The organism is Pedobacter chitinilyticus, from assembly GCF_003313385.1.
Lineage (GTDB): Bacteria > Bacteroidota > Bacteroidia > Sphingobacteriales > Sphingobacteriaceae > Pedobacter > Pedobacter chitinilyticus.
This window is the reverse complement of the sequence record NZ_QMHN01000005.1, coordinates 1-57,671: the sequence shown is the minus strand read 5'-3', so window position 1 is coordinate 57,671 and position 57,671 is coordinate 1. Positions and strand designations below refer to the sequence as shown.

Sequence of the window (57,671 nt, the reverse complement as noted above, 5' to 3'; positions counted from 1 at the left end):
TTACTCCAAAGATATTGCCACCATTCCCTAATTTTCAGAATGAGTTCTTTCAAAGAAATCTCATCTTCTTGTACTAATTTACTTTTTTCAACTTCGTTTGCCATTTGCTAAATAAATACTAAACTAGATGTTTTTCTTTTTCTAGTATAATTTTTTCGACATTCCTATGCTTATAGATCTGGGAGATGCTTTCAACTACTTGGATACCTCCCCCTAGTGACACATAAGGCTTTTCCAAATCATTGAGTACATCGACCACATTGTTAATTACCTGTTGATGATTAAAAGCAGAACCTTTGTAGGTACCATAGTCGTTTCCAATAGCGCTTTCTTCTAAGATAGGTCTATCAACACCACCGATTTGACAATACTCCAAGCTATTCATATACTGTCCCCCAATTTTCACCGTTCCGTTTTCGGCGACAACTGTAATGCTGCTTTCAAAATTACTTTGAAAAACTGAAGTGGAATACGAAATTGTTCCTGCAGCACCATTAATTTCAAAAGTGATTAGGCCACTGTCTTCAAACTCGGTATTATTTTGATGGTTGAAGTTATAAAATTTGGAGTTGATGTTAGTCATTGGACCAAAGATCCAATTTAGAACATCTATAAAATGGGAAAACTGAGTATATAAGGGGCCTCCATCTAAAGCTAGTGTACCGTGCCAACTTCCTTTGTGGTAATAATGTTCATCTCTATTCCAAAAGCAATTTAATTGAAGCATATAAATAGTTCCTAAAGAACTATTCTCAACCAATTCTTTCAGCCATTTAACTGTTGAAGAGTATCTGTTCTGCACCACTGGGAAAACATGTTTACGATTTCTATCTGCAGCTGCTAAAATCGCATTGGCATCGTCTATTTTTAAGGCTATTGGCTTTTCGATAACTACGTGATGACCTTGGTTTAAACATTGAATAGCTTGCTCAGCATGCAATCCATTAGGCGTGCAAATGTTGATAACATCAACTTCTATTTTTTGTTTGAAGAAATCATCTAAACTTTGAAAGTGGTTAACATTGCTACCAAGTATCTCTAACTGTTCGTAAGCAGGATCAATCATTGCCACTAGCTCTGCATCGGGGTGCTGAGCTACGAGCTCAGCGTGCTTTTTACCGATATGTCCGCAGCCCAATATGGCAAATTTAACCTTCATTTAAGCTATTATCTCCTAAGTTAAAGACTTGATTATTCAATAATCTATAAAGTTGTCCACTTTCTGAGCATTTGGCTGTGTCGCTGATATTAAAATTTAGACTACACCCAAACTCACTTACCCAGCCTATATGCTTCATCGGATTACCGACGACCAAAGAGTATGCTTTCACATCTTTGGTAACAACGGTTCCTGCTCCAATTAAGGCATATTTCCCTATGATATTTCCGCAAAGAATAGTTGCATTAGCGCCTATTGATGCGCCCTTTTTTATTATCGTTGCTTTAAATTCGGCTTTACGATTGATAAAACTTCTAGGATTTTTAATATTCGTGAATACCACTGACGGTCCAATAAAAACATCGTCTTCTATCGTTACACCCTCATATACGGATACGTTGTTTTGGATCTTCACGCTATCTCCAATTTCAACGTTGCTTGCCACCATTACATTTTGCCCTAAGATACAGCCCTGACCAATCTTTGCGCTGTTCATCACATGGCAAAAATGCCAAATCTTAGTTCCAAAGCCTATGATTGCCCCCTCATCAATGACTGCTGTTTCATGTGCAAAATAATTATTTAGTTTCATTGGTGAAACTTGTAATGAGACTAACAATAAGTGACTGATTTTCAGTACTAAGCCCTGGATAAATTGGTAGCGCCAATATTTGATCACAAAGTCTTTCGGATACGGGCAAATCTCCCAATTTATATCCGCTTTTAGCAAAAGCTAACTGCAAATGAGTTGGTAGGGGATAGTAAACCATTGTATCTACACCATTTTCAGCCAAAAATTTTTTGAGACCATCTCTCATTTCCTTATCCTTAAACAGAATACAAAATTGATTATAAGTATGATTATCATCAACTTGTGGCAGTGAAATACTAGCTATTCCTTTTAGATTTTGCAAATAATATACTGCAATTTTCCTGCGATTTTCGATCAATTCGTCTAACCATGGCAATTGAACATTTAAAACTGCTGCCTGAATGGTATCCAATCTAGAGTTTAGCCCAATGTAAACATGATCGTACTTTTTTTGCTGTCCATGATTGGCAAGCATTTTGATTTTCTTCGCCAAGCCCAAATCATTGGTGAATACAGCGCCACCATCACCAAAGCAAGCCAAGTTTTTAGTAGGGAAAAACGAAGTACATCCAATGTGCCCTAATGTGCCTAATTTTTGACCGTTATAACTTCCCCCTAAAGATTGGGCGACATCTTCGATCACAAATAAGTTATTTCTCCTTGCAATTGCCAATACCTGCTCCATTTGTGAAGACAGACCAAACAAATGCACTACGATAATAGCCTTTGTTCTTTTGGTCATATTCTTCTCTAGACTAGCACAGTCAACATTAAAGCTATCCTCCTTCACCTCAACAAAAACAGGTTTAAAGCCTAATAGCGCTACGGCTTCAGCCGCTGCTATAAAATTGAAAGAGGGTATCATGACTTCGTCACCTGGATTTAAATCTAATGCCATCAGGGCTAAGCACAAAGCATCTGTGCCGTTACCGCAAGGAATTACCTGCTCAACATTTAGATATGTAGCCAGGTTTGAGGCAAATTCAGAAACTTCAGGGCCATTGATATAATTACCATTTGATAGCACTTTTTGAATAGCTTCATCAATGAATTCTCGCCGATGATGATAGGCTGCCTTTGCCTCAAAGAAAGGAATTTTCAATTTAAAGTCTAGCATCGATGATATTTCTATCTAGAAACGCTTTGGTATCAAAAATTACTGATTGTTCATCTTTCCTTAATTTGGAAAAGTTGAGATTTAAAAATTCTTGGTGACTTACCGCTAGCACTATGGCATCATATCGTTTATCAATCTTGGGAATCAGATCAATTTGATATTCACTTTTTACTTCTGAAGCATCTGCATGTGGGTCATAAACATCAACTTCCAAACCAAATTGTTTTAATTCTGTGAAAATATCTATGACTCTCGAATTTCTGATATCGGTACAGTTCTCTTTGAAAGTGACCCCCAAGATTAGCGCTCGTGCGCCTTGGACTTTATGACCTTTATGAATCATCAACTTGATCATCTTATTAGCCACAAACATCCCCATATTATCATTCACTCTTCTTCCAGAAAGAATTACTTCGGGGTGATAACCAAGCGACTCGGCTTTATGTGCCAAATAATATGGATCGACACCAATACAGTGCCCTCCAACTAACCCAGGCTTATATTTTAAAAAATTCCATTTGGTCCCTGCAGCTTCAATAACGTCTGTGGTATCGATGCCAATTCTATCGAAAATTAGGGCCAATTCATTTACAAAGGAAATGTTAACATCTCTTTGGGCATTTTCAATTGCTTTTGATGCCTCCGCAACTTTTAAACTTGGCGCCTTGTGTGTTCCAGCAGTAATAATACTCCCGTACAATTGATCTACTATTTCTGCAATTTCGGGAGTTGAACCCGAAGTTACTTTTTTAATTTTAGTCAGCGTATTTACTTTATCCCCTGGATTTATCCTTTCGGGAGAGTAGCCACAAAAGAAATCTTTGTTATAAGTTAACCCTGAAAACTGCTCTAATATAGGCACACAATCTTCTTCCGTACAGCCAGGGTAAACGGTAGATTCATAGATAACGATGTCTCCCCTACTTATTACCTCCGCTAACATTTTAGAAGCACTTAGCAAGGGTCCAAGATCAGGAGCCTTAAATTGATTAATTGGCGTAGGTACAGTTACAATGTAAATATTACATTTCTTTAAATCGTTAACATTAGAAGAAAAAGAAAGTCCTCCTTTTAACAAAACTTCCTCCAAATCCACCAAATTAGCTTCTTTGGTCCTATCGTCGCTTTTGTTTAGTTCTTTAACTCTCTCTTCATTGATATCAAAGCCTACAACCTTGTATTTCTTTGCAAATTCAATAGCCAAGGGTAATCCCACATATCCAAGTCCTATAATGGCAATGTTATAATTGTTCATTGTGATTTTGTGGCCAAAGAATGCTTAAAAGGGTTCTTATCTAAACAAGCTGACAATAATGGCTGCTAATGAAGCTACCCCTGTACCAATTCCTACCCAAGCTTGTGCACTCATTTTTTCACGTTCAGCTTTTACAGGCACAAAAATTTCTGCTCCCGGTCTAACTTTAGGATAGTTATTAAAAAACAAGAATTTTTTTGCCGCCTCTGCTGAGCCATTCGCGTATTTGATATAGGCTCTATTTTTCAAAGCTGAATTCGTAAACCCACCTGCCCCATTAATATATTGCTTAAAGCTTTTACCAGGCACATAAACGATGCTATTCGGATTTAATACTTCACCGGTAACCTTTACGGTTTGAAGCTGTTTAGGCACACGTACAACATCCCCTTCTTCCAAAATTAAATCCTGCCTTGACAAAGGCTTCTTTAATATTTTTTCTAAGTTAATTCCCACCAGGTCAGACTGAACTAATTCTTCTTTTACTTTTTTAACTGCACCAGTATCTTTTGCATCTTTTTCTTGAAGTCTTTCTAAATTGGCGAATTTCTTATCTTCTTCGTCTTTATTATTGATAGCATTCTTATCTGCAGGATTTATCTTTTCAGCACCAGGTCTTTTTAAAGACGCACCTTCTGCATAGGCAAAAGAAGTTAAACCTCCTGCTCTTTTGATGAGGTCTGATATCCGATAGTCTTTGCTTGTAATGGTGTACATACCAGGATAAAGTACCTCGCCTTCAATTTTCACCTGCTTTTGAACGGAGTAACCTTCGGAATTTCTTACCGAAATAATATCGAAAGGCTTGATCTCGAACTTATCGCCTACAACCCTCAGATTTTCATCAATGTTTACTACAAATAAATCTGCTGTCTTAGAAGAAGTTGAAGTAGGATCTGAATTTTTTATTCTCCTCGAAACTTCTATTCGGTTTGGCGTAGCCCCTTCTTTTAAGCCCCCGGCCATTTGAATAATATCTTCTAATTTGAGGTTCTGCGAATATTCAAAAGTTCCTGGAGCTCTCACTTCACCCTGTATGGTTACGGTATATTCTTCTCTTAAATCAAAAATAGAACTGATCGTCACTTTATCTTCTCGAGTTAAAGGAATATCCTTTTCTTCTCCAGATAAAATTTTGGCGACATCAAATGAAACAATATATTGTGTTTTATCTGGATTTAAACGATTAATGTAACCTCGATTTAGGAAAGCATCCTCAGTAATCCCATCTGCTTTTTGAATTAGACCTTTAAGTGTTAGCCCATTGTCTAAAGAATAAACTCCTGGTCTAAACACAGCCCCTATAATTTCAACCCTATTCTCAAAACGCTCCAAAATAGCCTCTACGATAAATTTATCGCCATTTTTGGGTTGATAAGTATTGTATTGCGATTCTGAAATATCACTAATTCGTCTTTCTCTATCTGTATTTTGAAATGATTTTATCTTTGCGGTGTAAGCATCTGCCGTAAAACCTTTTGCAAAATTGATCACATCTTGCAAAGTCTCATTATTTTTTACCTCAAAGATCGCTGCATCTTTTACTTCTCCAGAAATCTCTACGCGTTTATCGTAAGCTGGAATATTAATCACATCCTGATCTTGTAAGCGAATATTGCCTTGCTGAATACCTCTTAAAAGGAAATCATAAACATCAACATTAGCAACAATTTTATTATTTCTGATGACTTGTATATTTCTAAAAGTACCATTTTGAGAAGGACCTCCAGACATATACAAAGCACGATAGACATTTGCTAAAGATGGCAAAGTGTAGGTTCCAGCTTTTACCACCTGTCCCGTGATCGTCACTTGAATACTTCTAATATTACCTAAATTTACCGCGACTGAAGTTCTACCACTCCGTAAAGCTGGATAGGTTTTGGCCATTGTCGACTTAATTTTAGAAGCTGCTTGATCAATACTTAGCCCACCTACGGAAATTCTTCCAACATATTCTAAATTAATTACTCCTTCTGGGCTAACCTGAAGATTGTAGGTACGCTCATTATCGCCTGTTAAGTCAATAATCAACTTGTCATCAGGTCCAATAATATAACTTTTGGGTGTTGCTATTCTTAAATTTGGTTCAAAAGTGATATTTCCATTTCTGAACAAATCAGATCCAAATATCTTAGACTGAATTTCTCCGTCATCTTCTTTTTTTTCATTATTGATCGCACCGCCATCAGTAGTCTCACTGTATTCCCTGCCTGTGCCACTAGAGGGTTTGTCTGTAGTTTGTGAGCCCGCTCCTTGCTTTTTTAATTTTTCTACCCTGGCCTTAAATTTGACCATCTCTTCCTTTTTAATGCCTTTGGCAGCTGCAGCTTGCTCAAGCTGGGCTTCTGTGGTATAGCCCATTGCTTCTGCTTGTTTTACGATTTGCAAAATCTGGGCATCAGAAAGCTCGTCAACTTTAATGTTAGCGCCTGATTGCGCAAAGCTTAAGACGGCAATAAAAATTAGGAGAAATGATAGAAAAATTCTTTTCATGAAAATGATATTCTTATTTTTTGTGAAGACACCAATTATTCAAAATAATTAAGCGTCTTGTAGTCGCCTTGTTTCAGATACTCGTCTTTCTTCATTAAGTTTAAATCAGCTTGCATCATATCTTCAACTAAAGCCTGTAAATCATATTTAGGTTGCCATCCTAATTGGGTTTTTGCTTTAGTAGGGTCACCTAGCAACAAATCCACTTCGGTTGGTCTAAAATATTTAGGGTCAACTTTTACTACTGTATTACCAAGTTTTAAGGTTTCTAAATTTAAACCCAGCGCCATTGCTTTTTCACTGTCAACATCAATAATGACACCTTTCTCTTGCTCATCTTTACCTGAAAATTCTACAGTTATGCCTAATTCAGCAAAAGCCATGCGCACAAAATCACGAACGGTCGTAGTCACACCAGTTGCAATAACGTAATCTTCCGCTTTTTCTTGTTGCAAGATCAACCACATTGCTTCGATATAATCTTTGGCATGCCCCCAATCACGTTGAGCGGATAGATTTCCAAGGTATAAACAATTTTGTAATCCTAAAGCTATTTTTGAAGCCGCTCTGGTAATTTTACGCGTTACAAAGGTTTCCCCACGCAAAGGACTTTCATGGTTGAACAAGATCCCATTACAAGCGAACATTCCGTAAGCTTCGCGATAATTTACTGTAATCCAATAACCGTAGATTTTGGCTACAGCGTAAGGTGAACGTGGATAGAACGGAGTGCTTTCACTCTGTGGAACGGCTTGGACTAAACCATACAATTCTGAAGTAGAAGCCTGATAGATTTTAGTTTTTTTAGTCAGCCCAAGTATCCTAATCGCTTCCAACAATCTTAAGGTCCCAATGCCATCAGCATTAGCAGTATATTCAGGCATTTCGAAACTTACCTGTACGTGGCTCATTGCCGCTAAATTGTAAATTTCGTCGGGCTGAGTCTCTTGAATGATTCTAATTAGATTTGTCGAATCCGTTAAGTCTCCGTAATGAAGTTTAAACCTTACATTACTTTCATGTTGATCTTGATAAAGATGGTCAACTCTATCCGTGTTAAATAAAGAAGATCGCCTCTTAATACCGTGCACTAAATAGCCCTTTTTTAATAAAAACTCTGCTAAATAGGCACCATCCTGGCCGGTCACCCCCGTAATAAGCGCAACTTTCATTTCTATATTTTAGTAAAATTATGGTGTGCAAACATGTACAAACTGTTATTTGTAATCAAAAAGTTGTAGATGAGCAACGCCTCAAAAATAGTATTTTTATTGAACTTCTGTCATTCAAATTTTACCTAAGCCTTGCAAACTCCTGCACAACACCAAATAAGTGTTTCGGCTTTTTGTTACCCTTTAACTACATTAATTTGTTCAATACCTGCTGCCAATTATCAACCCGCTCGTATTCTGTGATTAGAAGGTTATGCGGAGAAGTAAAAAGAAGCGAACGCCCGCTAAAACCCGAAAAGTTTTTTATTCTATCATCAATCATAATATCTACATTGACAATCTTTTCACCACAAAAGATGATATGCTTCCAATCTATAAAAGGGAAATGTTCTGCAAGCCAGTCCAATTTATCCTCCAATGAATTTCTAAATTCCATGGCGGCGGATACGATATAAACCTCATATCGCTGCTGTAGCTTTTTTACTGCTTCTACTGCTCCATCAATAACGGGTAAATCACGGAAGAAGCCCTTCTCATTAATGTAATCGAACCATTTATCGTTCACTTCATCTGGAACGTTTTGGAAGATTTCCGTGCCAGGTTTTATCACCAAATCTAAGGGGACTTGATGATCTCTATTATAAAGCTGAATGAATTTATGTATCGGATCTGCTAGGACTTCGTCCATATCAATTGCTATTCTCATATCTTCAAATATCCGTAAAGCAAGGCCGATATTGACAAACAAAATCTAATTTTAGCATAGTTTGCTAGTTATTAACATTTTATTTACCTTTGCAGCCCCGCAACATGAAGTTCCGGGAACTATGTTGAATACATAAATCATTAAAAAGAATGGCAACTAAAATCAGATTGCAAAGATTCGGTAAAAAAGGAAAACCTTTTTACCACGTGGTAGTAGCGGATTCGCGTGCTCCAAGAGATGGAAAATTCATTGAGCGTTTAGGTTCTTATAACCCAAACACCAATCCTGCAACCATCGAACTTAACTTCGACAAAGCTGTAAAATGGGTACTTAATGGTGCTGAACCTACTGATACAGCTCGTGCTATCCTTTCTTACAAAGGTGTTCTTTACAAAAAACACTTAGAAGGTGGTATTAAAAAAGGTGCTTTAACTCAAGAACAAGCAGATGCTAAATTTGCTACTTGGTTAGAGGGTAAAGCAGGTAAAATTGCTGGCAAAACTGAAGGTTTAGCTAGTGGTAAAGCTGAAGCTCGTAAAGCAGCCTTAGCAGCAGAAGCTAAGAAAAATGAAGAAAGAGCGGCAGCCATTGCAGCTAAAAACGCTCCTGTAGCGGAAGAAGTTGCAGAAGAGGCTACTGAAGAAGCTCCAGTTGTAGAAGCTGAAGCAGCAACAGAAGCTCCTGCTGAAGAAACTCAAGCAGAAGATAAAGCTGAATAATTAACTTTACTTCAAAAAATAGCGTTCCGCCAAAATCGGAACGCTATTTTTATATCCACCCAATCAGCTATCATTCCGAGGTAGGGGGATTCTGTTCCGTTCAACATTTAACGCACAGATTCTTCGCTAACATTCAGAATGACAAAATGCAAGACATATGACAAAAGAAGAATCATTTTATATTGGATACATTACCAAAACCAAAGGTTTAAAAGGTGAGCTTCAGCTTTATTTTGAGTTTGAGGACTACCAAGATTTAGATCTTGACGTCATATTCTTAGAACTGAACGGAAAAATGGTACCTTTTTTTGTTGCCAGTCACAAACTATACGAAAACAGCACTGGCCTTTTTTATTTTGATGATGTTGACCACGTGGATAAGGCGCAGCCTTTGGTAAAGAAAAAAGCGTATTTGCCTTTGAGTAAAAAGCCAGAACGTGAAGACGACGAATTTTACTACACCGATTTAAAAGGTTTTATTGCTGTAGACGAAACTTTGGGCGAACTTGGTGAAATCATAGAAGTAAATGAATACCCTCAACAATTTGTAGCTACGGTAAATTATCAGAATAAGGAAATTCTTTTTCCTTTAAATGAAGACTTTATTGTAGAAATAGATGATGAGGAAAATATTCTTACCTTAGATTTACCAGAGGGGCTATTGGATATTTACTTAAATCCATAATTGGCAAAACAAAACCCGCTGGCCTTAAGTTTTATACTTATGAAGCAATTAGGTTTCTTATGGCTTGGCGTACTAGCACTAATTATGGTTAGTTGTAATCGTACAGATAAATCTGCCGATTCATCTCTTTCATCGGATAGCGGCAAAACAGTTAACGCAGTGGACAGCGTAGCTGATGAAGGCACATTGACTACCATCGCTACCGAAATCCTCACCACGCTAAAGACAAAAGATTATACTGCGTTCGCTTCGTATTTTCATCCAACCGAAGGAGTAGTCTTTTCTCCGTATGGTTTTATCGATACCAAAACGGCAAAAAAAGTGTCAAAAGCCTCGTTTTTAAAACTGGTTGAAGAAAAAGTTTCTGTGATATGGGGAAATTACGACGGGAGTGGCGACGTAATTAGATTAACTGCCCAACAATACCTAGAAAATTTTGTCTATAATGCCGATTATCTTCACGCAGAAAAGATTGGCTACGATCAAATCATTGGCAAAGGCAACTCTTTAAACAACCTCAACGAGATTTTCCCCAAACATCCTTTTATCGAATATCACTTTAGTGGCTTCGACAAAAAATATAGCGGCATGGATTGGACTAGCCTGCGCTTAGTTTTTAAACAGTACCAAAGCAATTATTACCTTGTAGCGGTTATACACGACCAGTGGACGACCTAAAATCAAGGATTAATAACGATTGGCAATGAAACGGGTTGCTTACCTTCTTCTATAATTTGCACAAAATATATTCCCTTGACCAAGTTACTAATTGGCACTTGATATGAAGACGCTGGGGCCATGACCATTTCCAAAACATTTTTACCTATTGAATTTACCAACTTAAGCTTGACAGATTTTGAAGGCGTGTAACCAAAGTCTAGTTTAAATTCCTTCGTAGCAGGGTTGGGATAAATTTTCACCGATGAGTTGGCAAAAACATTCACCACTTTTTCTTCGAAAAATGCAGTTGCTCCATCTTCATCTACCGTTTTAAGACGATAATAATTGTGTCCAACTTCAGGAGTCAAATGATTAGCTGTGTAGTTCAGCTTTCCATCTACGGCTTTCGTTTCGGCAATCTTTTTAAAGTCTGAGAAATCTGTGCGCCATTCTATTTCATATCGTTGCACTTTCTCTTGCATGGCTACTGACCATCTAACATCCACTTGTTGTTTGTTATAGAAAGCATTAAAAGAAACCAGCTTTATAGGCAGTACCGTAAAATAACTATAATCAAAAGAGGTGGCATTAGGCCCTACATTACTTCCATCGAGAGCACTAATCGCAATCGCATTATTTCTATCATACTCATCAGCGCCAATATCCGCTGCACCAATACGATTTTGCTTTTCATAATCCGAAAGCACATAACTAAAAGTTCCTACGGAGGCATTAATCGCTGGGCTAGCTGTACTTAATCTGAGCACTTCATAAGCTTTTTTCAGCTCGCAACCAGCTCCGTTACAAACAGGTTGCTCTAACAAAGGATCTATATTTTTGATTTGTGATGCAGGTACAGAAATCCCGATACTTGCGGCATTAGTGGCGTACATAATATTATTATTAAAGCTAACCCCAGCCAAAGCCTCCGGACTATAAGCTTTCACAATCTGCGTAGCATTTTCTTTCACAATGTTATTCGCAATAAGGCAATTTATAGGAGCTTTATCGTACTTATAGCCTATTTCGATGTTGGATTTATTATTTACGAAGGTATTAAACACCACTTCTACATTTTCAGGAACATAGTGCTTCGCCAAATCTGTTGGATTTTCTACATTGTACGCATCGCCATTGGTAATGGTTACCGCTGCATCAAAAATACTTCCTGTTAAGCCTGAGAAATAATTGTTAAAGATTTTGTGGTTTTTCCCGTAAACCCTTACCCCTCCGCAACCAATAATACTCGAGTTGCCATTTTCGTTGGTATAAACAGCTGTTTTACCTTCTCCAAAAAAGTAATTCCCTTCTACAACACTATTGTTCCCTTGGCGCAAACAAACCGTACCCAAACATCTTCGAAAAGTATTGAATCTAACCGTGTTTGCGAAAGACTTTACCGAAACTATTTCTGGATCCCCATCACAATCTTCAAAGAGGTTATACTCCACCAAAGTGTAACCATTGCTTTGAGAAAGTGTACTTACTCCAATTCTAATGGTTTCCTTTTCATTTTCCTCACGAGGCCCATTGTTCCTAAAGATGTTATAACTAATGGTGTCATATTGTGTCTGCTGGTTAATATTTCCATCCAATAAAATAAATTTCCCAGATTTGGTTTTGCCTTCAAACAAATTATAATCGATGCGGTTGTGTCCAGATTTTAATGGTGCCGTGCTCGCAAAAGTATCACCAATATACAACCAATTGCAAGAGGAAATATTAGTTTCGTCCAAAGTAAAGCTATTTCTCGTAATCCTTACCCTGCTACAATTTAACATCTTAATACCCGTACCCACATTAGCACTTTTAAATGAGAAACCTTGAAGCGTTACATATTGCAAACCATCTAAAACCAATGCCGTTGCCCCATTCAAAATGGCTTGTCCCTGATTTCTTGCTTTAATCACAATAGGTCGGTTTGGACAAGCCGATCGATTGATGGTTAAGCTGCTTAAATCATAACTCCCATCTTCCACTACAATAACATCCCCAGGATTCATTTGCAATAATGCCGTTTTAAATTCAGCCACAGAGGCCACATTTCTAACCACACCAGGGGTGGTGTTGATGGCGACATTTGCACCAATGGACAGATCTGAATTTACAGTAAATGTTTTTGAAAATTGTGTACCGCTTAAGCCCCCCGTCCAACCATTAAATTGATAGCAAGACTCTACCGCAATAGTTGCTGTCACAGCAGTTTCACTGGAATATTTGCCATTAGTAGGTGCTGGCGATAGGGTAATCAAGCCGTTTGAAGGTTGTGTTACCGTGACTACATATTCCGCTGGCGGTGCCGTATTGTCTATCACCACATTGGCCCCAATAACCATGTTATTAGTAATATTAAAAGTCTTACTCAATTCTGTTCCTGCCAAGTCTCCTGTCCAACCATCGTTTTTGTAGCCTTGTGGCAAGGTTAAAGTTGCGGTAACTTGATCATTAATCTGATAACTAGCTTGTGATGGGTTTAGAGAAATACTTCCGTAGCTAGGCTGTTCAATATTGATTATTCTAGCGGTAGAAGATGGTAAAAAAGAAACATCTGGAATTGGGCTTTTACCGATATAAAGATCATCGATTGTAAAATCGGAACTTGCTAGCTGTGTATCCGTAGTATGATTAATCCGAAGAGAATGGAACTCTTTATAAGTTGCAGCCCTTCCTGAACTTGCCGTTGGCACGTAGGCCTCTCTCATTGCAAAATCAGCAGCATTCAACACCCCATTTATCGCTATTTTAAATTTTTCAGCAGTGAGATCTGTCCTAATTGAAATTCTTGTCCATTGGTTAGTAGTCCAAGTCCCTACTTCCACTTGTGTCCCACCATTAGAAACTTTTATCTTATTGTCTAAAGTGAATTCTACGATATAAATCCGCTTCAAACTTCCGCCATACTGATCATACGCCGTTAAATAAATGCCCTTCGTAGCAAAAGCCACAGGATTGATCCACATATCTGTATAAAAAATATCTCTAATGCCAGTTACCGTACCACTATATGGTATAAAGTTAACAGCCAAGGCACTGTTACTATTGTTAAAGCTCAAAGCACTACTTCCTGTTTTTGATTTTGCATTGCTAATTGAAGCGTTGCCACTTGCGACAGCCCAAAGGTTTTGGGAATTAACATTGCCAGTAATATATGTAGGTGCTTCAAACGAAGTTTTCACAGCAGTTTGCGCCATCAAAGAAAATTGTAACAGCACTAGTGCCACTACATAATAAATAGCTAGTTTCATCAGTTTATATTTGGTCTACCAATTTTTGGTTAACCAAATATAATTACTTTAAGGTAAAAACAAATTTTTCTTTAAAAGAAGTAGTTACAATATTTCTAAGTAAGGGCAAAGCGCAAACAAAGCCTTATATTTGCGCTATGCGTTTTGATATCATTTCTGTACTTCCCGATTTGTTAACCAGCCCTTTTGCTCATTCCATTTTACAGAGAGCACAAAAGAAGGGAATTGCCGAAATTGTAGTGCACAACCTAAGGGACTATGCCACCAATAAACAAAAAAGTGTTGACGATTATCCTTATGGTGGTGGGAGCGGTATGGTCATGAGTATTGAGCCTTTTGCTAATTGTATAGAAAAATTGCAGGGAGAAAGGTCGTACGACGAGATTATTTTCATGAGCCCTGATGGCGAAACATTGAACCAAACTATTGCCAACGAACTTTCCATTAAAGGAAATATCATCATCTTATGTGGCCACTACAAAGGAATAGACCAACGTATCCGTGATATTTATGTCACCAGAGAAATTTCCATTGGCGATTATGTGCTCTCTGGTGGAGAGTTACCTGCAGCTGTACTGGTAGATGCAGTCACCCGTTTAATTCCAGGAGTGCTCAATGATGAAACTTCTGCTTTGTCAGACAGCTTTCAGGGTGAATTACTAGACTCCCCAATTTATACAAGACCAGCCGAATGGCGAGGGCACAAAGTACCAGATGTACTATTGAGTGGCCATGAGGCTAAAATTGCTGAGTGGCGACACGAGGAAGCTTTAAAGCGTACACAACAACGCAGGCCAGACTTATTGAAATAAGATGCTAATTGGGGAATTTGATCCTTAGCGAATTATCCAATTTACAAATCATCAAAAATTTTTAAAATTCACTTTTATTTTTAAAAAATAATTCCTAATATTGCAGTCCGATTTTAAACAACATAAATATCGGCTTAATAGCTTAAAATCATGGATTTAGTAAAATTTGTAGAAGAACAGGCAATCACTAAAAAAGAAGTTCCTACTTTCAAATCAGGAGATACTGTAAGTGTTCATTATAAAATTCGCGAAGGTAACAAAGAACGTGTTCAAATTTACCAAGGCGTTGTTATTCAGCGTAACAGCAATGGCGCTAATGAAACTTTCACTGTTCGTAAAATCAGCAACGGTGTTGGTGTAGAGCGTATTTTCCCTTTTAATTCTCCAAACATCGAGAAAGTAGAAGTGAACAGCTATGGTAAAGTACGTAGAGCTAAATTGTTCTATTTACGTAGCCTAACTGGTAAAGCAGCTCGTATCAAATCTTTAAGAAAATAATAGATTTATTATAAAAGTATTAAAACCTTCACGGAATATTCGTGGAGGTTTTTTTGTTTATATCTTTGCGCAACCAAATAAAAATCTGATAATGGCTTAGCCACATTTAAGCCTATGGGTTGATGAAAACCTAGCCATTGTCTCAACACACATGAATAAATGAAAGATCTTTTAAAAAAGTACGAAGAGAAACAGCCAGAGATTGTTTTTGAATGGAAAGACAAAGAATCGGAAGCTGAAGGTTGGGTGGTCATTAATTCATTACGCGGCGGCGCAGCAGGTGGCGGCACAAGAATGCGTAAAGGATTAGACAAACACGAAGTAGAATCTCTTGCAAAAACGATGGAAGTGAAATTTACTGTTTCTGGTCCTCCTATTGGTGGCGCAAAATCGGGAATTAACTTTGATCCTGCTGATCCTCGCAAAAAAGAAGTTTTGGAACGCTGGTATAAGGCAGTGATGCCTTTGCTTAAGAGCTATTATGGTACTGGTGGCGACTTAAATATTGACGAGATACACGAAGTAATCCCAATTACCGAAGGGTATGGACTCTGGCATCCGCAGGAAGGTGTTATCAACGGCCACTACCAAGCCAGAGAAAACGAACGTATTCACCAAATTGGACAATTACGTTATGGCGTTTCCAAAGTATTAGAGGACTTAACCTATACCCCAGATATTAAGAGAAAGTATAAAGTAGCAGATATGATTACCGGTTACGGTGTATCAGAGTCTATCCGTCATTTTTATGAAATTTGGGGCGGTAATATCAAAGGTAAAAGAGCCATTATCCAAGGATGGGGCAACGTAGCTGCTGCTGCAGGATACTACCTGTCGCAACAAGGCGTTAAAGTTGTAGGCATTATTGACCGTGTAGGCGGATTAATTAACCCAGAAGGCTTTAGTGAGCAAGAAGTATCCGACCTGTTTAATAACCGGGTAAATAATACCTTGGTTTCAGATCAGCTGATTTCTTTTGAAGAAGCCAATGAAAAAATTTGGAGTATGGGTGCTGAGATTTTCGTTCCAGCCGCAGCTTCGAGACTGGTAAAACAAAATGAGGTAGACCAAATGATTGCCGTTGGCATGGAAGTAATTGCCTGCGGTGCTAACGTGCCTTTTGCCGACCAGGAAATTTTCTTTGGTAGCATTATGGAGCATGCGGACAACCACTTAGCGATCATCCCTGATTTTATTGCCAACTGCGGCATGGCTAGGGTATTTGCCTATTTAATGCAACGCAATGTTGAAATGAGTGACGATGCGATCTTTACCGATGCATCTAACATCATTAAAAATGCACTTGTTGCTGTACATCAAACCTCTGATAAAAAAACAAATTTATCGAGCACCGCTTTTGAAATCGCGTTAAAACAATTAGTATAAAGAATGGAAGTCAGTTTTTTTGAACAAATTTTTTGGGGCAACACCATCAAGCAATATATTATTGTTGCCGCCATTATTCTTATCGGATTACTTTTTAAAAGGATCGTATCACGCATCCTTAGTCAGTTAATCTTTAAATTGTTCAAAAAATTTGCTGACCAAGTAAATTCTGAAACTTTTATTGCTTTATTGCTAAAGCCAATTGAGTTTTTCATCAGTGTATCTACCCTTTACGTTGCCATTAACCAGCTAAAGCATCCTTTGGATGTTACCTTTTTCAATTACAAAAAGACCATAGACAAGGTAAAGGTTAATCAAGCTTTTACTATTGGTGAGTTTGTAGATAAAATTTTCCTTTTCCTCATTATTCTTTCCGTTTTTTGGATTGTTTTAAGGATCATCGATTTTATCGCCCATGTACTTTTAGTAAGAGCGGCCAATACAAAAAACAAAGCCGATGACCAGCTGGTACCCTTTATTAAGGAACTACTAAAGTTTATTGTAGCTTTTATTGGCTTTTTTGTGTTATTGGGATACGTATTTGAGGTAAATGCCGTAAGCTTAATTACAGGTTTGGGAATTGGTGGTATTGCTATTGCCATGGCCGCCAAAGAAAGTTTGGAAAACCTATTGGGCTCGTTCCTTATTTTTATGGACAAACCTTTTACTGTGGGCGACGTGGTAAGGGTTGATGGCATTGAAGGCACTATTGAGCGAGTGGGCTTTAGAAGTACCGTATTACGCAGTACCGACAAAACGACCTACGTGATTCCCAACCGTTCTATGATAGATGGTGTGTTGGAAAATCTCACCATGAGAAATGCCCGTAGGGTGAAGTTTGACATCGGACTTACCTACGAAACCAGTTCTGAGAACATCAAAAAGATTATCTCTGAAATTGAAAAATACTTAAAGGAACATCCAGGAATCACAGACAGCACCGTAGCTTTGGATTCCTTTGGCGATTCATCTTTGAACGTGCAAGTGATTTATCTAGTGCCCATGAAAAAGGACCTAGACCTGATCAAAATCAAAGAGCAAGTGAATTTCAGCATCATTGAAATTGTTGCAAAAAATGGTTCTGAGTTTGCTTATCCAACTCAACGTACTGTAGGCGAGGCCACTCACAAAGAAGAAAAATAGGTTTTAATCCTTAAAATAATTTGTAAAGCAATTAAAAAAGCCTCGCACGTGCGGGGCTTTTTGCTAACCTGTCATTCAGTTTATTTAACTAAAGACATTGTATAAGATAAGGTAAACCTCTCTATACCTTAACTCGCCATTGCGAGGCACGAATCCTACAACTATCGCTAGATTAAAAACAAACTATCGCTTTAAGATTGCTTCGTGCCTCGCAATGACGAAATAGCCATGTTACATGCGCTATAAAACTCAGGCCTTCCTTCTCAAAAAATGCCATAAAAAAAGTCCCGCGTGTGCGAGACTTTCATATTTCTGAATTTTAAGGTCTACTTAATATTAGCTCAGTTCTCCAAGCACGGTAATCCCGCCTTTAACCACTTGGTTGAGCTCTAAATTCACTTTTGTACCCAAAGGCAAAAAGATGTCAACCCTTGAACCAAATTTGATAAATCCAAATTGTTCATTTTGAACTACTTGATCACCTTCTTTTACATACCAAACAATACGACGAGCCAAAGCTCCTGCAATTTGACGATACAATACTGGAGAGCCATTTTTATGCTCTACCACAACTGTGGTACGCTCGTTTTCGGTACTCGATTTTGGATTCCATGCCGCTAGGTATTTCCCTGGGTGATATTTGAAAAACTTTACCACTCCTGAAATTGGGTTACGATTAATGTGCACATTCACGGGCGACATGAAGATAGAAACTTGTAAACGTTTATCCTTAAAATACTCGCCTTCTTCAGTCTCTTCAATTACTACCACTTTACCGTCAGCAGGGCAAATAATTAAATTTTCGCCATTGGTAAAAGTACGTTTTGGATTTCTGAAAAACTGAAGTACCGTGATGAACAAAGCAAATGAAAAGATATAGATAAACCATCTCAATATAAAAACGTCGGCAAAACGGTATTCAACAACGGCATTAATGATAAAAATAAAAAGCACCGTAAGGGCAATGGAAGTATATCCTTCTTTATGTATGGTCATTTAACTTAGCTTTTGTTATGCTGCAAAACTCGTAAAAATTTATCAATTTTTTGCCCAATTGTACGTTTTATCTTTTATTCTGACGCCCAGGATTTTGCAATCTAAATCTTATTGAAATAGAAATACTTTTTGTTGTACTCGCAAAAAAACCTCGCAGTTTTTTTGAAACCTGCAAGGTTTATATTATCAGTGCCTTCTAAAACTTAAATCGCTCTATAAATATGGTTCAAGTTTCTACCTAAGCCATCGTAATCCAAGCCGTAGCCCACTACAAATTCGTTGGGTATTTCAAAGCCAATATAATTCAAAGCCTCCAAAGGTTCTTTCAAGGCATCTGGTTTAAAAAGTAAAGTACAAATGGCCACAGAAGCAGGCTCCTGCTCCTTAATTTTAGAGAGAATATATTTCATGGTAAGGCCGCTATCAATAATATCCTCCACAATAATCAAATGTCGGCCTTTCAAATTAGCGGGCATGCCCAAGGCATCTTTAACACTGCCAGTGCTGCCCGTTCCATGATAAGAGGCCACCTTGATAAATTCTGTTTCGCAAAGCAAATCAACCTCTTTCATCAGATCGGCGATGAAAAGAAAGCTGCCATTTAGCACGCCTATAAAAACAGGATTTTTGTCTTCGTAGTCTACATTAAGCTGTATCGCCATTAAGCGAATGCGCTTGGCAATGGTATCCTCTTCTAACAAGAGTTCAAATTCCTTTTGGTGAACAGTTACCCTAGTTTCCATTTTTTTCTTGTTCTCTTTTTCTTCTACGCTCTTCACGGCGTTCTTGCCTTAATTGTTTACGTGTTTTTACGGTATCAACGGCAGGTTTTACTTTAACCGTATCCTTTTCCTTTTTAGAAGAGCCACCAAATAAACGGTCAAACAAGCTCTTCGATTTATCCTGCATGCCTTCTGGTGTCATCATATCATCTTCTCCAATATCCACCGAGTTAGTATCCAAAGTAGTAGAATCTGGTGCCAGATATTGTCTCAAACCTTCACGTAATCGCACGTCGTAAAAACCGTAACCTGTAGTGTCTGCTGGAGCTAAACCTCTTCTGGCCATGATATTACCGATATATCTAAAATAAGGCAGCAAATAGCCTTTCAATGTGCCGTTACTCATGAATTTGTACAAAGCCGCTTTTGGCTTAGGCACAATATTGGCCAAGAAAATTCCTTCGCCTAATGTTAATTCAGACGGACTTTTGGCAAAATAATGCCTCGATGCTTCTCCAATGCCGTACACGTTATTGCCCATTTCAATGATGTTAAAGTAAACCTCCAACATGCGAGACTTACTCACCAAGTGGTTGTTTTCGATCAACCAAACAATTAAAATTTCCTCGGCTTTACGTACCAACGTTTTCTTTCTGCTTAAGAACACATTTTTTACCAATTGCATAGAAATGGTACTGCCACCTCGCTTAAATTTCTTTTCCTTAAAGTTTACAGCAATTGATTTACGGATTGATTCTTCTACAAATCCTTTATGGCGATAAAAAGAAGGATCTTCGGCTGTTAACAGCGCATTTTTAAAGTTGGGAGAAATATCGTCGAGCCTTGTAAAATTAGGGTTTGATGGGCCAATGGTGATGTTACGCATGGGCTTGCCGTATTCATAAGGCGTGTAAATAAAATCCGAATTGATTTTCTGCAAATCGGTTTTACCAAAATGTAGCACCTTAAAATTGCTGGGAGTTAGGGTCGAATTAAACCTCACACTATCGGGAACAGCCGTATCTAAATAAAAGTCTAAACTATATTTCAGCTTGCCTTGTACTTTGATGCCATCTAAAGATTCGAACAATCCCAAAGGAAACGAATCGAAAATAGCTTGGGCATCCTGCTCCTGTGCCGTCAGCTTCATTTCGTAGATTTTATTGGGAGACAGGGTGTATTTTAGGTAAGGATGCACGTAAGCATCTCTCAAATAAACCGTCGATGTACTATCCAAACAAACAAAGTTCTCTCCAATCAGCATGTCTGCTTCTATGCGGGCATCAGGCACAATAATATCATCCGCAGAAATTCGAGGCTGATTAATCAATAAGTTTTTAATGGCCCATGAACCTGAAATTTTATAATCGCCGCCACTAAAACTAGCATCCTTCATCTGCGTTTTAACCGTATCAAAATTGATTTTGGTGTGCAGTTTATTTTCTAAATAGGGCAATTCTACTTTCTTCCCATCAGCAAAAAGCATCACATCCAATTGCTTGTCACTAGGATCAAGGTTTCCGTTGATATGCCAAACGGCAGCCGTATCGTTCACCTTAATCGTAGATTTTAGTTCACCTCCATCAATGGTTGCGGTAGTGGTTAAAAATTTTACAGATGCGGTATCGTTGTCATTCAACTGCATCATAAAGTTCTTGATCTCCATGTCATCAGGTATTTTATAGAAAACCTGATTCAGTAGATTACTAGCCAATTCACTCAAATCAACCTTACTTTTGGCGGTGGTACTATCTTTTTTCTTCCTTTTCAAGATGAAATCGATATTAGTCAGCGTGTCACGCATTACTACATTCAGATTACCATCATTAAGGTTAACTTCCGAAAGCTTTACATCACCAAACAACAAGGGAAAAATCTTCACGCCAATGGTCATATCTTTGATAGTGGTTAGCGTATCGCGATCTTTGGGCACTACGGAAATATTGCTCATATGCACTTTGCTTAGTCCACTAAAGCCGTATTCCCCAATCTTTACCGAAAGGTTATAGTCTTTTTCGGCTTTGGCAATAGCTTTCGCTACCATTTTATTTAATAGTGCTTCTCTTTTGCCATATGCCACAGCTCCACCAGCCACTAACAACAACGCAAATATGCCTAGTACCCAGGCGCCAATTTTCAGGTATTTTTTCGGTATCTTAATTTGGGGCAATTGCATAAACCTCCTCGAAATTACTGCTTTAACAAACGCTTAACACAAATGTTTATTTTCATGTGCGAATATGGATTGTTTTCTTATCTGACACAGGATTTTCGTCACAAAACTTGGCCCCTTGCGGAGTAATGTCTGTTACGTCTCATTTCGTGTTAAAAATACAACAAAAAGCTAGATACAAAATTATTTATAGCTAATGTTTTAGTAATTTTGAAGGATGATAATTACCGAGGAAAAAGTTTTAGCGGCACTTAGCCATGTTGAAGACCCAGATTTGAAAAAAGACCTGGTGACTTTAAAGATGATTAAGGATGTTAAAATTGAAGACAAAAAAGTCGCTTTCACGCTTGAATTAACCACTCCAGCTTGTCCATTAAAAGACATGCTGAGGAATGCCTGCATCAACGCCGTTAAGCATTTTGTAGACGCAGCTGCTGAAATAGAGATCAACATTACTTCAAGAGTAACTAAACCAGTTGATACTAGCCAACTGAAAGCCATTAAAAATATTGTTTTGATTTCTTCGGGAAAAGGAGGTGTTGGAAAATCTACCGTTTCTAGCAACTTGGCCGTTACCTTGGCTGCCGATGGGGCAAAAGTAGGTTTAATTGATGCCGATATTTATGGCCCTTCGGTGCCTATCATGTTTGATTTAGTGGGGGCAAAACCAAGCGCTAAAGAAACCGCCGATGGCAAAACTTTAATTCTTCCCATTGAGAAATATGGCATCAAGTTGCTTTCATTGGGCTTTTTTTCTGATCCTGACCAACCAGTGCCATGGCGTGGGCCAATGGCTTCCAATGCCATCAAGCAGCTTTTCAATGATGCTGATTGGGGCGAATTAGATTATCTGTTGGTCGATCTTCCTCCAGGCACAGGCGATATCCATATAACCATCAGCCAAAGCTTTCCAATTGCGGGTGCTGTAATTGTAACTACTCCACAGCAAGTGGCACTTGCCGATACCAGAAAAGGGTTGGCCATGTTTGGAATGCCAGGCATTAATATTCCTGTATTGGGAGTAATTGAGAATATGGCTTATTTTACCCCAGAGGAACTGCCTGAAAACAAATATTATATCTTTGGAAAAGATGGCGGTAAAGAACTAGCAAAACACTTTAAAGTTCCGTTTTTGGGTGAAATTCCATTGGTGCAGAGCATTACTGAGGCAGGTGATAAAGGCAGACCAATTGCTTTGGAAACCAGTCATCCTCAAGCCTTAGCCTTTAAGGAAATTGCAGGCAAAATTGCCCAGCAAATTTCTATCAACAATGTACAGCTAATGGCTAATTGCTAAATTTTTACTATTTTTATACTTTAAAATAATTAAACATGGATTTAACAGCACGAGTAGAGCAAGCTTTGGAAACTATCAGACCTTATTTGATAGCTGATGGGGGAAATGTGGCTATTGAAGAAATTACTCCTGAAAACATTGTAAAAGTGAAATTATTGGGCAGTTGCGGTTCATGCAAAATGAGCTTCATGACCATGAAAGCTGGAATTGAGCAGGCCATTATGAAAGATGTGCCTGAAATTAAAGGTGTAGTAGCCGTTGATTTGGCAGAGCAAGCGTAACACTTTTAACACATTTTAACCAAATAGAAACCCATTAGCGCCTACATTTGTATTATTATTGTATTACAGATGAGATTTAGTTTAACGATCATATTGTTGTTTTTTGTAAGTCTGGCTTTTGCTCAAGATAAAATCCAAACCAACAAACTTGTGCAGTTTTCGGGTATTGTAACCGATGCTGACAGTAATATGGTAGTACCTTATGTAACCATTACCAACCTTAGCAATAAGAGCCAAAAATATGCTGCCAATTATCAGGGTTTCTTCTCTTTTGTGGTCAATCCTGGTGATACAGTAATGTTTTCTGCCGTAGGTTTCACGAGTAAAACTTTGGTATTGCCGAGAAACATTGTAGACAATAAATATACGGCAATGGTTCAAATCAAATCTGAAATTGTATACCTAAAAACGGTTAGGGTGAACCCTTGGGCCACGGTTGAAGAGTTCAATAAGGATTTTCTTTCGTTGAAAATAGCCGACGACGACTTGGCCATCGCTAAGAAAAATCTATCCCGTCAAAGCATTAACGGCTTAAAATTAACCTTACCCCGTGATGCTGGCGAAATTAGCAATGCCAACTATCGATATAATTTCGATAGGATGATGAACGTAAACATGCGCCAAACGAACCCACTGCTTAACCCTTTTGCTTGGGGTAAACTCGTGCAGGAAATCTTTAATGGCGACAAAGCTAGAAGCGCAGAGCAATAACATTTGCTTCGACCAAAGCTTCCTTCAAAAAATATTTTTCTTTTTTTCTTATTTGTGTGCAACAAAAGATTAACGTTGGCGACTATCATATAGTTATTCGTTAATTTTATGAAAACATACAACGCGTCAACATTTATAAAACAAGCTACCATTTGCTTAGCAGTCCTTATTTTTACTCAAGCAAAGGCACATGCACAGGTAACTAGTTTTATCATTGATAGCAGTAAATTTAAGATGGAATTACTTCCTATGCTGGACACCATTTACAAAGATGATCAGTCATATAGATTTGAGCTTGCAAGTTTGACAAGAAGCAATGCTAGTCCGTCAAAACTTGATAGCGTTAGGAACATCATTAAAGAAAAAGATGAGATTAACTTAAAAAAAATTAACGCTATCCTTACAAAATATGGCTGGTTGGGACCTCAAGAAGTAGGGATGAATGGAAGCCAAAGTATATTTTTAGTCATTCAGCATGCAGATTTAGACACACAAAAAAAATACCTATCTCTGGTTCAACAAGCAGAAAAAGAGGGAAAAACCCTTTCAAGTAATTTAGCAATCCTAGAAGACCGCATTGCGATGAGAGAGGGAAGAAAGCAGTATTACGGAAGTCAGGGCTTTAAAGACAAGGTAACGGGCATAAGCTACATTTATCCAATAGTAGATATAGACCAATTAGACCAAAGGCGTAAACAAATGGGAATGCCTCCAATGGCCACTTATGTTAAAAATTGGAATTTAGAAGATTATAAAAAGAAATTACCCGAGATTGAAAAAATTGTGAAAGCGCAAAACATTAGATAAACACCAGGTTGAGTCTTTAGAAGAAGTAGGCTACACCAAAACAAATTAACTATTAACGTACAAATTAAGTTTAAAACCCTTGCACCTGAGCATTTCTATAAACGAAGAAGAATTGGTAAAGCAATGTGTGGCCGGAGAAGAAAAAGGCTATACCATGCTGTACAACAAATACGCTAAGCGCATTTACCATACTGTTTATAGAGTAATGGGCAACAGCGCTGAAACGGAAGACATTGTACAAGAAGCATTTTGCACTGCTTTTGAGCAGATTGGAAAATTGAAAAACCAAAACAATTTTGAGGGCTGGTTAAAAAGAATAGCACTTAATCAGGCGATATCAACCCTAAGAAAGAAAAAAATGGTTTTTACAGAAGATGGTCAACTAGAAGCAGTAGCAGAAGAGGAACTAGACATGAATGAAGAACTTTTGTTTCAATGCAAGGTGGATGAAGTAAAAGCAGCCATACAACAGTTACCCGATGGTTATCGGACCATTATGTCTCTACATTTATTTGAAGATATGGGACAAGAAGAAATTGGCAATATGCTGGGCATTAGCCACAGCACGGTTCGGACACAATACCACCGAGCCAAAAAGAAAGTTTATTTAGCATTAAAAGATAAGGCATACTATGGAACATGATTTTTTTAAGCGATACGTCCAAGAGCACAAAGAGGCTTTTGAGAATGAAGCTTTGCCTCCAAACATGCTAGGCAATATTTTGGGGAATATGAGGGAGCGCCAATTATTACAGGAAAGGAAAAAACGCAAGCTGACCTATACCTGGATGGCTGTAGCGGCTTCGCTAATGATGGTAGTAGGCACCTATTTGTTCCTTTCAAAAGAAAACACGGTGACTAAACCTGGGAGCCAAATAGTATCCAACAAAGATGAGGTGGAAATGCCTGCTAATTTACCTGCAGAAGTGGTTTCACCCAAAACGCAAGTTGCAGTCCAAAAACCAACACGTTTAGTAACCCACCAACCGAAAGTACAACAACATAAAGAAATTTATGCAGGCTTAGCAGATAGTTTGTCTGTAGCTAGCAGATTAAATGCGGTACTTAAAGCGGGTTCTTTAAATAAGCTTGATCAGAAACTAAAAACCGTATTGTGCCAAGTTTTCAACGAGGATGAAAATGACAACGTACGCTTAGCCACATTGGAAGTATTATCTAAGTTTTCTGGCGATAAGTACGTGCAACAACAATTAACGGCAGGTTTAAGTAAACAGAAAGACCCAGTGATACAATTAGAATTGGTAAAAGTACTTGGGCACAGTAATAATCCAGAAACTACCGACAAGCTAATTGCCATGGCCGACAATCCATCAACCATGGATGTAGTTAAAGACCAAGTATATTTTGCATTACTAACCAAACAACAATTTCAATAAGACACATATATAACAAACAAATGAAAAAAATAATCATAGTAGCTTTAGTACTGCTTGTTGCAGCAGGACAAGCATTTGCCCAAAAAGAGTACAAACTTGCAAAAAGCAGCGGAAAATTAGTGATTAACAATATCATTAACCTTAGTGTTGAGGGTTACGATGGTAAAGAAATCATCATTACTTCTAAAGGTAAACAAGAAGCGGTTGACCCACGTGCAGAAGGCCTGACCGTATTAGGTAATAGCGGATTTGATAATACGGGTATTGGATTAAGCATTTCACAGAAAGACCAAGTGGCGGAAATTATGGCGGTAGACAGATCTAATTCTTTAAAAGTAGCTATCAAATTACCTTACGGCGTTGACCTGTCAATCAAAACCGCAGGGTTCGGTGATGGCACCAATGAGCCGATAACACTAAGCAACTTAAAAAGCGAGATTGATGCCTCTACGCAATATGAAAACATCAAGTTATCTAATATAACAGGCCCTGTAAGCGTGAAAACATTGCATGGGAACATAGAAAGCAGTTTAAGCCCATCTTTTAAAGGGCCTATCTCATTGGTGTCTGTTTATGGCTTTGTTGACGTCAAAGTTCCTGAAAATGCGAAGGCGGATATGAGTATCAGCACTGTTTACGAAACGCTTTATGCTGCAAAAGATCTCAAGTTTGAGATTACAGAGACTACACAAAACAAAGAAAATAACACGCTAAGGACCATTACTTACAATACTAAGGGTGATGGACAGGATGTACAAGTATATGCCTTAACTGGTGCGCAAGCTACGGCTGCTCCAAAGGCTAAAACAACTACCACCGAATCATCAAGCAATATTGCAGTGGGTCAAGGAGTTACCACTAGCGATAGAACTGAAGCGGGAAAAAAGAGAGCCACAACGATAGTTAATGGTGATTTTACCTACACTTATTCAGGCAATGCCCTTTTTTCCAACAGTTCAAGAGGTACCGCAATTAGTGGCAAACTAAATGGCGGGGGAGAAAAAATAGTTTTAAAATCTACTCACGGAAAAATTTACTTACGCAAATAATAACCAGACAAACTATATGATCGAAAAGCCAGCTCAATGAGTTGGCTTTTTTATTATGCTTTTTATTGCGAAAGATTGCGGCTTTATTCTTATTTTGGTTAAGATCAATCATATAAACCGCAAATGAAAAAACTTTTACTTTATCTAGGCATCCTTTTACTGCAAATTAACGCAATAGCTCAAAATCCTAAACGAGAGGTAAGAGCCGCTTGGCTTACTACAGTTTCTAACACAGATTGGCCAAAAAGCACGGTACAAACTACACAGAAGAGCAATATGATTGCCATATTGGATAGCTATAAAGAACTTGGCATCAACACCGTTTATTTTCAGGCCAGAAGTCTATCAGATGCGATGTACAAAAGCAACATTGTACCTTGGGCAACCATTCTTACTGGAACATACAATCAAGCGCCTGCTAATAATTTTGATCCACTACAATTTGTGATCGATGAAGGACATAAAAGAGGAATGGAAGTACATGCCTGGTTAAATCCTTATCGGGTGGCCACTACACTTTCTTCTTATAATGCCCTCCCTAGTTCACATCCAGCAAAACAGGCTAATATGCGTGTGGTAACTAATTCAGGCATTCATTATTTAGACCCTGGCCTAACTGCTGTTAGAAATCACATTAACCAAGTGATTATGGAGATCGTAACTAATTATGATATTGATGGTATTCATTTTGACGACTATTTTTATCAAGCAAATATTGGAGCCCAAGATGATTTAACTTTAACCCAAGAACCTAGAGGATATACTTTGGCTCAAAAGAGCGATTGGAGAAGAAACAACATCACTTTGCTTGTTACTGAAACCAACGCCTCAATAAAGGCGCAAAAACCTTGGGTAAAATTTGGCATATCACCATCTGGAATTTATAGGAACAGTACTAATCCTACAATCGGCTCAAATACAGGAGGCTCCGAGCATTATAGCGTTCAATATATCGATAGCAAATACATCATGGAGCAAAATCTGATGGACTATCTCACGCCCCAAGTGTATTGGTATATCGGCCAACCAAATGCTAATTTCAGCGTAGTTACTAATTGGTGGAATAGCATTAATACTGCTAGACACATTACCATTGGCATTGCAGCCTATAAAGTTGGTGATGCGACGCAAGGTGCCTTTAATACGAACACCAGCGAAATATCACAGCAAATAAATTTGGTAAGAGGAACCACAAACTTAAAAGGTGTTGCTTATTACAACACCACTACATTAAATGCCAACACTTTTAATTTCCGAACCAATTTAATCGCTAATCAGTACAGTACTTTGGCGTTAGTGCCAAGCATGAGCTGGATAGATAATACTGCACCTGCAGAGCCTACTGATTTAGCAACAAGTCTTCAATCGGGCAAAACAAAACTTACATGGACTGCTCCAACAGCCACCACAGACGAACTGCAAAAAGTGGTGAGATATGCCGTTTATCGTTCAACTTCGGCCACCATCGACTATAACAATTCCGCCAATTTAATTGCCGTTGTTCCGAGCACCGACCTTAGTTATACCGACAATGCGGTAACTCCTGGAGCGGGCACTTCTTATTACTATGCCGTAACTTCTCTAGACCGAATTAGCAATGAAAGCGTTGCCAGCAATGTAGTTGCCGATCCAACGGTATTGCCTGTTAAACTCATCAACTTTGCTGCTAAAAAAGATAACAATAGAATCAAAATTGAATGGTCAACAGCAAGTGAAGTGAACAGCGATTATTTTTTAATTGAGAAAGCTGGGGTCGACGGTGTTTTTAATTACCTGGATAAACAAAAATCTTCCACCACAAATACCCAATCGATTAAAAACTATATTGCTTGGGACAGTACTCCTGCAAATGGAATTAACTACTATCGGCTTATCCAGTTTGACAAAGATGGAACTCGTTCTGAACCGACATTTGCTAGTGTAAACTTTAATGAACTAATGATAGTTAGCGCGAAAGCATTTCCAAATCCAACACAAAAGCACATCAATTTCAGTATAGAAAACTTTGCAGGAAAGTCAATTAAAACCAAACTAGTGAATCTTTATGGTCAAGTGATTCACGAGGAAGAATTCAACACGCAAGTAGGAAATAGTTCTTATCAACTCTCGTTGAGACAAGACCTCCCAAAAGGGCATTATGTCTTAAGCCTTTCAGACAATAGCTTCAAGAAAAACATTAAACTAATTGTGCTATAAACAAAAAAGGCCAGCTATAATTGCTGGCCTTTTTTATCTTTTTTTATTCTGTCTAGGGAACTTCATTTTATAATCTGCTCTAATTTCGCCTTTCGAAATTTTATCAAGCTTACCCTTGATTAGTTGTTTACGCAACAGATTAATTTTTTCGGTAAAAAGCTTTCCTTCAATGTGGTCATATTCGTGCTGAATGACACGAGCAGCAAATCCCGAAACATTTTCTTCATGTTTTTCCCAATTCTCATCATAATAGCTAATGACAATATTAGGCTTACGAAACACTTCCTCACGTATTTCTGGAATGCTCAAACAGCCTTCGGTAAAACCCCAAGGCTCGCCACTTTCTTCTAAGATTTGTGCATTAATAAACACTTTTTTATAGCGAGGCTCATCATCGTTGTCGCCTGTATCTACCACAAATAAACGAATAGGCAAACCAACTTGTGGTGCTGCCAAGCCTACACCACTAGCGTTGTACATGGTTTCCCACATATTCTCTATCAGTTCGCTCAGATTAGGGTAGTCTTTCTCTATCGGTTCACATACCTTTTTTAAAACTGGGTCTCCGTAGGCAACAATTGATAATTTCATGGTGCAAAGTTAAGAAAAATAAGGTAGAAGGTAAAAATGAAGGGTTTAAGCGATTGGAATCCTTAAAATCATTCCGTTGGATTAAAAACTAGACTGGTCCATTGGCGCTGGTCAAAAACCTCATTCACAATTTCCGTCATATCCTTCACGGTAACTTTTCTTATTTTTTGGAATACGGTCTCTAAACTATCGATATGCTGGTAATCCAGTAAGCTTTTAGCCATGGCGATGATCAAACCAATTCTATTTTCTTCGCCAAGCGCTATCTGGCCAATGAATTTACTTTGTGCTTTATGAAGTTGTATTTCTGTTAAAGGCTTTTGCTTCAATTTATCCATTTCCTTACGGATAAGTTTCATGGCCTTTTCAGCTTTTTCTACGTCCGTTCCAAAATAAATGGCAAAAATGCCTGTATCAGAAAGCGGGCTATAAGCAGATTCGATGGTGTAGGCGATGCCATATTTCTCTCTGAGCTGCAAGTTAAGGATAGAACTCATACCTGTACCGCCAAATAAATTATTCAGCAATAGTAACCCAGTTTTGTAAGGATGGTGCAATGAGTAGGTTTGCATGCCCATCATGCAGTGACTTTGTGCTATTTGCTTATCCACCATTTGGTGCAAGGCTGGATTTCCTGAAGGTGCTACCCTTTGGCTGGCCGCTGTATTTTCCTCAATCTCTGCAAAATACTTCTCCCCTATTTTAACCAGCTTATTAAAGTTATAATTCCCAAGTACCGCCACCACAATTTGATCTGTTCGGTAGTGGTTTTTTACAAATGCTTGGATATCTTTTTTAGATAGTTTTTCAACTGTTTCTGGAGTACCTAAGATATTTTTACCCAACTGATGCCCTTTAAAGAGCAAATCTTCGAAATCATCATTAATCGCCTCTTCGGGCTGGTCCAAATAAGAAGCGATCTCATCTAAAATCACCCCTTTTTCTTTTTCCATCTCCTCTTCTGGAAAGGTAGAATGGAAAACAATATCGTTGAAAAGTTCGAGGGTCCTATCTAAAAATGGATGAAGAAAGGAAGCGTGGATACAGGTGTACTCTTTGGTCGTGTAAGCGTTCAAATCGGCGCCAACACTTTCCAATCTATTCAATATTTGGGTGGTATTGCGTTTCTCGGTGCGCTTAAAAATCAAGTGTTCAATAAAATGGGCCAATCCCATTTGCTGCTCATCCTCATCACGTGAGCCTGCATTGACTAAAATGCAAGCATGTGAAATCGCTGATGCGGCGGGAACATGCAATAAGCGGATGCCATTTTTGAGGGTATGAACGTTGTACTCCATTTGAAGTGGCAAAGATACGTATTGTTTTGTTGTTAAAAGGTTGAAATATTGTAAGGTTGCAGGCTCGTTCATCATATTGTAGAAGCTTTACCATAAAACGTACAAAGTTGCAGCACTGGATTTGCAAATTAAACCCGATTGAAGTGGAAATACTTTTTGTGGCATGGTCCCAGAAACCTCGTAGGTTTTAAAAACCTACGAGGTTGAGCATTGGCAATGACAAAAAGATTGCAACAGAAAGCGGGACTATCGTAGCCAAAGAATTGCTGCAATTACTTTTCAATATTTTATCAGTAATAACCGAACAAACAATCTGTCATTTTGACCTAAATTTTATTTTGGAACAAGGCTTGATAAACAAGGATATAAGCAAAAAATTAGTTTTAAGATATGACAACAGAAAAAGGAAGTATTTCCATACACACAGAAAACATTTTCCCAATCATCAAGAAATTCCTGTATTCGGACAATGAGATCTTTTTAAGGGAATTAGTTTCTAATGCGGTTGATGCGGTGCAAAAAATTAAACGCTTAGGCGCTCTTGGTCAATTCACTGGCGAAGTTGGCGAACCTTTAGTGGAAGTTAAATTAGATGAAAAAGCAAAAACCATCACCATTAGCGACAACGGCTTGGGGATGACTGCCGATGAAATCAAAAAATACATCAACCAAGTCGCTTTTTCAGGTGCTAGTGAATTTGTAGAGAAGTTTAAGGATGCTAAAGATGCCAATGAAATCATCGGTAAGTTTGGCTTAGGTTTTTATTCGGCTTTCATGGTGGCCGATTTGGTTGAAATCAACACTTTATCTTATCAAGAAGGTGCAGAACCCGCAAAATGGACTTGTGATGGCAGCACTGAATTTGAAATTTCGGAAGGTACAAGAACTACTCGTGGAACCGATATTATTTTGCATATTAATGCTGAAAGCGAAGAGTTTTTAAATGAACATAAGCTACAGGAAATTTTAGATAAGTATGCTAAGTTTTTACCTGTACCAATTAAGTTTGGAACTAAAACAGATAGCGTAGAAGATGGTGTTGATGAGGAAGGCAAACCAAAATACACTTCGGTTGAGGTTGACAATATTGTAAATACAACCAACCCGATTTGGACTAAAGCACCTGCAGATTTGTCAGATGCAGACTACTTGGATTTTTACAAGCAATTATATCCTTTTTCGGAGGAGCCTTTGTTTTGGATCCACCTTAATGTAGATTATCCATTTAATCTTACTGGCGTTCTTTATTTCCCTAAGGTGAAAGAGGATTTTGATATGCAACGCAACAAGATCAAACTTTTCAGTCGCCAAGTTTTTATTACCGATGAAGTAAAAGATATTGTACCTGAGTTTTTAATGCTGTTGCACGGGGTAATTGATAGTCCTGATATTCCTTTGAACGTTTCGAGAAGCTTTTTACAAGCGGATAGCAACGTAAAGAAAATCAATAACTATATCACTAAAAAAGTAGCTGATAAATTAAGCGAACTATTTAAAGCGGACCGTAAAGCGTACGAAGAAAAATGGAGTGACATTGGCCTTTTTGTAAAATATGGTATGATTAGCGAAGAGAAGTTTTACGACAAAGCGAAAGATTTCGCATTGCTAACCAATACTAAAAAAGAGCACTTTACTTTTGAGGAATACAAAGAAAAAGTAAGCGCTTTACAAACAGATAAGAATGGGAATGTAGTTTATTTATATACTACCGATCCAGATAAGCAAGACGGATTTATACAAGCTGCTAATAAAAAAGAGTATGATGTTTTGGTCATGAACTCGCCAATAGATAGCCATTTTGTGAGCAGTTTAGAGCATAAACTGGAAAAAACCTTGATGAAGCGTGTAGATGCATCGGTTGCAAACCAATTAATTGAAAAAGATGAAAAGCTTGAGTCTGTTTTAAGTGAAGAGCAATCGAATACGGTAAAAGGAATTTTCGAAAATGCTATTAACAAACCTGGTTACACTGTTGAGGTAGTTGGACTTAATCCTGATGATGCACCTGTTACGATTACGATGGATGAATTTATGCGTAGAATGAAAGATATGGCTAAAATGGGAGGTGGCATGAGCTTTTATGGCAATATGCCAGACAGCTACAAAGTAGCCATTAACGGCAACCATAAATTGGTGAGCAAAATTTTAAATGCTGGCGAAGAGGAGCAAGGAAAATTTGCAAAGCAAGCCGTTGACCTGGCACTTTTATCACAAGGCATGCTTACTGGTGCAGAATTAACTGCTTTTGTAAGCCGTAGTGTAGAGCTGATCTAAAACATCCTTAAAAAGGAGAAAATAAATGAACCGCCATTACAAACTTAATCACGTAATGGCGGTTTTTAGTTTAATGATATGAGAAGAAGTCCCTATATCCCGTTATTGATTTTTGCACTACTCTTTTTCCTTCTCAATGGATATGCTTTTAGCGCATTGAGTTTAGTGCTACCTACTATGGTTTTATCGTGGTTGTGGACGCTGCCCGTTGCCCTTTTTCTGGCGTTTGGCTATAGCATGATCAGGCTCAGCGTAAATGGACCTACCAATCTTTTTAAGATAAGTGCCCATGCCCTGCTCATCTACTTTGTTTCTACGTTGGTATTTGTGCTCGCTACCGTTTTGACCGATATCTACAGGCTAATTGTTGCCATAGTCAAATATTTTGCCGAGGGAAATTTCAGCTATCCTGAAAGACCGTTAACAGGCATTTACTTAGGAGTACTATTAAGCATCTTTATTATCATTGCTTTTATCTATGGTATCCTTAAAGGTAAATATGCTTACCGTGTGATTAAGCACACCCTTTATTTTGAAGATTTGCCCGCCGCATTTGATGGTTTTAAGTTGGTGCAAATTTCTGATGTTCATGCAGGCAGTTTAAAAAACCCAAAGGCTGTGCAAAAAGGGATCGATCTAATCAATAAACAGCATGCAGATCTATTTGTATTTACGGGTGATTTGGTCAACAACAAAGCAGAGGAGATTAAACCTTACATTCAACATTTTTCAAAGATTAAAGCACCTTTCGGGCAGTTTTCGGTATTAGGTAATCATGATTATGGAGATTACATTAAATGGGAAAGCGATTTCATTAAGCAGCAAAATCTGCAACAACTCAAAAACTACCATGCTGAAATTGGTTTTAGGCTATTGCTAGATGAACATGTGACCCTTGAAAAAGATGGGCAAAAATTGGCATTGGTTGGCATTGAAAACTGGGGCTTAGGCTTCGGAGAAAGGGGCGACTTAAATAAAGCACTACAAGGAACCACGCCCAAAGAGTTCAAAATTTTACTGTCTCACGACCCTAGTCATTGGGAAGCTCAGGTAAAAAACCATTCTTCTAAAATACAACTTACTTTAGCAGGCCACACCCACGGTATGCAATTTGGTTTTGAGGCTTTTGGCCTAAAATGGAGCCCTGTTCAATTCCGTTACAAGCATTGGGCGGGAATCAAACAAGAAAATCGTCGAATTTTAAATGTAAACAGGGGTTTCGGTTTTATAGGTTTCTCTGGACGGGTGGGCATATGGCCAGAAATCACCCTCATTGAACTCAAGAAAAGATAAATTTGAGCTGTTAAATAAAAAACTTTTATCATGTTGTAGCGTTTTGATGAAACGCTGCGTATGGGAGTTGTGAGTTAATGGCAATGTGCCAATTTGTTTAATATTTTTTATTGTATCATGAAACTTTCTTTTACGTATAAAGCCATCGCTGCTGCGTTAGTGCTTTCCCTAGGTTTTTTATCTTGTTCTAAATTAGACGGAAATTATGAACCAATCCAAACATCTGGGCTGAACATCATACAAGCCTCTCCAACACTTGATTTGTTAGATGTCTATGTTGACAATACTAGAGCAACAGCTTCTGATTTTGAGTTTGGCAATAAGATTGGCTATTTAAGTGCGTATTCTGGAAATAGAGCTTTTAACGTTACTAAAAAAGGAAATGCGACTTCATTAAAAAGTTTAACCTATACTTTAAAACCTCAACTTGGTTATTCACTTTTTGTAGTTAATACCCTTGCTAATATTGAGTTATTGATGTTAGACGATGATTTAACTAAACCAGCGGCAGGAAAAGCTAGAATTCGTTTTGTGAATTTAAGCCCTGATGGTGGCAACCTAAGCCTAAATGTAGGCGGAGCCGCAACAGACTTGTCAACCAATAAAGCTTTTAAAGAGTTTAGTGCTTTCGAAACTGTGGATGCATCGGCAAGCGTAACATTAAACATTAAGAATGCTACTACTAGTACCATTGAAGCCACTATTCCGGGTGTTAAACTTGAAGAAGGTAAAATTTATACCGTATATGCTAAAGGACTTAAATCTGGTACTGGAGACCTAGGTTTCTCAGCAAAAATGTTTTTGCATAGCAGTAATTAAGCATCTTCCGCCCTTTTTTAAGATACTCCGTCGCCATTGCGATTTTTGGAGAAACCCAAAGCAATTGTCTAAGCAATAAGTTTCTTCTAATCGCAATGGCGATTTTGTATTCTATTGAAATCTACTATCTTTTATACTTTTTGATGAGCGACGGCTATCTGTTTAGCTCAAAAGACCTTATCTTTAGCCTTCATCCGTATCGCTAATGATCGCCAAAACATTCCTTAGTTTATTCTCGACACTCTACTTCTTTAATTGCTTGGCGCAAACGGATACCGTAAGCATCAATAGTCATTTAAAAAACATTACTAAAACACCAGCTTACCGCAATCATCAAAATATAGTGCAATTAAATATCATTGCCGACTATATCAAAAGCAATTTCTTAAAATATAGCGACAGTGTTTCTTTTCAGGAATATGAAGTTGATGGGAAAATATATAAAAACGTGATCTGCTCGTTTGGCGCAGAGAATAAATCTCGGATTATTGTAGGGGCACATTATGATGTTTGTGGTGATCAAGAGGGCGCCGACGACAATGCGAGTGGCGTGGTGGCGCTGTTAGAATTGGCTCAACAGTTATCCAAGCAAAAACTGAACAAGCGAATTGATTTAGTTGCCTACACTTTAGAAGAGCCTCCATATTTTAGAACGGAATACATGGGCAGTTATATTCATGCTAAATACCTTTCGGATCATAAAATTGAGGTGTTTGGAATGTTATCAATAGAAATGATCGGCTTTTTTAGTGATGAAAAGAAAAGCCAAAATTATCCCTTGGGTATTTTATCATGGTTTTATGGCAACAAAGGGGATTACATTACCTTAGTGAATAAGTTTGGGAAAGGAAAGTTTGCCCGACAGTTCAGCAAACGATTTAAACAGAGTAAAACTATAAAGACTAAAAAATTTACTGCTCCTAAAGCCTTGCCTGGCATAGACTTTTCTGACCATTTAAATTATTGGAATTTTGGTTACAGCGCAATGATGATTACCGACACTTCGTTTTATAGGAATAAGAACTACCATCAAAAAACAGACACCATAGCAACATTGGATATTCATAGGATGGCAAAAGTAATCGATGGTATTTTTTTAGCTTTGCTTAAATTAAATCAATAGTCATGGACAAAAAGCGTTTAAAAAAATATATTTCCAATGGTATTTTCATTGCCATCTTAGCTTTGGTGCTTTTTGTCCCGTCGGCCAAGGCGCTTTTAATACAAGGCTTAATGCAGGTGGGAATCTTTAATCCTGATGTACCTTCAGCAAAAAACACGGCTCAACTTACACTCGATTTAAAATTTAAAGACCAAAATGGCAAGGTCGTCTCTTTGAATGATTTAAAAGGCAAAGTGGTATTCCTTAATTTTTGGGCAACTTGGTGTCCCCCTTGCTTAGCAGAGATGCCATCCATTAATAAACTTTACGAACAAAATAAAGCGAACGAGGATGTGGTTTTCATTATGCTTGATGCAGATAGCAATTTTGAAAAAGCAAACGGCTACATGAAAAGAAAGAGTTATCAGATGCCTGTTTACCAAATGGCTAGCAGTGTGCCAGAGCAAATATTTGCAGGCTCGCTACCTACTACGGTCGTTTTTGATAAACAGGGACAATTATCTTTTCAGCATATAGGCCCAGCCAATTATAACAGTCAGAAGTTTACAGATTTTATAGAGAAATTGCGAAAAAGCGATCAGTAGTTTACTTAAGTTTTCAAGGAAATACCTTATTTATTCTGCAGCAATTCCATATAATCAACCCTATCCATCATTTCTGCACCCATACTTAACAAATGATCATTAGGCAGCTGGCAATCTATTAGCTTGAATTCAAATTGTTGACACAGATAAATCAGCGCCACTTTAGAGGCATTACTTACAAGACTGAACATGCTCTCGCCGCAAAATACTTCCCCTATCCCAACACCATATAAACCACCAACCAATTGATTATTTTGCCAAACCTCGATACTGTGTGCCCAACCTAACCGATGTAAATTGAGGTAGGCTTCCTGCATTTCATTAGTAATCCACGTACCAGGCTGATCTTTACGAGGTGTTTTAGCACAATTGGCAATCACCAAATCAAAAGCTTTATTGGCAGTCACTTCAAAAGAATTGCTCCTAAGGAGTTGCCTCATACTTTTACTGACTTTCGCCTTTTCGGGATAAATTACACAGCGTTGATGCGGCGAATACCAGAGAATCGGATCTCCTTCACTAAACCATGGAAAAATACCGTTTTGATAGGCTAAAATTAACCTTTCAGGACTTAAGTCGCCTCCAACTGCCAATAATCCATCCTCATCGGCCAATTCAGGATTAGGAAAAACAATTTCATCGGGAGGCAAGCTGAAAACCATATTCAAAAATAAACAATAGTTGCACAACTTGCCTCAAAAGGGCTATTCTACCTTGGAAAAAACAAGCAACAAAGTCTCATTTTGATACAAGAATAATTTACTTCCCGAAACTTTTCCTGCCGTAACCTTTTCCAAATCAGCGTAGTACTTTTTCTCAGCATCACCTACGGGCTCACAATACATTTGAGTTCCAAATATTTTACTGAACTGTATCGCATTACCATTAATTACGGCATTGCCGCCATAAGTGTTACAGAAAGACTTTCCACCTATCTTATTTCCCCCAGTAATATTTAAAGTGGCTTTGGCAGTAGTTGGCAGCGTTTTGCCTGGCCATTTTGCAAGCTCCCATTTGGTATCTTCTTGTTTGATCAAGCTGAGGTCTTTTGTACATGCCTGTAGTGTAAAAACTACAAAAAATGCCATCATTAATTTTTTCATTATACGTTTATTTAGTTAATCAAACCTATTTTTTTAGAATGCACAATGGCTTCTTCGCTATGTTCAAAAAGACAGGTTTTTATATTATTTTCCTCTAATTTATTCAATATTTCTTGCGTTTGGAATAGCTTAGATTTTCTCACATTTCTAATATAAACGGCAACCATATTTTCGCCGTATTTTTCGGCAATTTTAGCATAAATTTCTGGATCTTGTTGTGAGTTATCACCTAAAAAAATAAACTTCTGCTTGGGAAAGGCATCAATGATCCGCATGATCCTAAAGAGTTTTCCCTCATGCCCAGTCTTGCCTGTTTTTAATAAATCCTTCCATCGCTTGAGCTGATTTAAAAGAAAAGTTCCTTCGGGGAAACCGTTAAAGCGGAAAGTCTCCACCAAATAGTCGTATAAATTCCACTCACTACTAGATACATAGAAAAAAGGATTAGGCTGTTCTACCTTGGTGTGTGCCTCGGCCAATAGTTCATAATGATATCTGGTAGATTGAAAAGTTTTTCGAGTTCGCGGATTTCTAAGCAGCAGTTCTCTCAACCGCTTGGCAATCGTTTTGGAATGCGAGACCATTACCGTGTCGTCAATATCCGAAATAAAAGCATATTGTGTGATATGAGGCACATAAATTGACCCGCTTGAGTGAGCAATTTCATTTCCTCCTTCATCATAGGCCGCCACTTCGACCGTGTGCCAGCCTGCCTCTACCTCGTCCTTCGCCTCCCATTCTATTTTAAAGAAGCCGTCGTAGGCTGTTTTAGCACTAATCTGTTGCCCTCTAAAGCTAAGTTTTACAGTCGCAAAAGGATAAGGTTTTAAAACGAAAAGCTTAAACACATGCATTAAGTTTACAAAGAAGCCATTTCTAAACTTTTGTTCGGCCTTTGCTCTAAACTTGAAAACATGACCATAAACCACCAAATTATGGGTATGGCCATAACCATGATAGATTTTAACTTGAGCGGATTTTTTTGCCATATTATTTAAAACAGAGTAGACCTATTGTTGTTTTTATAACATTATTATTGAGATGACCTATAAAAACAAAAAACAACGATTACTCTTTGTGGTGAACCAAGGTTCTGGAAACAGAGATGAAAGTCTTAGCGAAAAGATTATCAATCACTTCGCGGACAGTGAAACAAGTATAGAAATATTTGAGCTCCCCCGCAAATGCGATATCGAACAAATTAAAAAAGCAATTGCAAAAGCGAAAGCTGATCGAGTAGTTGCCGTGGGAGGTGATGGCACCTTGAAATTGGTAGCGGAATGCCTACTGAATACCGAAACTCCAATTGGTATTATCCCTGCAGGTTCTGCCAACGGCATGGCAAAAGATCTAGACATTCCTCTAGATATTGAGGAAGCCCTAGAAGTTGCTGCTTATGGAACTCCCAAAAAAATTCATGCCACCCTTGTTAATGACGAACTATGCATCCATTTATCAGACATTGGGTTCAACGCTTATTTGGTAAAGAAATTTGACGAGCTTCCTACCAGAGGAATGCTGACCTACGCAAAATCTGCTTGGCATGCATTCTGGAACCACAAAAAAATGCAGGTGCAATTTAAAGTTGGTAAACGCGAGATTAAAACCAGCGCAGCAATGGTGGTTATTGCCAATGCCACTAAGTATGGTACTGGCTTCGAAATCAACCCAGATGGCAAATTAGATGATGATGTATTTGAGGTGATCCTCATTAAGGAATATGCGGTAATGGAAATTTTGAAGATATGGATCAGTAAGTTGCCTTGGAATCCTAAAAAAATAGAAAGTTTTCAGGCCTCAGAAGTAAAAATAAGCACCAAATATCAGGCTCATTTTCAAGTTGACGGCGAATATATGGGCAAAACCAATAAAGTTGAAGCCAAAATACTCCCAAATGCCATCAATATCATTATGCCTTAACGGTATCGTAATGCGCTTTAATGGTCAGGTATAGCCGAATAAATTCTCCTACATAACAAACCTTCAATAAAATAGGAAACCACTTGTCATCGTAGTTGCTGAAAGCTTCGGGCAGCAACGTGATAAAACCAAGGCTCAACACCCAAAGATAAAGCCTAAAAGGAAATTGAATATAATAGCTAATGAAACCAATCTTTTTTTGGAAGAATAAACCGTAGGCGCCCACAGCAACCAAGAGATACATAGGAAACATCAAAATGCTCTGCACCTTGTCTGAAAGCAATGTTAGTTTAGCGAAATTGTTAACGATGGAAACCAATTGCATGGTCATAAACGCTAATGAAAACAGGTCTAGAAAGGCAAAGGCACGAAAAAGTATACGCATGTTTATTTACAATATTTGGCAAGCAATTTATCTGCTTTTTTAGAGCCCATATATTTTACAAACTTAAAATCTTCGCAGGCGCTTTGCAAATCACTTTGATTTATTTTTTTCTCCGCAATCGCTATTTTTCTGTTGATAAAATGATCGTCTATTCCAACTTCTTCTTTAAGTGCTATAATTTTCTCTTCTTCTATAAAATTTTCAATACCCTGCTCTATATTGCGATAAAAGTTGGCGATTTTATTGATCGACTGCAATTCATCCTTATAACGATTAATGGCCAGTCCAACACTGCCTGGATTAATATTTTCACAGCCGTAATCCTGTAAAGAAAATTTCATGGGTGAACGGATTAAAAAGGTGGTATCGTAACCCACAGGGATTTGCCATTTACCACTGCTAAGTTTGATTAAACGAAGTGCTTCAGCATCCAAATCGGCACCAATACCTTTGGTTATCGTAGCGTAAGTAACTTTCCCTGCTTTGTCAAGTTTAAAGCCAACCTCAATCGTGCCTTGGATACAGTTATCAAGCGCAAACATCGGATAAATAGTGTTGGATTTCACAAAGGATTCCAAACCATTCTTGATCGTAGGTTGCTGGGCTTTTGCACTAAACACAACGCTTAACATAAAAATGAAAATCAATCGGCGCATTCTTAAATTTACGAAATTAAAACCTTAAAACACAGCGTTCAACTTTAATGTTACCGCATGTTAAGCTTTGAAAACATAAACGTAGTTATAAAGAAAATGTGATAGCGCTCCAAAATTTACGAACAAATGCCAAAGCTCATGGCTATGCAAATATTTATATAGCGGCTTATCTTTGGTATAGTAATAAGTGCCACCGATATAAAAAACACCGCCCAAGAAAAGCCAAAAAAGTCCCATGGCAGGTACATTTTCTACCATCTTAGCAATAAAAGGAATGATCAAACATCCCATGGCAATGTACAAGCCCGTAGAAACCGCTTTGTTTTTTAATCGATTGAAAATTTTAAGTAGGCAGCCCAATATCGCAATTAGCCATACCAGTCCAAAAAGTAGCCATCGCATCCAGCCATCAAAAATAATTAAGGCTGTAGGCGTAAACGAGCCTGCAATCATCAAATAGATACAGCAATGATCAAACTTTTGCCAAAAGCGAATACCGTATGGTGTTTTAGGCACACTGTGATAAGTAGCGCTTACGCTGAACAACAAAAATATACCGCCACCATATACCAGTGCTGCAATGTTTTCGTAGGTAGTTGAGGATTTCTCCAGCAACAGATACATCCCTGGTAAAGCCAGTAAGGCAGGTAAAAAATGGGTGATGAAATTTCCAGGTTCACGGATATATTTGTTCATTTTTAACAGAACTTAATCTTCGCCTTCTTGGTTATCGTTGTCTTTACGTTCCTTTGCAATTTTATCAAAAATCTGATCCATCCTCTCTACATATTCGTTGGTATCATCCACAAAGAAAGACAAGGTAGGGATCACCCTCGCCTGGTGGCGAATGCGAGAACCCAATTTATATCTGATTTCGCCAGCATGAGAATTCACAGTAGCTACAGATAAATTTGTATTATTTGTATTAAAAAAACTAAGGTAAACCTTCGCTACCGCCAAATCAGGCGACACACGAACCTTAGTGATGGTTACCAATGTGTTGGGTAAATAAGCAGCTCCTTCTCGTTGAAAAATTGCTGCCAATTCTTCTTGTAATAATCCTGCAAACTTCTTTTGTCTGTTACTTTCCATAATTTTAAAATTACCAATTCTCAATATTCAATGCTCAAACACTATCAAAAATCCTTAAGCATTTGCTATAGGTTTAAGATTGCTTCCCCGAAGAATCGGGATAGATTGTACCCAGCCATGACGGCGTACGATCTAATACAACAACTTATCGTAAGGATAGCGTGTGGTGTGAATATCTTTTACTTTTCCATATAACAATGCTTTCAATTCCTCAACGTTTTCTTTTTGCGTAGCAGAAATAAAAATTGCTGGAGCATTATGGTGTGCCATCCACGTATTTTTAAGATCGGCAAGGGTTACTGGTTCCTTTTGTTCATCAACGTCCACCAATTGATCTTGTTCTGGAGGGACATAAGCATCAATTTTATTGAAAACCATGATCGTATCCTTATCTCTAGCACCCAGGTCTTTCAAGGTTTCGTTTACTGTATCAATTTGATCTTCAAAATTTGGATGTGAAATATCCACCACGTGTACCAAAATATCTGCTTCACGCACTTCATCTAAAGTAGATTTGAAACATTCTACCAAGTGATGTGGAAGTTTTCTGATAAACCCTACGGTATCCGATAATAAAAATGGTAGGTTGTCAATTACTACTTTTCTTACAGTGGTATCCAGCGTAGCAAATAGCTTATTTTCTGCAAACACTTCCGATTTAGAAAGCATGTTCATCATGGTTGACTTACCCACGTTGGTGTAACCCACCAAGGCTACACGAATCAATTGCCCACGGTTTTTGCGTTGGGTTTCGTTTTGTCGGTCAATCAGCTTCAAACGCTCTTTCAACAAGGTAATTTTTTCCAAAATCATCCTTCTATCGCTCTCAATCTGGCTCTCCCCTGGACCACGCATCCCAATACCACCTTTTTGGCGCTCCAAGTGGGTCCACATGCGGGTTAAGCGAGGCAACAAATATTGTAATTGCGCCAGCTCCACTTGGGTTTTAGCTTGAGCAGTTTGTGCTCTTCCTGCAAAAATATCTAGGATAAGGTTACTTCTGTCCAATATCTTCACCTTCAACTCACGCTCAATGTTACGCAGTTGCGATGGTGAAAGTTCATCGTCAAACACCACCAAGTCTATTTCTTCAGCCTTTACATAAGTTTGTATTTCTTCCAGCTTTCCTGTGCCTACAAAGGTTGCCCTATCAGGCTTTTGCATGCGTTGCGTAAATACGTTTTCTACCACTCCACCTGCCGTATTTACCAAAAAAGCCAATTCATCCAAGTATTCCTTTGTCTGTTCTGCTTTTTCTCCTGGTAAGGCTACCCCTACCAAAACCGCCCGTTCTTGCTTGGGCGCTGTGTCATAAAATTTCTGTTTTCCCATTGAATAATTGCAAAGATACGAAATCTATTCCCGTTTAATTTAAAGATAACAACGTGTAGGCGATAGTGTTTAAACAAGAAGCGCCACCCTAAATGGATAGCGCTTCTTATATTCTTTTTAATGTTTGGCTATTTAGTAACCATATATACGGTTGTCGCACTTAAATATTGACCAGAAGACGTATTTTCTTTTACTACTACACCATCTATTAAAATCTGTACTTTTAAAGTTCCAGTAGCATCTGTAGCAGTTGCGTTAGCACCTAAAGATATTGCCTGTACATCTGCATTAACGGTTAATTTAGTGCTCCAAGTATTACCGCTCAAACTAGTTAATGTAGTTGCTTCACCTTGTACATTTGAATGTACAACTGTGCTGATACTTGCATTAGAAGAAGCAGTTACTTTAAATTCTACATTACGCGGACCGTTATTCTTGTCATCATCTTTTGAACAAGAGAAAAGAGCAGTTAAAACAACTAAACAAAATGAAAGAGCTAATAATTTTCTAAATTTTTCCATGATTAATATAAATTAGGTTACACATATAAGAGCAACCGTAAAATCAAACTTTGTGCCAGTAGTGTCATATTTCCTTTACAAAAGAGAATATAAAGTTTTCCACTTATCGTCTGTTTTGACTTTTTATCTGACTTAATTATGATAATTTTAGCGCTATAATTTATGACGATGAACCAGCACTTATCACACATCTCTAACGCACTAAGCATCAACAGCAAGCAAGTTAACGCAACACTAAATCTCTTAGAAGAAGGGGCTACTGTTCCATTCATCTCGCGCTATCGAAAGGAGCTTACAGGCAGCTTAGACGAAGTTCAAATTGCAGAAATTAGAGATTTGGCCCAACAGTTAAAAGAGCTTGATAAGCGAAGGGATGCTATTTTAAAATCGCTAACAGAATTAGGAAAGTTAACACCAGAATTGGAAAAACAGCTAAATGCTGCACAAACACTGACTATTTTAGAGGACATTTACTTGCCCTACAAACCTAAACGCAAAACACGTGCGTCTATCGCTAGAGAAAAAGGGCTAGAACCTTTAGCCTTACGCCTATTAGCACAAAGTAGAATTGATGTAGATGAAGAAGCTGCAACTTACATAGATGCTGAAAAAGGTGTTGGCAATGCCGAAGAGGCTTTAGCTGGTGCTAGGGATATTATTGCAGAAATCATTAATGAGGATACTGATGCTCGCACGAAAATGCGCAAGTATTTCGAACAAAAATCAACTTACAAAAGTACAGTCGCTAAAGGCAAAGAAACCGAAGCCATTAAATATAAAGACTACTTTGAGTGGGAGGAAAGCGCTAAAAATGCACCATCACACCGCGTTCTAGCCATGCTAAGAGGCGAAGACGAGGGGCTGTTAAAATTAGATGTACTTCCTCCCGATGAAGAAGCGATTGAAATATTAGAACGTCAGTTCATCACTGGAAACAATAGTGCGAGCAAGCAAGTGGAATTAGCCCTATACGACGGCTATAAACGATTACTTCGCCCTGCGATGGAAACCGAATTGAGAGCAGCAATTAAACAAAAAGCTGATGAAGAAGCCATCCGTGTTTTCGCAGCCAATGCCAGACAATTGTTAATGGCCGCTCCTTTAGGACAAAAAAATGTGATGGCTATCGACCCTGGTTTTAGAACAGGCTGCAAAGTGGTTTGCTTAGACAGACAAGGGAATTTATTAGAAAATACCACCATCTATCCGCATACTGGACAAGGAAATATTAAGGATGCGGAGTGGAAAGTTAATCAGCTTTGCGAAAAACATGATATTGAAGCCATTGCCATTGGAAATGGAACAGCAGGTAGAGAAACCGAAACCTTTATTCGTGGATTAAAACTCGACAAGGTAACCTTGGTGATGGTGAACGAAAGTGGTGCATCTATTTATTCAGCTTCGCCATTGGCCAGAGAAGAATTTCCAGATCATGATGTAACCGTTCGCGGTGCGGTGTCCATTGGCCGACGTTTGATGGACCCTTTGGCTGAGCTGGTAAAAATAGATCCCAAATCAATTGGTGTGGGGCAATACCAACATGATGTTGACCAAAGCAAATTGCAACAAAGTTTGGACGATACGGTAATGAGCTGTGTGAATGCTGTAGGTGTTGAATTGAATACCGCTTCAAAACAGTTGTTAGCTTATGTTTCTGGTTTAGGCGAAAGCTTGGCGCAGAATATTGTTAATTATCGCAGTAAAAATGGTGCCTTTAAAAATCGTGAAAGCTTGAAAAAAGTTCCTCGATTGGGAGATAAAGCCTTTGAACAAGCTGCTGGTTTCTTACGCATACGCAATGCCGAGCAACCTTTGGATAGCAGTGGTGTTCACCCTGAGCGTTATGAATTGGTGAGCAAAATGGCCGCTGATCTCGGCGTTTCCGTAGAAAAACTGATTGCCGATACCCATCTTCAAAAACAAATCAGCCTACAGAAATATGTAAGCACAGAAGTAGGTTTGCCTACCTTACAAGACATCCTTAAAGAATTAGCTAAGCCTGGCCGTGATCCTCGCGAACAATTTGAAGCATTCAGTTTTGCCGATGGTGTAAACAGCATTACGGATTTGAGAAAAGGGATGAAGCTAAAAGGAATTGTTACCAACATCACCAATTTTGGTGCATTTGTAGATATAGGTGTGCATCAGGATGGCTTGGTACATACCAGTCAATTAGCCAATAGGTTCGTAGCCAATCCTAACGAAGTGGTGAAGGTGAGCCAAGTGGTTCAGGTTACCGTAACTGAAGTAGATGTAGATCGCAAGCGAATTTCTTTATCAATGAAAGAGGAAATTGGCGGCAGCAAAGAACAAGCAACAAAGCGCAAGGAAGGGAACCAGAAAGAGAATTGGAATAAAGGTGATGGTCAAAAACGTAACGACCAACATCGAAAACCATTTAACCAACATCAACCTAAAAAAGAAAAAGAAGTGGATGGCGATTTGCAGGAAAAGCTGGCCAAACTAAAAGGGATGTTCAAATAAGCAACTTATAGTGTCCAAAAGGCTACCTATACTTTTGGACACTCCTTTACAACGAAGCGGTTTTCATCCACTCAAACCAGTCACCAACTTCAAAAGTGTAAGCTAACTTATCGGCTACATTAACCGAGTTTATTTTTTTCGAAGACAATAGTTCCTCTTTAAATATTGGTTTTTCCATTCCCGAAGCCTCGCATAAGGCGGTATAAAATTCATTTCTGGTAGGATGCTGGGGCATTACCGCATGATAAATTCCTCCAAAGGCTTTCGTTTTTAACAACTGTAAGCAAATGCCAATGCAATCCTGCAGTGCAATTAAATTAACAGGAGCTTTTCCGTTAGGCACTTCATTTCGTCCTGCAAAAAATTTTCCTAAATTTCTGCTAGGACCAATTAATCCCGCAAAGCGGATGATGGTTGTTACAAACTTATTATTCTCTCTGAACACTTCTTCTGCAGCTAACAACGCTTTACCAGCTTCAGTATCTGGTTGCGGAGTAGTGTTTTCATCCACTTCAAAATTACCATCCTCAAAAATACCTGTCGAGCTAATAAACACCACTTGTTTCACTTTTCCTTCGGCTGCTTGAACCACCGCCTTCAACTTTTCAGGATAGGTTGAAACGTCTTCAGATTTAGCTCGAGGCGGCACATTCACAAACAGTACATCCACCTTAAAAAACGCCGCAGGTAATTCACCAGTACCATTCAAATTAATCTGATAAGGCACAATGCCCAGTTCTTCCAATGCTCTCAACTTATCTGCATTCGTGGTTGATCCCTTCACTTTGTAGCCCGATTGTAGCAAAGCCTTAGCAAAAGGCAAACCAAACCATCCACACCCTAAAATTCCGACTGTTTTATTTTCCATTTGTTTGCAAAATAACATAATTCTAAGCAGCCATAATCATCAAAGATTTATTCTGTAATTTTAGGCTGCAACTCTAACAAAATATAAAAAAGATGAAATCATCAATTAAACTCGTTTTAGTACTTTTTGTACTGGTTGTCTTGGGCGAAAACCTTAAGGCTCAAGGCTTAAAAATGCCTCAACCCAGCACACCACAAACCATTTCACAAGATTTTGGTTTAGGCAAAATCAGTGTAAGCTATTCACGTCCAAATGTTAAAGGCCGTAAAATATTTGGTGCCTTGGAACCTTATGATAAAGTTTGGCGCACTGGAGCAAACTCTGCTACCGTAGTTAAATTTACCGATGCTATTAAAGTTGAAGGTAAAGACCTTCCTGCTGGCGAATACGCTTTATTCACCATCCCTGGAAAAACAGAATGGACCATTATCTTTAACAAAGGAACTAAAGAATGGGGTGCATATACTTATAGTGAAGCCAACGATGTTTTACGTGTTAAGGTAAAACCTGTTGCACTAAAAGAAAAAGTAGAAACCTTTACCATTCAGTTCGCCGATGTATATGATGCTTCGGCAAAAATGCAATTATCATGGGAAAACACCTTGGTAAATGTTAACCTTAGCACTGATGTTGACCAAAGAGTAATGGCCAATATTGCTGAAGCGATGAAAGGCGACAAAAAACCTTATTTCCAATCGGCAATTTACTACTACAGCAACGGAAAGGATTTAAAAACTGCTTTGGAGTGGATGAACGAAGCTGAAAAACAAATGACTGATGCCCCTTGGGTAAAACTTTGGAAAGGCAGAGTGCAATTGAAGATGGGCGACAAAGCTGGTGCGGCTAAAACAGCCCAAGAAGGTATTGAAATTGCTACTAAAATCAAAAACGACGAGTACATTCGTTTAAACACCCAATTATTGGAACAAACCAAAAGGTAATATTTAGTCGTCATTTCGACCGACTGTAAGGAGTGGAGAAATCTTTTAAATAAGGTTTCTCCATTTTTTTTGAATAACTTTTCTAGAGGAATTCTTATTCCTTTTTTTGTAAAGCAATGCCTTTACTATTATCAAACTTCCGTCCCGCTTTCACTCATAGTCCTCGCCTTCGTAAACTCAGGGCTGCGGGCTAATCCGTTCAATCGGGTTTAAAAAACCAAAACTTGATGCTCTTCTCCTAGCTCCTATTTCTTAGCGTTTATTATTTGACCGCAGAGATTTTTGAAGAACTCGCAAAGGAACGCAAAGAAGAGGAATGCTTAAACGGTTGCTTCTATTTCTATGGCTTTTTCCTTTATCAACTTTTGGAATAAATAAGCGAAAATTACCACGCCTAAACAGCCAACTACGTTCAACCATAAGTACGCAACCACTTCCTGAAATCCCAAGACACAAACTATCGCTTCGGCTAAAATAGCGGCATAAAAAACGGCTTTGCTTCCTACACGCTTGAGATAAAAAGCTACTAAAAACACACCCAAAATAGTCCCGTAAATAAAGGAACCTAAAATGTTCACCGCTTCTATCAAATTACCAATTTTACTGGTAAACAACGCCATAATGATACATACCACACCCCACAAAATGGTTGCCCATCTCGAAGCGTTTACGTACTGTCCATCATTGCCACTTTTGTTAATTAGGCGTTTGTAGATGTCAACCACTGTAGTAGATGCCAAAGAGTTTAAAGCACTGGCAGTTGAGCCCATTGAGGCCAAGAAAATAATCGCAATCAACAAACCAATCAATCCCTTTGGCAGGTACTCGGTAACAAAGCTCAAGAAGATATAGTTATTGTCATTCGTAGCCGCATCAGCATCGTTCTTTAACATTAAGGTTTTCAATTCTTCCCTAATCGTTTTGCCCTCCTCATCATATTGCTTTACCAGCGTACGTTGTTGGTTAATCAAAGCTTGGTTATTGGCAGACAAAGCCACATCCAATTTTTCCACTTCTTGCTTCTTTTTTTCAAAAAGTTGGTCATGCTTTAATTGGATATTCGCCAATTCGGCCTTGTGTTCGCTACGCTCAAGTTTATGTAATTCGTAACTATTAAAAAACAACGGTGCTTTATTGTACTGATAAAATGTAAATACCAAAATACCAATCAATAGAATTAGAAACTGCATTGGAATTTTAACCAAACCGTTCATCAACAATCCCAATCGACTTTGCCCAACTGACGAGCCTGTTAAATACCTCCCAACCTGACTTTGATCGGTTCCGAAATACGATAACTGCAAAAAGAAGCCGCCAATAATCCCGCTCCAAACATTGTAGGGATTGGTCCAGCTAAAATCGAAATCAATGGCATTGGTCCGTCCCATTTTTCCGGCAATATCGATGGCCTTACCAAAGCCTACACTTTCAGGCAACAGATGTACCACCATCACTCCAGCTGCAAACAGACCACAAAAGATAATGGTCATTTGTAGCAACTGTGTGTACGAAACGGCTTTTGTTCCCCCAAAAACAGTGTAAAAAATTACCAAGCCCCCCATAAATAAAGTGGTATAGGTTACATTGATATTTAGGATGGTGGAAAGAATAATTGCTGGTGCATAAATGGTAATCCCCGTAGATAACCCCCGTTGTATCAGAAACAGAAATGCGGTGAGCGCCCTGGTTTTGAAGTCAAAGCGCTGCTCCAAAAATTCATATGCAGTGTACACTTTCAGCCTGTGAAAAATAGGCACAAAAGTAATACACAACACAATCATGGCTAAGGGCAAGCCAAAATAGAACTGCACAAAACTCATTCCTGAGGAATAAGCTAAACCTGGCGCCGATAAAAAAGTAATCGCACTTGCTTGGGTGGCCATCACCGAAAGGCAAACGGTATACCATGGCATACTTTGACCGCCCAACAAATAGGCATCCATGCTTCTGGTACCACGACTTTTATAAACACCGTAACCTACAATCCCCAATAGGGTAATGAGCAAAACTGCCCAATCTAAATTACTCATTGGAAATATTTAGTAAAAGCGTAAAACAAAGCGATGAGTAATACGAGCCAAAATAGTAGTAGGTAATAAAACTGTTTCCAGCTTTTTACAAATGGTGGTAGTTCCTTTGGATCTTCTTGCATAGTTGTTTTTTTTGTATGGATAGCTTTGCATTAAATACAGCGTCATTTCGAACGCATGTGAGAAATCTATTTTTGAGATTATTCGCTTTGCTCAGAGTAAAAAATCACAGTGGCTTGGCCAACAAATTCGCAAATAGACGATAAGCTCCCGAAACCCCTGCTGGCAATTGTCTGAAAAACGACAAAGAAGTATAAACGAACTTCCCTTTGCCATAATCCGCAATCAAAAGCGAGCCATCACTGGCTGCTTCGCCAGTATCGCTCATCCTTAAAACAGTTTCATATTTAGGGTCGATATCTTCTGCAAAATAAAGTCCTCGTTCCTGTACCCAACCCTCAAAATCTTTACTGGTAATTTTGTTAGGATAATTAAGGGCAGCGTGAGCAGGTTTAGTAAAGGTAATTGCCGCATCTTCCTCTGTCACTCGCTTATTCACTAACCTAAAAGGATATGGTCCAAAAGTGCTCGACTTTAATCCGTTGTTCACATTGTACTGCTCCAACAAAACCCCACCATTTTTCACATAGTCCATCAACTTCGAGTAGATGTTTTTCGCCTCTTCATTTACGTTAAAAAACCTTACTCCAGTAACAATCGCATCATAAGCAGAAAGGTCATTTAGCAATACTTGCGAAGGGGTCAAATGCACCACCTGATAGCCCACTTGCTGTAATGCGTTGGCCACTAAATCTCCCGCACCATCAATATAAGCAATACGTTTTCCTGCAATTTTCAAATCGGCCACTTCCAGTTTAGCGGTAGCTTCTGGGAACAAGTTGATATTGGGGATATGATCGTAACGAATGGTTTTGAAGCCCTTGCTTTCTGTTTGTCCATTGGTTTTTACCTGCAAGCGAAGTGTCGCTGCAGTCGACCCCGCACCTGGAGTAACTTGAAATACCGCTAACTGCGCATCGCCTTTTTGGGAAAACTTAAAATCGATTTTCTCAGGGCTGGCTTTCCATCCGCTAGGCAAAATAGGGATCAGCTCTCCACTCACATTTTTGGTAAAACTTTTCAGATTTACTTCAATGGTTTTTGGCTGTTTGTTCACAAACAAATAGGCCTGATCGCTCAAGCTAGCGGTTACTTGCGGCGCAATCACCAATGGTTGGTAAAGTTCTCCTTTTATGGGATCGGCAGATTTATACAGAATAGGTAAGTTAAGCTCAATCAGTTCATCATTGATGCTAAACATCGCTTTTACCGTTAAGCTTGAAGGGTTTTCAGGATAACCAATTTCTTCCTGCCTATCTATCACATAATAGCCAATAGGATGCTCTTTTTTGAGATAATAAGGCTGGGTAATATCTAATGGATTGGCTTTAACGCCATATCTGCTAGATGATAAACGATTTTCCTGCAAATCAATTTCTTTGCCGTTGATGCTTGCCCTTACTTTTAATGGTGCAGAAGCTCTATAAATAGCATTTACTGTCACCGCAATAGAATCGCCCACCGCATAACTTGCTTCTGGAACCACGGCTTCGGCCCATAAACCAGCACAAGCGGCAATCATTTCGTCTAACAAGGGCTGGTTAAAACCCTGCTCTTTCACTGCAAGCTTTTTTAGTTTCAGCAGATCTGGTAAAGATGCCGCTGGTTGGTTAAGCTGATATTGCTGTTGTATTTTAGCTAGAAGACTGATCACTTCTTTATTGCTCAGGCCAATATTAATCCCGTCAAACAATGAAGTTTTTGCAGGCTCGCCAGCGGTGTGGCTAAAATATTCAAAAGCCTCGCCACGTTGCAAAGCCGAACCAAAGCCCTGGCTTTTATGATTGGTACGACTAATGGCTGCAATTTCTCCGTAGTTTTTGCCCAAAAGCGGGTTATAAACACCTACATTGATCTTCAATTGATCTGGGGCAGTGGTATTATTCCCACCAAAATTATATGTATTCCATAAAATGCGTTTTGCTTGCCACACCGTTACGCCTTTTTTCAATTGCTCGGGAAATTGTTTAGGATCTGCAGCAGCTACAAAAGCTTCTCTAGCGATAATTGCTGACGCGGCATGATGACCGTGACCAGCCCGAGCATCTTCAGGGAAACGGGTAATGATCACATCAGGTCTAAACTTTCTGATGATCCAAACTGCATCTGCCAAAATCTGTTCCTTACCCCAAATCTTAAAAGTCTCTGCTGAAGTTTTAGAAAAGCCAAAATCATTTGCTCGACTAAAAAACTGTCCTGCACCATCAATGTTTCGAGCGGCCAGTAGTTCCTGCGTTCTAATCTGACCCAAAAGCTCGGCTTGTTCATTTCCGATAAGGTTTTGCCCCCCATCTCCTCGGGTCAACGATAAATAAGCGGTCCTTACTTTGGCTTCTTTTGCCAAATAGGCCAACAATCTGGTATTTTCATCGTCGGGGTGAGCGGCAATATAAAGTACGCTGCCTTTGATAGACAGGGTAGCAATGCCTTGTGCAATTTCTGCAGCATTTAGAGCATTTGGCTGTTGCACTTGTGCCTTTAAAAAGCATGGCAATAGCATAGCAGCAAGAAAAAATCTCCTGATGTTCATTCTGTATTGGTTGTATGGCTAAAATAGTTAAATTTTGCTAAAGCCTTTTGAAATGGAACATTGTTTGCAGAACTTATATCATATTTTTACAAGCCGCAGATGCAAGTTTATTTTTTACTCAAATCACCATCTAAATGAGGTTTAATGAAGCAAATGATCAAAGTACCCTTGCACTACGACTACTTTAAACTACACACATAGATGAAAAATTTATTTTTAGCTTGTCTTATTATCCTGAGTTTAGGATCATGCGGCATTAACAAACAAGCCCAACAGATTAAAGCGCTTGAAAAATGCGACTACCGCATTACCGATGCCACAGATATTACCATTGCAGGAACGGATGTGAGGAAGCTAATAGATGGCAAATCTGTAAATACGCTTAGTATTCCTGGCATTGCGCTGGGCATGCTTAGAAAAGATATCCCATTAAGGGCAAAACTCAATTTAGAAATCAGCAATCCAACGAATAACTTGGCGGCTATTAATGATTTCGATTATATTGTTTTGATCAATCGTCAAGAAGTTTTCACTGGTTCAGTTAACCAAAGCGTAAATATTGGTGCTGGGCAAACCACCCGAGTTCCTGTACAAGTAAACGCCAACATTTATAAATTTTTAACAGATAACAAAATGTTGAACGATATAGGGACATTTATTGGGGGAGCCACCAACGGCTCTGAGAAAAAGGGATTAGTTACCTTGAAAATCAGACCATCTATTAAAGTAGCTGGCGGGCTGGTTAAATATCCAGGCTATATCACCATAGATAAGGAAGTAAGCAGCAAAATATTGCTGTAGTGCGTTTCTACTAAGATTTTTTCCTTCATACAAACCCTTGAGGATCAGTAATGAATTGAGGCAAAAGTTTCAATTCAAAAACTAAGTTATTAGTTTGATGCAACATTATCTTTTTTGTTGCGTCTACTGACTAAACCTCAACAAATGAAGAAAACCATACTATTATTTACGCTGATCTTTAGTTTTCACTTATCTTTTGCACAAAAAGGCAGTGTAACGGGCACTTTGTTAGATAGTTTAAATAAAAAGACGACCCTTAACTTCGCTACCATTTCTATCTTTAAAGGTGCCGATACCGTTTTGCTCTCTTATAAACTTTCTGACGACAAGGGTGTATTCAAGATCAACAATCTCGAAATTGGAACTAGGTACCGTTTAGTCATCAATGCATGGATGTATAATATCCACCGCCGAGAAGTCACTTTAACTGCCGCTCAACCTAATTTAAGTTTGGGCAATATCTATCTTACCGAAAAAACCAACAACCTCAATGAAGTAGTCATTCAATCCGAAAGACCTCCTATTGTAGTAAGGAAAGATACCATTGAATTTAATGCCGAGTCTTTTAAAACGCTACCAAGTGCTGTGGTAGAAGACCTTTTGAAAAAGCTCCCAGGCGTTTCTATAGATGGTGATGGTGGAATAATGGTAAATGGCAAACCAGTCAGCAAAATTCTAGTAGATGGCAAGGAGTTTTTTGGTGGCGACCAACAAATTGCGACGAAAAATCTTCCAGCCAATATTATCGACAAAGTTCAGTTAACTGATGATCCAGAAGCTAAACGCAGGGATCCAGATATTGTAGCGGGCAACGTTCCCCAAATCATCAACCTTAAACTTAAAAGAGCTATCAAAAGCGGGGCATTTGGAAAACTTTATGCTGGCGGTGGCCCCAACAAGCTTTATGAAGCTGGCGGAATCATGAACTTTTTTAGAGATACCACCCAAGTGAGTGTCTTAGGTTACAGCAATAATGCCAACAAACCTGGTTTTAGCATTGGTGATGTGATGCGTATCGGTGGATTTTCTCGATCAGGTGTAAACTCTACCATGATTAATTCAGATGGTGGATTTTCACTGAACGGCATTTCCTTTGGCGGCGCCATGAACGGAGGTGTACAAACGTCGTCTGGAGCAGGAGCCAACTTTAATACCCTTACCAAAAAAGGAGTTAAAATTAATGCTAAGTATTTCTTGGGTTATGCCAAAACATTCAATGAGCAAACTACTGACGTTGAGCAAAACCTTGGCAACAACTTTATATATACCAATTCAAAATCTTTACAGTACAGCAGAAACTACAGCCATAATATAGGTGCGAGAATAGAAGCCAAATTAGATAGCCTTACCAAGCTAACCATAGAACCTGCAGTTTCCATTGGTTTACCAAGAAACACTGGCGACTTGAGCACTTCTACCTTTAATACCAGCCGAGATTTGATCAACGATGGTAAAAATGCATCACGACTAACAGGTAGAAACACAGACTACGGTCTTTCTGCCAGCCTTTGGAAAGACTTTAAAAAAGTTGGCCGCTCTTTAAATATCTCGGTGAATATCTCACAGCGTAAAAACCTTAGCGACAACTATAACGTTGTGCTTAATAATTTTTACAACCCCACATCAACTAACTCGTTTGATCAATGGAGAGATAATGATATTGACAATTTTAACTTGAATTTAAATGCAAATTACAGTGAGCCAATCTCTAAAGCATTAAGTTTAAACATTGCCACCAGTAGTAATTATTTAGACAATGAAAATGCTTTGGCTACCTTCTTACGCAACCCAAGTAATCAGGCTTATGATATTGCCGTTCCTAACCTTACAGAAACAGTAATGCAAAGTGGTTTTAAAACCAACAACAGGGTAAGTTTACGTTGGAAAGTTAACAAGGATTTAAATATTCAACCTGGTTTTGTGTTCAACACCATCGACCTAGAGAATAAGTTCACCAAACATAATGGTTTTGGCCAGCATTTCACTTTTTTTGCACCGCAGTTAAACATCAGATATAAAAGCTTAAATTTCAGTTACTCTCCATCATTCAGAGAACCTGATGTAAGATATATCCAACCCGTAGCCAACAATACTAACCCATTATTTGTCCAAAACGGAAATCCAAACTTGAAGCCATCTAAAACGCATCAGGTAAACCTAAACATGTATAAATACGATACTCAAAGAGCGCTTAGCTATAATATTTACTTAGGTGGAAGCGTTCAAAACGATGGTGTAATTATGCAAAGAACCATTGACGATGCTCAATCACCTACCCCTGGAAAGCAAACCACTACACCTGTTAACGAAGACGGTATCTGGCAATTCCACAGTAACGGTAACATCACCAAAGATTTTAAGGGTACAAAGAGACAATTCACCATCAGCGCTGGCTATTGGGGCAACTACAATAAAAGTTATGTAATAGTAAATGGGGTAAGAAGCGAAAGTAAATTGATTAACGGCGGTCCAAGGATTGGTGGAAGAATTAATTTGAATGATAAATTGGAGTTTGGCGAAACCTATAGCTTTGGTTTCAACAAAAGCTTTTATGAAGATCCTTTCTACAACAACCTAAACTATTACAATCATGGCAGTGATACGGAACTGATTTTGCGTTGGCCTAAAAAAGTGGTTTGGGAAACCAATTACCGTTGGCAGTACAACACGCAATCCATAACGGAAGTAGATAATAAAATGGCATTCTGGAATGCAGCTGTTACCTTTTTATTCTTAAAAAATGACCGACTGCAATTAAAATGCAGCTTCAATGATATTCTAAATACCAATAATAGACGATACGTTTACATCACAGAAAACACCGCAAGAGATTTGCGTGTAAACAATATTGGTAGGCACGGGCTGTTTACCCTCACTTACAACATCCAAAACTTTGGAGGTAAAGTTGGCGGCAAAGAGACCTTGTTTAGGTTCTAATAATAGTTAATTTAAAACAATAAGGCCGTGGATGCGGCCTTTGTTTTTTTATCTACTTTAAAGATTATGTGAAGTCCCGAAATACATTGGCTATTTCCTGATTTCATATTATATAAAAGACCTTGGATAACCTACGCGTATTCAAGGTCTTTTTATATGTTTTTATTCTCTCAAGCCAAAATTTCGCTTCAGTATGTCGTTGATACATTATTCGGCAGCTTCACTTCATATAGATATCTTCCTTATCCGTAATTGGTTGGACAAGGAGGCCTAAACCCAGTAACCATGTATTAATAGTGGCAATCCGATATTTATGTTCAGAACTGACTTCTCTATATCTACGATGAAAGGCTATAACACTCTTTATCTCGCAGTCATTGTTTCTGATTCATGGTAATGGTACTTGTTGCTTGGATTCCCTTAAGACATAGGATTCAAACTGTGAATCCTATGTAGAGGTGCCCTAGCATATAGGAGGCATAAAAATTAACAAAGAACGGATATTGACATTTGTATTTCCCAACCAGGGATCTTAAGGAGGCCCTTACAGTTTTAGGGAGCTGAATTAACTGTGCACCGGTCCTTGGAGCAACGGACCTGTGCAGGTCCCAAATTGACTTTGTTTGTATTTAAAAAGTAATGTCCACAAAAAAGCCCCCCGACATTTCTGAAGGGGGGCGTTTAGGGATAGGCAC

The 57,671-nt window shown here is 38.5% G+C and carries 51 protein-coding genes (1 of these 51 running past the window's edge); 25 read left to right on the top strand and 26 right to left on the bottom strand.

Going from position 1 to position 57,671, the window contains the following annotated elements:
• The 8 genes from DUT70_RS15205 to DUT70_RS15170 all read right to left on the bottom strand — a co-directional run.
• On the bottom strand, positions 1-104 hold the 5' portion of the coding sequence (locus DUT70_RS15205; RefSeq protein ID WP_113648221.1) for a Wzz/FepE/Etk N-terminal domain-containing protein. The gene continues 1,000 nt to the left of window position 1, outside the view; 104 of the gene's 1,104 nt are visible here — the first part of the coding sequence; the start codon lies at positions 102-104; its stop codon lies off the left edge, out of view.
• 14 nt (positions 105-118) lie between these two features.
• Positions 119-1,159, bottom strand: a complete 1,041-nt coding sequence (locus tag DUT70_RS15200; protein ID WP_113648220.1) for a Gfo/Idh/MocA family protein — start codon at positions 1,157-1,159, stop codon at positions 119-121.
• Positions 1,149-1,751: an acyltransferase gene (locus DUT70_RS15195; RefSeq protein WP_113648219.1), complete on the bottom strand. Its 603-nt coding sequence runs from the start codon at positions 1,749-1,751 to the stop codon at positions 1,149-1,151. Before DUT70_RS15195 ends, DUT70_RS15200 begins: the two co-directional genes overlap by 11 nt.
• A complete protein-coding gene (locus DUT70_RS15190) occupies positions 1,738-2,868 on the bottom strand; it encodes a DegT/DnrJ/EryC1/StrS family aminotransferase (protein WP_113648218.1) in 1,131 nt (376 codons plus the stop codon). Before DUT70_RS15190 ends, DUT70_RS15195 begins: the two co-directional genes overlap by 14 nt.
• Positions 2,855-4,123 (bottom strand): nucleotide sugar dehydrogenase, encoded by a 1,269-nt coding sequence (locus tag DUT70_RS15185; protein ID WP_113648217.1) that lies wholly within the window; start codon positions 4,121-4,123, stop codon positions 2,855-2,857. The genes DUT70_RS15190 and DUT70_RS15185 overlap by 14 nt, the downstream gene beginning before the upstream one ends.
• 36 nt (positions 4,124-4,159) lie before the next feature.
• On the bottom strand, positions 4,160-6,619 hold the full coding sequence (locus tag DUT70_RS15180) for an SLBB domain-containing protein (protein WP_113648216.1): 2,460 nt from the start codon (positions 6,617-6,619) through the stop codon (positions 4,160-4,162).
• 35 nt (positions 6,620-6,654) lie between these two features.
• The gene (gene gmd, locus DUT70_RS15175; RefSeq protein WP_113648215.1) at positions 6,655-7,791 is read right to left on the bottom strand and encodes a GDP-mannose 4,6-dehydratase; all 1,137 of its coding nucleotides are present in this window, start codon (positions 7,789-7,791) and stop codon (positions 6,655-6,657) included.
• Between the two features lie 187 nt (positions 7,792-7,978).
• Positions 7,979-8,497 (bottom strand): 5' nucleotidase, NT5C type, encoded by a 519-nt coding sequence (locus DUT70_RS15170; protein ID WP_240432133.1) that lies wholly within the window; start codon positions 8,495-8,497, stop codon positions 7,979-7,981.
• A 149-nt stretch (positions 8,498-8,646) separates the two neighbouring features.
• Here DUT70_RS15170 and DUT70_RS15165 point away from each other — a divergent pair, with 149 nt between their 5' ends.
• The 3 genes from DUT70_RS15165 to DUT70_RS15155 all read left to right on the top strand — a co-directional run bounded on the left by DUT70_RS15165 (position 8,647) and on the right by DUT70_RS15155 (position 10,579).
• The gene (locus DUT70_RS15165; protein WP_113648214.1) at positions 8,647-9,216 is read left to right on the top strand and encodes a 30S ribosomal protein S16; all 570 of its coding nucleotides are present in this window, start codon (positions 8,647-8,649) and stop codon (positions 9,214-9,216) included.
• Between the two features lie 157 nt (positions 9,217-9,373).
• Positions 9,374-9,901 (top strand): ribosome maturation factor RimM, encoded by a 528-nt coding sequence (rimM, locus tag DUT70_RS15160; RefSeq protein WP_113648213.1) that lies wholly within the window; start codon positions 9,374-9,376, stop codon positions 9,899-9,901.
• Positions 9,902-9,940: 39 nt separating this feature from the next.
• The gene (locus DUT70_RS15155; protein WP_128353375.1) at positions 9,941-10,579 is read left to right on the top strand and encodes a hypothetical protein; all 639 of its coding nucleotides are present in this window, start codon (positions 9,941-9,943) and stop codon (positions 10,577-10,579) included.
• Positions 10,580-10,581: 2 nt separating this feature from the next.
• Here the strand turns inward: DUT70_RS15155 and DUT70_RS15150 are convergent, their stop codons facing one another.
• Positions 10,582-13,806, bottom strand: coding sequence for a chondroitinase-B domain-containing protein (locus DUT70_RS15150; RefSeq protein WP_113648211.1), 3,225 nt, complete (start codon positions 13,804-13,806; stop codon positions 10,582-10,584).
• Positions 13,807-13,943: 137 nt separating this feature from the next.
• Here DUT70_RS15150 and trmD point away from each other — a divergent pair, with 137 nt between their 5' ends.
• The 4 genes from trmD to DUT70_RS15130 all read left to right on the top strand — a co-directional run bounded on the left by trmD (position 13,944) and on the right by DUT70_RS15130 (position 17,645).
• Complete coding sequence (trmD, locus tag DUT70_RS15145; RefSeq protein WP_113648210.1) at positions 13,944-14,618, top strand: tRNA (guanosine(37)-N1)-methyltransferase TrmD; 675 nt, start codon at positions 13,944-13,946, stop codon at positions 14,616-14,618.
• Positions 14,619-14,768: 150 nt separating this feature from the next.
• Positions 14,769-15,116 carry a 50S ribosomal protein L19 gene (gene rplS, locus DUT70_RS15140; RefSeq protein WP_113648209.1) on the top strand — a complete coding sequence of 116 codons (348 nt, stop codon included), beginning with the start codon at positions 14,769-14,771 and terminating at the stop codon, positions 15,114-15,116.
• Between the two features lie 159 nt (positions 15,117-15,275).
• Positions 15,276-16,502 (top strand): Glu/Leu/Phe/Val dehydrogenase dimerization domain-containing protein, encoded by a 1,227-nt coding sequence (locus DUT70_RS15135; RefSeq protein ID WP_113648208.1) that lies wholly within the window; start codon positions 15,276-15,278, stop codon positions 16,500-16,502.
• 3 nt (positions 16,503-16,505) lie between these two features.
• Complete coding sequence (locus DUT70_RS15130) at positions 16,506-17,645, top strand: mechanosensitive ion channel family protein (RefSeq protein WP_113648207.1); 1,140 nt, start codon at positions 16,506-16,508, stop codon at positions 17,643-17,645.
• Positions 17,646-17,981: 336 nt separating this feature from the next.
• On the opposite strand, the gene DUT70_RS15125 is transcribed toward DUT70_RS15130, so the two are convergent.
• The 3 genes from DUT70_RS15125 to DUT70_RS15115 form a co-directional block, all read right to left on the bottom strand.
• Positions 17,982-18,641, bottom strand: coding sequence for a phosphatidylserine decarboxylase family protein (locus tag DUT70_RS15125; RefSeq protein ID WP_113648206.1), 660 nt, complete (start codon positions 18,639-18,641; stop codon positions 17,982-17,984).
• Positions 18,642-18,844: 203 nt separating this feature from the next.
• On the bottom strand, positions 18,845-19,384 hold the full coding sequence (gene hpt / locus DUT70_RS15120; RefSeq protein ID WP_113648522.1) for a hypoxanthine phosphoribosyltransferase: 540 nt from the start codon (positions 19,382-19,384) through the stop codon (positions 18,845-18,847).
• Entirely contained in the window at positions 19,374-21,539 is a 2,166-nt protein-coding gene (locus DUT70_RS15115; protein WP_113648205.1) for a transglycosylase domain-containing protein, read from the bottom strand. The genes hpt and DUT70_RS15115 overlap by 11 nt, the downstream gene beginning before the upstream one ends.
• A gap of 214 nt (positions 21,540-21,753) precedes the next feature.
• Between DUT70_RS15115 and DUT70_RS15110 the strand changes: the two genes are divergently transcribed.
• The 8 genes from DUT70_RS15110 to DUT70_RS15075 all read left to right on the top strand — a co-directional run bounded on the left by DUT70_RS15110 (position 21,754) and on the right by DUT70_RS15075 (position 29,274).
• A complete protein-coding gene (locus DUT70_RS15110; protein ID WP_205529812.1) occupies positions 21,754-22,833 on the top strand; it encodes an Mrp/NBP35 family ATP-binding protein in 1,080 nt (359 codons plus the stop codon).
• A gap of 35 nt (positions 22,834-22,868) precedes the next feature.
• Positions 22,869-23,114 (top strand): NifU family protein, encoded by a 246-nt coding sequence (locus DUT70_RS15105; RefSeq protein ID WP_113648204.1) that lies wholly within the window; start codon positions 22,869-22,871, stop codon positions 23,112-23,114.
• A 69-nt stretch (positions 23,115-23,183) separates the two neighbouring features.
• Positions 23,184-23,825, top strand: coding sequence for a peptidase associated/transthyretin-like domain-containing protein (locus tag DUT70_RS15100; protein WP_113648203.1), 642 nt, complete (start codon positions 23,184-23,186; stop codon positions 23,823-23,825).
• Positions 23,826-23,933: 108 nt separating this feature from the next.
• The gene (locus tag DUT70_RS15095; protein ID WP_113648202.1) at positions 23,934-24,632 is read left to right on the top strand and encodes a DUF6624 domain-containing protein; all 699 of its coding nucleotides are present in this window, start codon (positions 23,934-23,936) and stop codon (positions 24,630-24,632) included.
• 79 nt (positions 24,633-24,711) lie between these two features.
• Positions 24,712-25,275, top strand: coding sequence for an RNA polymerase sigma factor (locus DUT70_RS15090; RefSeq protein WP_113648201.1), 564 nt, complete (start codon positions 24,712-24,714; stop codon positions 25,273-25,275).
• Positions 25,265-26,029, top strand: coding sequence for a HEAT repeat domain-containing protein (locus tag DUT70_RS15085; RefSeq protein ID WP_113648200.1), 765 nt, complete (start codon positions 25,265-25,267; stop codon positions 26,027-26,029). The genes DUT70_RS15090 and DUT70_RS15085 overlap by 11 nt, the downstream gene beginning before the upstream one ends.
• A 20-nt stretch (positions 26,030-26,049) precedes the next feature.
• Entirely contained in the window at positions 26,050-27,078 is a 1,029-nt protein-coding gene (locus DUT70_RS15080; protein ID WP_113648199.1) for a DUF4097 family beta strand repeat-containing protein, read from the top strand.
• A gap of 123 nt (positions 27,079-27,201) precedes the next feature.
• Positions 27,202-29,274, top strand: coding sequence for a family 10 glycosylhydrolase (locus DUT70_RS15075; RefSeq protein ID WP_113648198.1), 2,073 nt, complete (start codon positions 27,202-27,204; stop codon positions 29,272-29,274).
• Between the two features lie 33 nt (positions 29,275-29,307).
• Here the strand turns inward: DUT70_RS15075 and def are convergent, their stop codons facing one another.
• Positions 29,308-29,865 carry a peptide deformylase gene (gene def, locus DUT70_RS15070; RefSeq protein ID WP_113648197.1) on the bottom strand — a complete coding sequence of 186 codons (558 nt, stop codon included), beginning with the start codon at positions 29,863-29,865 and terminating at the stop codon, positions 29,308-29,310.
• A 68-nt stretch (positions 29,866-29,933) separates the two neighbouring features.
• The gene (locus tag DUT70_RS15065; protein WP_113648520.1) at positions 29,934-31,163 is read right to left on the bottom strand and encodes a M16 family metallopeptidase; all 1,230 of its coding nucleotides are present in this window, start codon (positions 31,161-31,163) and stop codon (positions 29,934-29,936) included.
• Positions 31,164-31,553: 390 nt separating this feature from the next.
• On the opposite strand from DUT70_RS15065, the gene htpG reads away from it, so the two are divergent.
• The 5 genes from htpG (at position 31,554) to DUT70_RS15040 (ending at position 37,256) form a co-directional block, all read left to right on the top strand.
• Positions 31,554-33,437 (top strand): molecular chaperone HtpG, encoded by a 1,884-nt coding sequence (htpG, locus tag DUT70_RS15060; protein ID WP_113648196.1) that lies wholly within the window; start codon positions 31,554-31,556, stop codon positions 33,435-33,437.
• A gap of 78 nt (positions 33,438-33,515) precedes the next feature.
• Positions 33,516-34,730, top strand: coding sequence for a metallophosphoesterase (locus DUT70_RS15055; RefSeq protein WP_113648195.1), 1,215 nt, complete (start codon positions 33,516-33,518; stop codon positions 34,728-34,730).
• 117 nt (positions 34,731-34,847) lie between these two features.
• Positions 34,848-35,549, top strand: a complete 702-nt coding sequence (locus tag DUT70_RS15050; RefSeq protein ID WP_113648194.1) for a DUF4397 domain-containing protein — start codon at positions 34,848-34,850, stop codon at positions 35,547-35,549.
• Positions 35,550-35,754: 205 nt separating this feature from the next.
• Complete coding sequence (locus DUT70_RS15045; RefSeq protein ID WP_113648193.1) at positions 35,755-36,672, top strand: M28 family peptidase; 918 nt, start codon at positions 35,755-35,757, stop codon at positions 36,670-36,672.
• A gap of 2 nt (positions 36,673-36,674) precedes the next feature.
• Positions 36,675-37,256, top strand: a complete 582-nt coding sequence (locus DUT70_RS15040; protein WP_113648192.1) for a TlpA family protein disulfide reductase — start codon at positions 36,675-36,677, stop codon at positions 37,254-37,256.
• A 26-nt stretch (positions 37,257-37,282) separates the two neighbouring features.
• Here DUT70_RS15040 and aat read toward each other — a convergent pair whose 3' ends face one another.
• The 3 genes from aat to DUT70_RS15025 are packed head-to-tail and all read right to left on the bottom strand — an operon-like array spanning position 37,283 to position 39,348.
• A complete protein-coding gene (gene aat, locus DUT70_RS15035) occupies positions 37,283-37,918 on the bottom strand; it encodes a leucyl/phenylalanyl-tRNA--protein transferase (protein ID WP_113648191.1) in 636 nt (211 codons plus the stop codon).
• Positions 37,919-37,960: 42 nt separating this feature from the next.
• Positions 37,961-38,359, bottom strand: a complete 399-nt coding sequence (locus DUT70_RS15030) for an META domain-containing protein (protein ID WP_113648190.1) — start codon at positions 38,357-38,359, stop codon at positions 37,961-37,963.
• Positions 38,360-38,370: 11 nt separating this feature from the next.
• Positions 38,371-39,348 carry an App1 family protein gene (locus tag DUT70_RS15025; protein ID WP_113648189.1) on the bottom strand — a complete coding sequence of 326 codons (978 nt, stop codon included), beginning with the start codon at positions 39,346-39,348 and terminating at the stop codon, positions 38,371-38,373.
• Positions 39,349-39,400: 52 nt separating this feature from the next.
• On the opposite strand from DUT70_RS15025, the gene DUT70_RS15020 reads away from it, so the two are divergent.
• Entirely contained in the window at positions 39,401-40,279 is an 879-nt protein-coding gene (locus DUT70_RS15020) for a diacylglycerol/lipid kinase family protein (protein ID WP_113648188.1), read from the top strand.
• On the opposite strand, the gene DUT70_RS15015 is transcribed toward DUT70_RS15020, so the two are convergent.
• The 6 genes from DUT70_RS15015 to DUT70_RS14990 form a co-directional block, all read right to left on the bottom strand.
• Positions 40,269-40,664, bottom strand: a complete 396-nt coding sequence (locus DUT70_RS15015) for a hypothetical protein (protein WP_128353374.1) — start codon at positions 40,662-40,664, stop codon at positions 40,269-40,271. The two genes, DUT70_RS15020 and DUT70_RS15015, sit on opposite strands and share 11 nt — an antisense overlap.
• A 2-nt stretch (positions 40,665-40,666) precedes the next feature.
• Complete coding sequence (locus DUT70_RS15010) at positions 40,667-41,320, bottom strand: TonB family protein (RefSeq protein ID WP_113648186.1); 654 nt, start codon at positions 41,318-41,320, stop codon at positions 40,667-40,669.
• Between the two features lie 60 nt (positions 41,321-41,380).
• Positions 41,381-42,016, bottom strand: coding sequence for a PAQR family membrane homeostasis protein TrhA (trhA, locus tag DUT70_RS15005; RefSeq protein ID WP_113648185.1), 636 nt, complete (start codon positions 42,014-42,016; stop codon positions 41,381-41,383).
• A 12-nt stretch (positions 42,017-42,028) separates the two neighbouring features.
• Entirely contained in the window at positions 42,029-42,412 is a 384-nt protein-coding gene (gene rbfA / locus DUT70_RS15000; RefSeq protein ID WP_113648184.1) for a 30S ribosome-binding factor RbfA, read from the bottom strand.
• A 132-nt stretch (positions 42,413-42,544) separates the two neighbouring features.
• A complete protein-coding gene (gene hflX / locus DUT70_RS14995) occupies positions 42,545-43,744 on the bottom strand; it encodes a GTPase HflX (protein ID WP_113648183.1) in 1,200 nt (399 codons plus the stop codon).
• A 128-nt stretch (positions 43,745-43,872) separates the two neighbouring features.
• Positions 43,873-44,265 (bottom strand): hypothetical protein, encoded by a 393-nt coding sequence (locus DUT70_RS14990; protein ID WP_113648182.1) that lies wholly within the window; start codon positions 44,263-44,265, stop codon positions 43,873-43,875.
• Positions 44,266-44,433: 168 nt separating this feature from the next.
• Between DUT70_RS14990 and DUT70_RS14985 the strand changes: the two genes are divergently transcribed.
• A complete protein-coding gene (locus DUT70_RS14985) occupies positions 44,434-46,749 on the top strand; it encodes a Tex family protein (RefSeq protein WP_205529811.1) in 2,316 nt (771 codons plus the stop codon).
• Between the two features lie 46 nt (positions 46,750-46,795).
• Here DUT70_RS14985 and DUT70_RS14980 read toward each other — a convergent pair whose 3' ends face one another.
• Complete coding sequence (locus DUT70_RS14980; RefSeq protein ID WP_162926637.1) at positions 46,796-47,617, bottom strand: SDR family oxidoreductase; 822 nt, start codon at positions 47,615-47,617, stop codon at positions 46,796-46,798.
• Positions 47,618-47,709: 92 nt separating this feature from the next.
• Here DUT70_RS14980 and DUT70_RS14975 point away from each other — a divergent pair, with 92 nt between their 5' ends.
• A complete protein-coding gene (locus tag DUT70_RS14975) occupies positions 47,710-48,558 on the top strand; it encodes a DUF2911 domain-containing protein (protein ID WP_113648179.1) in 849 nt (282 codons plus the stop codon).
• A 320-nt stretch (positions 48,559-48,878) separates the two neighbouring features.
• On the opposite strand, the gene DUT70_RS14970 is transcribed toward DUT70_RS14975, so the two are convergent.
• Together DUT70_RS14970 and DUT70_RS14965 are read right to left on the bottom strand one after the other, a co-directional pair.
• The gene (locus DUT70_RS14970; protein ID WP_113648178.1) at positions 48,879-50,588 is read right to left on the bottom strand and encodes a sodium:solute symporter; all 1,710 of its coding nucleotides are present in this window, start codon (positions 50,586-50,588) and stop codon (positions 48,879-48,881) included.
• A gap of 226 nt (positions 50,589-50,814) precedes the next feature.
• Positions 50,815-53,238: a PIG-L family deacetylase gene (locus tag DUT70_RS14965; RefSeq protein WP_113648177.1), complete on the bottom strand. Its 2,424-nt coding sequence runs from the start codon at positions 53,236-53,238 to the stop codon at positions 50,815-50,817.
• Between the two features lie 201 nt (positions 53,239-53,439).
• On the opposite strand from DUT70_RS14965, the gene DUT70_RS14960 reads away from it, so the two are divergent.
• Both DUT70_RS14960 and DUT70_RS14955 read left to right on the top strand, forming a co-directional pair.
• The gene (locus DUT70_RS14960; protein WP_113648176.1) at positions 53,440-54,039 is read left to right on the top strand and encodes a hypothetical protein; all 600 of its coding nucleotides are present in this window, start codon (positions 53,440-53,442) and stop codon (positions 54,037-54,039) included.
• 144 nt (positions 54,040-54,183) lie between these two features.
• Complete coding sequence (locus DUT70_RS14955) at positions 54,184-56,976, top strand: outer membrane beta-barrel protein (RefSeq protein ID WP_113648175.1); 2,793 nt, start codon at positions 54,184-54,186, stop codon at positions 56,974-56,976.
• Positions 56,977-57,671: the final 695 nt, after the last annotated feature.

Coding starts and splice junctions, on each gene's coding strand:
- rplS (WP_113648209.1), top strand. CDS start 14,769: ATGGATTTAGTAAAATTTGTAGAAGAACAGGCAATCACTAAAAAAGAA.
- DUT70_RS14955 (WP_113648175.1), top strand. CDS start 54,184: ATGAAGAAAACCATACTATTATTTACGCTGATCTTTAGTTTTCACTTA.
- DUT70_RS14985 (WP_205529811.1), top strand. CDS start 44,434: ATGAACCAGCACTTATCACACATCTCTAACGCACTAAGCATCAACAGC.
- DUT70_RS15155 (WP_128353375.1), top strand. CDS start 9,941: ATGAAGCAATTAGGTTTCTTATGGCTTGGCGTACTAGCACTAATTATG.
- DUT70_RS15130 (WP_113648207.1), top strand. CDS start 16,506: ATGGAAGTCAGTTTTTTTGAACAAATTTTTTGGGGCAACACCATCAAG.
- DUT70_RS15045 (WP_113648193.1), top strand. CDS start 35,755: ATGATCGCCAAAACATTCCTTAGTTTATTCTCGACACTCTACTTCTTT.
- DUT70_RS15115 (WP_113648205.1), bottom strand. CDS start 21,539: ATGCAATTGCCCCAAATTAAGATACCGAAAAAATACCTGAAAATTGGC.
- DUT70_RS15065 (WP_113648520.1), bottom strand. CDS start 31,163: ATGGAGTACAACGTTCATACCCTCAAAAATGGCATCCGCTTATTGCAT.
- DUT70_RS15105 (WP_113648204.1), top strand. CDS start 22,869: ATGGATTTAACAGCACGAGTAGAGCAAGCTTTGGAAACTATCAGACCT.
- DUT70_RS15150 (WP_113648211.1), bottom strand. CDS start 13,806: ATGAAACTAGCTATTTATTATGTAGTGGCACTAGTGCTGTTACAATTT.
- DUT70_RS14990 (WP_113648182.1), bottom strand. CDS start 44,265: ATGGAAAAATTTAGAAAATTATTAGCTCTTTCATTTTGTTTAGTTGTT.
- def (WP_113648197.1), bottom strand. CDS start 29,865: ATGAAATTATCAATTGTTGCCTACGGAGACCCAGTTTTAAAAAAGGTA.
- htpG (WP_113648196.1), top strand. CDS start 31,554: ATGACAACAGAAAAAGGAAGTATTTCCATACACACAGAAAACATTTTC.
- DUT70_RS15040 (WP_113648192.1), top strand. CDS start 36,675: ATGGACAAAAAGCGTTTAAAAAAATATATTTCCAATGGTATTTTCATT.
- DUT70_RS14980 (WP_162926637.1), bottom strand. CDS start 47,617: ATGGAAAATAAAACAGTCGGAATTTTAGGGTGTGGATGGTTTGGTTTG.
- trmD (WP_113648210.1), top strand. CDS start 13,944: ATGCGTTTTGATATCATTTCTGTACTTCCCGATTTGTTAACCAGCCCT.
- DUT70_RS15170 (WP_240432133.1), bottom strand. CDS start 8,497: ATGAGAATAGCAATTGATATGGACGAAGTCCTAGCAGATCCGATACAT.
- hpt (WP_113648522.1), bottom strand. CDS start 19,384: ATGGAAACTAGGGTAACTGTTCACCAAAAGGAATTTGAACTCTTGTTA.
- DUT70_RS15050 (WP_113648194.1), top strand. CDS start 34,848: ATGAAACTTTCTTTTACGTATAAAGCCATCGCTGCTGCGTTAGTGCTT.
- DUT70_RS15085 (WP_113648200.1), top strand. CDS start 25,265: ATGGAACATGATTTTTTTAAGCGATACGTCCAAGAGCACAAAGAGGCT.
- DUT70_RS15110 (WP_205529812.1), top strand. CDS start 21,754: ATGATAATTACCGAGGAAAAAGTTTTAGCGGCACTTAGCCATGTTGAA.
- DUT70_RS14975 (WP_113648179.1), top strand. CDS start 47,710: ATGAAATCATCAATTAAACTCGTTTTAGTACTTTTTGTACTGGTTGTC.
- DUT70_RS15180 (WP_113648216.1), bottom strand. CDS start 6,619: ATGAAAAGAATTTTTCTATCATTTCTCCTAATTTTTATTGCCGTCTTA.
- DUT70_RS14965 (WP_113648177.1), bottom strand. CDS start 53,238: ATGAACATCAGGAGATTTTTTCTTGCTGCTATGCTATTGCCATGCTTT.
- aat (WP_113648191.1), bottom strand. CDS start 37,918: ATGGTTTTCAGCTTGCCTCCCGATGAAATTGTTTTTCCTAATCCTGAA.
- rimM (WP_113648213.1), top strand. CDS start 9,374: ATGACAAAAGAAGAATCATTTTATATTGGATACATTACCAAAACCAAA.
- DUT70_RS15020 (WP_113648188.1), top strand. CDS start 39,401: ATGACCTATAAAAACAAAAAACAACGATTACTCTTTGTGGTGAACCAA.
- DUT70_RS15080 (WP_113648199.1), top strand. CDS start 26,050: ATGAAAAAAATAATCATAGTAGCTTTAGTACTGCTTGTTGCAGCAGGA.
- DUT70_RS15190 (WP_113648218.1), bottom strand. CDS start 2,868: ATGCTAGACTTTAAATTGAAAATTCCTTTCTTTGAGGCAAAGGCAGCC.
- DUT70_RS15135 (WP_113648208.1), top strand. CDS start 15,276: ATGAAAGATCTTTTAAAAAAGTACGAAGAGAAACAGCCAGAGATTGTT.
- DUT70_RS14960 (WP_113648176.1), top strand. CDS start 53,440: ATGAAAAATTTATTTTTAGCTTGTCTTATTATCCTGAGTTTAGGATCA.
- DUT70_RS15125 (WP_113648206.1), bottom strand. CDS start 18,641: ATGACCATACATAAAGAAGGATATACTTCCATTGCCCTTACGGTGCTT.
- DUT70_RS15185 (WP_113648217.1), bottom strand. CDS start 4,123: ATGAACAATTATAACATTGCCATTATAGGACTTGGATATGTGGGATTA.
- DUT70_RS15095 (WP_113648202.1), top strand. CDS start 23,934: ATGAAAACATACAACGCGTCAACATTTATAAAACAAGCTACCATTTGC.
- DUT70_RS15195 (WP_113648219.1), bottom strand. CDS start 1,751: ATGAAACTAAATAATTATTTTGCACATGAAACAGCAGTCATTGATGAG.
- gmd (WP_113648215.1), bottom strand. CDS start 7,791: ATGAAAGTTGCGCTTATTACGGGGGTGACCGGCCAGGATGGTGCCTAT.
- DUT70_RS15010 (WP_113648186.1), bottom strand. CDS start 41,320: ATGCGCCGATTGATTTTCATTTTTATGTTAAGCGTTGTGTTTAGTGCA.
- trhA (WP_113648185.1), bottom strand. CDS start 42,016: ATGAACAAATATATCCGTGAACCTGGAAATTTCATCACCCATTTTTTA.
- DUT70_RS15025 (WP_113648189.1), bottom strand. CDS start 39,348: ATGGCAAAAAAATCCGCTCAAGTTAAAATCTATCATGGTTATGGCCAT.
- DUT70_RS15165 (WP_113648214.1), top strand. CDS start 8,647: ATGGCAACTAAAATCAGATTGCAAAGATTCGGTAAAAAAGGAAAACCT.
- DUT70_RS15100 (WP_113648203.1), top strand. CDS start 23,184: ATGAGATTTAGTTTAACGATCATATTGTTGTTTTTTGTAAGTCTGGCT.
- DUT70_RS15055 (WP_113648195.1), top strand. CDS start 33,516: ATGAGAAGAAGTCCCTATATCCCGTTATTGATTTTTGCACTACTCTTT.
- DUT70_RS15200 (WP_113648220.1), bottom strand. CDS start 1,159: ATGAAGGTTAAATTTGCCATATTGGGCTGCGGACATATCGGTAAAAAG.
- DUT70_RS15015 (WP_128353374.1), bottom strand. CDS start 40,664: ATGCGTATACTTTTTCGTGCCTTTGCCTTTCTAGACCTGTTTTCATTA.
- DUT70_RS15030 (WP_113648190.1), bottom strand. CDS start 38,359: ATGAAAAAATTAATGATGGCATTTTTTGTAGTTTTTACACTACAGGCA.
- DUT70_RS15075 (WP_113648198.1), top strand. CDS start 27,202: ATGAAAAAACTTTTACTTTATCTAGGCATCCTTTTACTGCAAATTAAC.
- DUT70_RS14970 (WP_113648178.1), bottom strand. CDS start 50,588: ATGAGTAATTTAGATTGGGCAGTTTTGCTCATTACCCTATTGGGGATT.
- hflX (WP_113648183.1), bottom strand. CDS start 43,744: ATGGGAAAACAGAAATTTTATGACACAGCGCCCAAGCAAGAACGGGCG.
- rbfA (WP_113648184.1), bottom strand. CDS start 42,412: ATGGAAAGTAACAGACAAAAGAAGTTTGCAGGATTATTACAAGAAGAA.